This is a genomic window from Streptomyces sp. NPDC050422, from assembly GCF_044458665.1.
In the GTDB taxonomy this organism is placed as follows: Bacteria; Actinomycetota; Actinomycetes; order Streptomycetales; family Streptomycetaceae; genus Streptomyces.
Genome location: NZ_JBITIE010000030.1, coordinates 1 through 56,182, shown reverse-complemented (window position 1 = coordinate 56,182; position 56,182 = coordinate 1). Strand labels below are relative to the sequence as shown.

General features: G+C 70.2%; 49 protein-coding genes and 3 pseudogenes (1 of these 52 cut by a window edge). 27 read left to right on the top strand and 25 right to left on the bottom strand.

The window, feature by feature from the left end; all coding sequences use genetic code 11:
• Positions 1 to 564, top strand: partial view of a LysR family transcriptional regulator gene (locus ACIBJG_RS34900; protein ID WP_399313813.1) — the 3' portion only. 342 nt of this gene lie to the left of the window's left edge; the window shows 564 of its 906 coding nt (coding positions 343–906); its start codon lies beyond the left edge, outside the window; its stop codon occupies positions 562 to 564.
• Between the two features lie 12 nt (positions 565 to 576).
• On the opposite strand, the gene ACIBJG_RS34895 is transcribed toward ACIBJG_RS34900, so the two are convergent.
• Positions 577 to 1,092 carry a DUF4291 domain-containing protein gene (locus ACIBJG_RS34895; protein WP_399313851.1) on the bottom strand — a complete coding sequence of 172 codons (516 nt, stop codon included), beginning with the start codon at positions 1,090 to 1,092 and terminating at the stop codon, positions 577 to 579.
• 70 nt (positions 1,093 to 1,162) lie between these two features.
• On the opposite strand from ACIBJG_RS34895, the gene ACIBJG_RS34890 reads away from it, so the two are divergent.
• The gene (locus ACIBJG_RS34890; protein WP_399313812.1) at positions 1,163 to 1,762 is read left to right on the top strand and encodes a hypothetical protein; all 600 of its coding nucleotides are present in this window, start codon (positions 1,163 to 1,165) and stop codon (positions 1,760 to 1,762) included.
• A gap of 389 nt (positions 1,763 to 2,151) precedes the next feature.
• On the opposite strand, the gene ACIBJG_RS34885 is transcribed toward ACIBJG_RS34890, so the two are convergent.
• A complete protein-coding gene (locus tag ACIBJG_RS34885) occupies positions 2,152 to 2,358 on the bottom strand; it encodes a DUF397 domain-containing protein (protein ID WP_399313811.1) in 207 nt (68 codons plus the stop codon).
• Between the two features lie 29 nt (positions 2,359 to 2,387).
• Positions 2,388 to 2,684, bottom strand: coding sequence for a Scr1 family TA system antitoxin-like transcriptional regulator (locus ACIBJG_RS34880; RefSeq protein ID WP_399313809.1), 297 nt, complete (start codon positions 2,682 to 2,684; stop codon positions 2,388 to 2,390).
• On the opposite strand from ACIBJG_RS34880, the gene ACIBJG_RS34875 reads away from it, so the two are divergent.
• The gene (locus ACIBJG_RS34875) at positions 2,664 to 3,935 is read left to right on the top strand and encodes a hypothetical protein (protein WP_399313808.1); all 1,272 of its coding nucleotides are present in this window, start codon (positions 2,664 to 2,666) and stop codon (positions 3,933 to 3,935) included. The genes ACIBJG_RS34880 and ACIBJG_RS34875 overlap by 21 nt on opposite strands.
• Positions 3,936 to 4,098: 163 nt before the next feature.
• Here the strand turns inward: ACIBJG_RS34875 and ACIBJG_RS34870 are convergent, their stop codons facing one another.
• Together ACIBJG_RS34870 and ACIBJG_RS34865 are read right to left on the bottom strand one after the other, a co-directional pair.
• Positions 4,099 to 5,607, bottom strand: coding sequence for a recombinase family protein (locus tag ACIBJG_RS34870; protein WP_399313806.1), 1,509 nt, complete (start codon positions 5,605 to 5,607; stop codon positions 4,099 to 4,101).
• Between the two features lie 18 nt (positions 5,608 to 5,625).
• Positions 5,626 to 5,784 (bottom strand): annotated as a pseudogene (locus tag ACIBJG_RS34865) (DUF4291 family protein); the annotation flags it as partial.
• Between the two features lie 244 nt (positions 5,785 to 6,028).
• On the opposite strand from ACIBJG_RS34865, the gene ACIBJG_RS34860 reads away from it, so the two are divergent.
• Positions 6,029 to 6,739: a VC0807 family protein gene (locus ACIBJG_RS34860; protein WP_399313804.1), complete on the top strand. Its 711-nt coding sequence runs from the start codon at positions 6,029 to 6,031 to the stop codon at positions 6,737 to 6,739.
• A 65-nt stretch (positions 6,740 to 6,804) separates the two neighbouring features.
• Here ACIBJG_RS34860 and ACIBJG_RS34855 read toward each other — a convergent pair whose 3' ends face one another.
• Both ACIBJG_RS34855 and ACIBJG_RS34850 read right to left on the bottom strand, forming a co-directional pair.
• On the bottom strand, positions 6,805 to 8,304 hold the full coding sequence (locus ACIBJG_RS34855) for a CoA-acylating methylmalonate-semialdehyde dehydrogenase (RefSeq protein ID WP_399313802.1): 1,500 nt from the start codon (positions 8,302 to 8,304) through the stop codon (positions 6,805 to 6,807).
• A gap of 213 nt (positions 8,305 to 8,517) precedes the next feature.
• Positions 8,518 to 8,930: pseudogene (locus ACIBJG_RS34850) on the bottom strand (5-deoxy-glucuronate isomerase); the annotation flags it as partial.
• Between the two features lie 268 nt (positions 8,931 to 9,198).
• Between ACIBJG_RS34850 and ACIBJG_RS34845 the strand changes: the two are divergent.
• From ACIBJG_RS34845 to ACIBJG_RS34835, 3 genes are all read left to right on the top strand, one after another.
• Positions 9,199 to 9,396, top strand: a complete 198-nt coding sequence (locus ACIBJG_RS34845; RefSeq protein ID WP_399313801.1) for a helix-turn-helix transcriptional regulator — start codon at positions 9,199 to 9,201, stop codon at positions 9,394 to 9,396.
• A gap of 280 nt (positions 9,397 to 9,676) precedes the next feature.
• Positions 9,677 to 9,859 carry a heavy-metal-associated domain-containing protein gene (locus tag ACIBJG_RS34840; protein ID WP_399313849.1) on the top strand — a complete coding sequence of 61 codons (183 nt, stop codon included), beginning with the start codon at positions 9,677 to 9,679 and terminating at the stop codon, positions 9,857 to 9,859.
• 105 nt (positions 9,860 to 9,964) lie between these two features.
• Positions 9,965 to 12,286: a heavy metal translocating P-type ATPase gene (locus ACIBJG_RS34835; RefSeq protein ID WP_399313800.1), complete on the top strand. Its 2,322-nt coding sequence runs from the start codon at positions 9,965 to 9,967 to the stop codon at positions 12,284 to 12,286.
• 546 nt (positions 12,287 to 12,832) lie between these two features.
• Here the strand turns inward: ACIBJG_RS34835 and ACIBJG_RS34830 are convergent.
• Both ACIBJG_RS34830 and ACIBJG_RS34825 read right to left on the bottom strand, forming a co-directional pair.
• On the bottom strand, positions 12,833 to 14,131 hold the full coding sequence (locus ACIBJG_RS34830) for a citrate synthase (RefSeq protein WP_399313798.1): 1,299 nt from the start codon (positions 14,129 to 14,131) through the stop codon (positions 12,833 to 12,835).
• Positions 14,132 to 14,328: 197 nt separating this feature from the next.
• Positions 14,329 to 16,605 carry an ATP-dependent RecD-like DNA helicase gene (locus ACIBJG_RS34825; protein WP_399313847.1) on the bottom strand — a complete coding sequence of 759 codons (2,277 nt, stop codon included), beginning with the start codon at positions 16,603 to 16,605 and terminating at the stop codon, positions 14,329 to 14,331.
• Positions 16,606 to 16,974: 369 nt separating this feature from the next.
• On the opposite strand from ACIBJG_RS34825, the gene ACIBJG_RS34820 reads away from it, so the two are divergent.
• Positions 16,975 to 17,499, top strand: a complete 525-nt coding sequence (locus tag ACIBJG_RS34820; protein WP_399313796.1) for a hypothetical protein — start codon at positions 16,975 to 16,977, stop codon at positions 17,497 to 17,499.
• 42 nt (positions 17,500 to 17,541) lie between these two features.
• Here ACIBJG_RS34820 and ACIBJG_RS34815 read toward each other — a convergent pair whose 3' ends face one another.
• Positions 17,542 to 18,240 carry an NAD(P)-dependent oxidoreductase gene (locus tag ACIBJG_RS34815; RefSeq protein ID WP_399313794.1) on the bottom strand — a complete coding sequence of 233 codons (699 nt, stop codon included), beginning with the start codon at positions 18,238 to 18,240 and terminating at the stop codon, positions 17,542 to 17,544.
• A gap of 101 nt (positions 18,241 to 18,341) precedes the next feature.
• Here ACIBJG_RS34815 and ACIBJG_RS34810 point away from each other — a divergent pair, with 101 nt between their 5' ends.
• Entirely contained in the window at positions 18,342 to 18,797 is a 456-nt protein-coding gene (locus tag ACIBJG_RS34810; protein ID WP_399313793.1) for a winged helix-turn-helix transcriptional regulator, read from the top strand.
• Between the two features lie 19 nt (positions 18,798 to 18,816).
• On the opposite strand, the gene ACIBJG_RS34805 is transcribed toward ACIBJG_RS34810, so the two are convergent.
• The 4 genes from ACIBJG_RS34805 to ACIBJG_RS34790 form a co-directional block, all read right to left on the bottom strand.
• The gene (locus ACIBJG_RS34805) at positions 18,817 to 19,182 is read right to left on the bottom strand and encodes a hypothetical protein (RefSeq protein WP_399313792.1); all 366 of its coding nucleotides are present in this window, start codon (positions 19,180 to 19,182) and stop codon (positions 18,817 to 18,819) included.
• A 268-nt stretch (positions 19,183 to 19,450) separates the two neighbouring features.
• Entirely contained in the window at positions 19,451 to 19,849 is a 399-nt protein-coding gene (locus tag ACIBJG_RS34800) for a VOC family protein (RefSeq protein WP_399313791.1), read from the bottom strand.
• A 161-nt stretch (positions 19,850 to 20,010) separates the two neighbouring features.
• The gene (locus tag ACIBJG_RS34795) at positions 20,011 to 20,313 is read right to left on the bottom strand and encodes a hypothetical protein (protein WP_399313789.1); all 303 of its coding nucleotides are present in this window, start codon (positions 20,311 to 20,313) and stop codon (positions 20,011 to 20,013) included.
• A 32-nt stretch (positions 20,314 to 20,345) separates the two neighbouring features.
• Positions 20,346 to 20,696 (bottom strand): hypothetical protein, encoded by a 351-nt coding sequence (locus ACIBJG_RS34790; RefSeq protein WP_399313788.1) that lies wholly within the window; start codon positions 20,694 to 20,696, stop codon positions 20,346 to 20,348.
• A 181-nt stretch (positions 20,697 to 20,877) separates the two neighbouring features.
• Here ACIBJG_RS34790 and ACIBJG_RS34785 point away from each other — a divergent pair, with 181 nt between their 5' ends.
• The 4 genes from ACIBJG_RS34785 to ACIBJG_RS34770 all read left to right on the top strand — a co-directional run bounded on the left by ACIBJG_RS34785 (position 20,878) and on the right by ACIBJG_RS34770 (position 23,934).
• Complete coding sequence (locus ACIBJG_RS34785) at positions 20,878 to 21,702, top strand: helix-turn-helix domain-containing protein (RefSeq protein ID WP_399313786.1); 825 nt, start codon at positions 20,878 to 20,880, stop codon at positions 21,700 to 21,702.
• Positions 21,689 to 21,913, top strand: a complete 225-nt coding sequence (locus tag ACIBJG_RS34780) for a DUF397 domain-containing protein (RefSeq protein ID WP_399313785.1) — start codon at positions 21,689 to 21,691, stop codon at positions 21,911 to 21,913. Before ACIBJG_RS34785 ends, ACIBJG_RS34780 begins: the two co-directional genes overlap by 14 nt.
• Before the next feature lie 123 nt (positions 21,914 to 22,036).
• Positions 22,037 to 22,924 carry a class A beta-lactamase gene (bla, locus tag ACIBJG_RS34775; RefSeq protein WP_399313845.1) on the top strand — a complete coding sequence of 296 codons (888 nt, stop codon included), beginning with the start codon at positions 22,037 to 22,039 and terminating at the stop codon, positions 22,922 to 22,924.
• 56 nt (positions 22,925 to 22,980) lie between these two features.
• Positions 22,981 to 23,934 carry an SUKH-3 domain-containing protein gene (locus ACIBJG_RS34770; RefSeq protein WP_399313784.1) on the top strand — a complete coding sequence of 318 codons (954 nt, stop codon included), beginning with the start codon at positions 22,981 to 22,983 and terminating at the stop codon, positions 23,932 to 23,934.
• Here ACIBJG_RS34770 and ACIBJG_RS34765 read toward each other — a convergent pair.
• The 4 genes from ACIBJG_RS34765 to ACIBJG_RS34750 all read right to left on the bottom strand — a co-directional run bounded on the left by ACIBJG_RS34765 (position 23,931) and on the right by ACIBJG_RS34750 (position 28,043).
• Entirely contained in the window at positions 23,931 to 24,566 is a 636-nt protein-coding gene (locus ACIBJG_RS34765; RefSeq protein WP_399313782.1) for a hypothetical protein, read from the bottom strand. The two genes, ACIBJG_RS34770 and ACIBJG_RS34765, sit on opposite strands and share 4 nt — an antisense overlap.
• 277 nt (positions 24,567 to 24,843) lie before the next feature.
• Positions 24,844 to 25,671, bottom strand: coding sequence for a sugar phosphate isomerase/epimerase family protein (locus tag ACIBJG_RS34760; RefSeq protein ID WP_399313780.1), 828 nt, complete (start codon positions 25,669 to 25,671; stop codon positions 24,844 to 24,846).
• Positions 25,668 to 26,813, bottom strand: coding sequence for a dihydrodipicolinate synthase family protein (locus ACIBJG_RS34755; protein ID WP_399313778.1), 1,146 nt, complete (start codon positions 26,811 to 26,813; stop codon positions 25,668 to 25,670). Before ACIBJG_RS34755 ends, ACIBJG_RS34760 begins: the two co-directional genes overlap by 4 nt.
• 78 nt (positions 26,814 to 26,891) lie before the next feature.
• Entirely contained in the window at positions 26,892 to 28,043 is a 1,152-nt protein-coding gene (locus ACIBJG_RS34750) for a Gfo/Idh/MocA family protein (RefSeq protein WP_399313777.1), read from the bottom strand.
• Positions 28,044 to 28,211: 168 nt separating this feature from the next.
• Between ACIBJG_RS34750 and ACIBJG_RS34745 the strand changes: the two genes are divergently transcribed.
• Positions 28,212 to 29,312, top strand: a complete 1,101-nt coding sequence (locus ACIBJG_RS34745) for a LacI family DNA-binding transcriptional regulator (RefSeq protein ID WP_399313775.1) — start codon at positions 28,212 to 28,214, stop codon at positions 29,310 to 29,312.
• An 86-nt stretch (positions 29,313 to 29,398) separates the two neighbouring features.
• Entirely contained in the window at positions 29,399 to 30,187 is a 789-nt protein-coding gene (locus tag ACIBJG_RS34740; RefSeq protein WP_399313774.1) for a sugar phosphate isomerase/epimerase family protein, read from the top strand.
• Here ACIBJG_RS34740 and ACIBJG_RS34735 read toward each other — a convergent pair.
• Positions 30,184 to 31,083: an EamA family transporter gene (locus ACIBJG_RS34735; protein ID WP_399313772.1), complete on the bottom strand. Its 900-nt coding sequence runs from the start codon at positions 31,081 to 31,083 to the stop codon at positions 30,184 to 30,186. The two genes, ACIBJG_RS34740 and ACIBJG_RS34735, sit on opposite strands and share 4 nt — an antisense overlap.
• Positions 31,084 to 31,194: 111 nt before the next feature.
• On the opposite strand from ACIBJG_RS34735, the gene ACIBJG_RS34730 reads away from it, so the two are divergent.
• Both ACIBJG_RS34730 and ACIBJG_RS34725 read left to right on the top strand, forming a co-directional pair.
• Complete coding sequence (locus ACIBJG_RS34730) at positions 31,195 to 32,103, top strand: LysR family transcriptional regulator (RefSeq protein WP_399313771.1); 909 nt, start codon at positions 31,195 to 31,197, stop codon at positions 32,101 to 32,103.
• Positions 32,104 to 32,257: 154 nt separating this feature from the next.
• Positions 32,258 to 34,108, top strand: coding sequence for a glycoside hydrolase family 3 protein (locus ACIBJG_RS34725; RefSeq protein ID WP_399313769.1), 1,851 nt, complete (start codon positions 32,258 to 32,260; stop codon positions 34,106 to 34,108).
• Between the two features lie 58 nt (positions 34,109 to 34,166).
• On the opposite strand, the gene ACIBJG_RS34720 is transcribed toward ACIBJG_RS34725, so the two are convergent.
• Together ACIBJG_RS34720 and ACIBJG_RS34715 are read right to left on the bottom strand one after the other, a co-directional pair.
• A complete protein-coding gene (locus tag ACIBJG_RS34720) occupies positions 34,167 to 35,642 on the bottom strand; it encodes a S28 family serine protease (protein ID WP_399313768.1) in 1,476 nt (491 codons plus the stop codon).
• 100 nt (positions 35,643 to 35,742) lie between these two features.
• Entirely contained in the window at positions 35,743 to 36,159 is a 417-nt protein-coding gene (locus tag ACIBJG_RS34715; RefSeq protein WP_399313767.1) for a hypothetical protein, read from the bottom strand.
• Between the two features lie 185 nt (positions 36,160 to 36,344).
• Here ACIBJG_RS34715 and ACIBJG_RS34710 point away from each other — a divergent pair, with 185 nt between their 5' ends.
• Positions 36,345 to 36,842, top strand: a complete 498-nt coding sequence (locus ACIBJG_RS34710; protein ID WP_399313766.1) for a hypothetical protein — start codon at positions 36,345 to 36,347, stop codon at positions 36,840 to 36,842.
• Positions 36,843 to 36,862: 20 nt separating this feature from the next.
• On the opposite strand, the gene ACIBJG_RS34705 is transcribed toward ACIBJG_RS34710, so the two are convergent.
• The 4 genes and pseudogenes from ACIBJG_RS34705 to speB form a co-directional block, all read right to left on the bottom strand.
• Positions 36,863 to 40,603, bottom strand: coding sequence for an ABC transporter ATP-binding protein (locus ACIBJG_RS34705; RefSeq protein ID WP_399313764.1), 3,741 nt, complete (start codon positions 40,601 to 40,603; stop codon positions 36,863 to 36,865).
• A gap of 112 nt (positions 40,604 to 40,715) precedes the next feature.
• Positions 40,716 to 41,717 carry a serine hydrolase gene (locus tag ACIBJG_RS34700; protein ID WP_399313761.1) on the bottom strand — a complete coding sequence of 334 codons (1,002 nt, stop codon included), beginning with the start codon at positions 41,715 to 41,717 and terminating at the stop codon, positions 40,716 to 40,718.
• A 163-nt stretch (positions 41,718 to 41,880) separates the two neighbouring features.
• Complete coding sequence (locus ACIBJG_RS34695; RefSeq protein WP_399313759.1) at positions 41,881 to 43,566, bottom strand: thiamine pyrophosphate-binding protein; 1,686 nt, start codon at positions 43,564 to 43,566, stop codon at positions 41,881 to 41,883.
• Between the two features lie 125 nt (positions 43,567 to 43,691).
• Positions 43,692 to 44,657 (bottom strand): annotated as a pseudogene (gene speB / locus ACIBJG_RS34690) (agmatinase); the annotation flags it as partial.
• A 203-nt stretch (positions 44,658 to 44,860) separates the two neighbouring features.
• Here speB and ACIBJG_RS34685 point away from each other — a divergent pair.
• From ACIBJG_RS34685 to ACIBJG_RS34645, 9 genes are all read left to right on the top strand, one after another.
• Positions 44,861 to 46,336: a PucR family transcriptional regulator gene (locus ACIBJG_RS34685; protein ID WP_399313758.1), complete on the top strand. Its 1,476-nt coding sequence runs from the start codon at positions 44,861 to 44,863 to the stop codon at positions 46,334 to 46,336.
• Between the two features lie 99 nt (positions 46,337 to 46,435).
• On the top strand, positions 46,436 to 46,753 hold the full coding sequence (locus tag ACIBJG_RS34680; protein WP_399313756.1) for a hypothetical protein: 318 nt from the start codon (positions 46,436 to 46,438) through the stop codon (positions 46,751 to 46,753).
• A gap of 192 nt (positions 46,754 to 46,945) precedes the next feature.
• Positions 46,946 to 48,286 (top strand): type VII secretion integral membrane protein EccD, encoded by a 1,341-nt coding sequence (gene eccD, locus ACIBJG_RS34675; RefSeq protein ID WP_399313754.1) that lies wholly within the window; start codon positions 46,946 to 46,948, stop codon positions 48,284 to 48,286.
• 62 nt (positions 48,287 to 48,348) lie between these two features.
• Positions 48,349 to 49,506, top strand: coding sequence for a MinD/ParA family protein (locus ACIBJG_RS34670; RefSeq protein WP_399313752.1), 1,158 nt, complete (start codon positions 48,349 to 48,351; stop codon positions 49,504 to 49,506).
• 127 nt (positions 49,507 to 49,633) lie between these two features.
• A complete protein-coding gene (eccCa, locus tag ACIBJG_RS34665; protein WP_399313751.1) occupies positions 49,634 to 53,641 on the top strand; it encodes a type VII secretion protein EccCa in 4,008 nt (1,335 codons plus the stop codon).
• Positions 53,642 to 53,696: 55 nt separating this feature from the next.
• Positions 53,697 to 55,118: a DUF6177 family protein gene (locus tag ACIBJG_RS34660; RefSeq protein ID WP_399313749.1), complete on the top strand. Its 1,422-nt coding sequence runs from the start codon at positions 53,697 to 53,699 to the stop codon at positions 55,116 to 55,118.
• Positions 55,119 to 55,244: 126 nt separating this feature from the next.
• Positions 55,245 to 55,577, top strand: a complete 333-nt coding sequence (locus tag ACIBJG_RS34655) for a hypothetical protein (RefSeq protein ID WP_399313748.1) — start codon at positions 55,245 to 55,247, stop codon at positions 55,575 to 55,577.
• Positions 55,578 to 55,682: 105 nt separating this feature from the next.
• Complete coding sequence (locus tag ACIBJG_RS34650; RefSeq protein WP_399313746.1) at positions 55,683 to 56,003, top strand: pore-forming ESAT-6 family protein; 321 nt, start codon at positions 55,683 to 55,685, stop codon at positions 56,001 to 56,003.
• 84 nt (positions 56,004 to 56,087) lie between these two features.
• Positions 56,088 to 56,182, top strand: a 95-nt coding sequence (locus ACIBJG_RS34645; protein ID WP_399313843.1) for a DUF6507 family protein, incomplete at its 3' end; no start/stop codon positions are given.

Sequence of the window (56,182 nt, the reverse complement as noted above, 5' to 3'; positions counted from 1 at the left end):
GCCGATACGCCGGGCTGCCGGGTCACCATCCGCGAGACCGCACTGGGCGACCTCTACGGGCCACTGCGCCGCGCCGAAGTCGACCTATCGATCCTGCCGCTGCCCGTTGCCGAACCGGATCTGACAGTCGGGCCTGTGCTGCTGTCCGAAGCCGCGCTGCTTGCCGTCCCCGCCGCCCACCATCTGGCCCGACGCGACCAAGTGACCCCCGAGGACCTGACTCAGGAGACCTTCCTGTTCACCCAGAATCTTCCCGACTACTGGATCGAGCACCACCTGCCACTCACCCGGCCGGCGCCCACGATCACCTGGCTGCCCGGTTTCCAAGAGATGCTCGCCTACGTCACCTCTGGCCACGGCGTGGCCATCGTCGGCGCCCAAACCGAACAGCTCTACCCACGCCCCGGCCTGACCTGCTTACCGATCGCAGACGGCCCCACCTTCGACTACGCCATCGTCTGGCGCACCGGCGGCCTGACCGCTCTCGCATCCGCCTTCCTCCATCACGCCGCCGACGGAAGCGGTTCCTCTAGGGATCGATGGCTCTCTTCTCCTGCTCGGTGATCGAGACATCTCTCACCGAGCAGTCGGAGCGGGAGCGCGATTCATCCCGTCCCGCGGGGTCGCAGCCGTCGCCGGATAGGGCCGTTCGTCCGGCAGCAGCCGGGCCGCCGCCTCCACCTCGCCCGCCCTCGCCAGTTCGTGGATCTCCCGGGCCAGCGGGGTGACATCGCGGATCGCCACCGTCCACTCGTTCACGTACCGCCGCGCCGCCTCCCCCGCGAGGCCCAGCTGGAGGGAGCGGTACGGGAGCCGGTTCAGGTGGAGGTCGCGTTCGGGGTCCCACTGGACGCGGGCCGGGGCCTGGCGCAGGTTGCGTTGCCAGGTGGCGAGGTCCGAGTGCACGCCCCGTTCGTAGTGCGAGAGTTCGGCGTTCGCGAGTGCCCAGTCGAAGCCCTGGCGGGTGATCTCTACGGCCAGGACCGTCTCCTGGCCCTCCTTCATGGCCCAGCCGCAGCGGTACATCATCCACAGGGAGCTCGGCTTGATCCATGTCAAGCCGTGTTCATAGCCCTCAAGCCGCCCAATCAGGGCACTTCGTGACTGCGGATGCGCTCCAGGCTATGGTGCACCGTCCAGGGGCTTTCAGGGGGAATCAAGCATGAGGGAGCTGCGAGGCAGCTACAGGGTGCATTTCGGGCTGACGTTGACGCTCTGCGGGGCCGCTCTGTTGTGTATGACCTCGACCTGGCTGCCCGGTGAGTACACCGTGCCAAAGTGGCTCGTAGTGGGCTTGTTCGTCTCATTTTTCCCGGTCTTCGCCGCTGCGTTCATCCGTGCCTTCACCAGCGGCGCCGCAACCCAACTCCTGGGCCGGGGCAATACCGACCGCTTGATCAGATATGCCCTTCTACTGCCACCAGCCCTCAAGCTCACCTACGCGCTCATCATCTGCCTGGCCGCGCTTGGCATCGCAACCGGAGCCGGAACGGCCGAGGACGCACAAGCAGACGCGTCAGGCTATTTCTACACCTACTGGGACAAAACTGCGGACCCTCAGCACAGTGCCAGGGTGGAGCTCACCAAGCCCGAGTACTACGAGGCCCTGAGGAGCCAACTCCGAATCTTCTGCGCCGTCCCGGCTCTGCTCCATGCGTTCGCCAGCTTCCTCATCCTCACCTCCGCGTCAGCGGCCGTCGCCCGGCCCCGGACGGCTCCGGAGCGTTCGCACGGCTCTCCGGAGCAGCCGCGGCGGCCCTGAATGCCGGAGAAAATCTCGCGAGTTCGGTGAATGCGCAGAATGGGGGGCGCCCCCGGCAGGGTCGCTCGGTGCCCGATTGTGAACACACAAGGCCGAGAAGCGCGAGCGGGCGATATGCATCGCGGGCGTTGAGGCTGCTGGGCCCTGTTCTTCGACACCGGAGAGATCACGGGCACCTGCCGGGGCATCGCTCCGGGGGAGGTCTGGCACCAATCGTAAGACCACCGCTACTCCGGGCCGGGAGCCCTATCCACCGAGTCCGGACGCCTGGCCTCACGAGAGGCGCCCGGCGAGTGCCCGCCTGCCTGCTTTTGGCCGGCGGGCACGCCTACACCGTCGCCGTACGACGCACCCCGCCTCACCTGCCGATATAGCCGCCGGGGCGACGGTCAGCGGGGGCCACGTGCCGCCTTCACGTCAGCGATGAATGCTGACCAGCTGTGACCGCTGAAGGAGACCACGGGTCCGGTGGCGTCCTTGCTGTCCCTCACTGGCACGATGCCGGAAACCCCGTCCGCCACCTCGACGCAGTCGCCGCCCTGGCCGCTGTAACTGCTCTTGCGCCACGTGGTGGCTTCAAGCTTGGGGGTGCTCATCCCTCACTACCTTTCCTGGTTCCATGCTGCTACAGCTCCTGTCGCACTTTGGCGATCAAATCGAGGCTGTCTCTGGGGCTCAGTGCGATGGAGCGCAACGAGTCGAAGATGAGCGTATATTCGCCCGTCTCCTCCGGCGTCTCCATGTAGAGCGTCCCGGTCCGGTGCTCGACGCAGACGACCTCGGAGAAGGACGGGTTGGGGAAGCCGAAGAGGACGAACGATCCGGCTAGTCCAGCATGGGCCCCCGCTGCGTCGGGGATGACCTGGACTTCAACGCTCGGGCGCTCCGCCATCGTCATCAGGTGTTCAAGCTGCTTCCGCATCACCTGGGCTCCGCCCACCTGAAGCCGGAGCGCAGACTCTCCCGGATCATCGGGCACCGCAACTTCAACCCGCGGATTGTGGCTCTGACCCTCACGGATTCCGCACTGCTGTCAGGCGGCGGTGACTCACTGGTCGACGACCTGATTGCCAACCTAGAAGACCCGCAACGTCTCTGGGATCACATCGTAAGGAATCAACTGGGCGAGACCGAACTGAAACTGCTGATGCTCATTCTCTCCTTCATGTCGGATATCCGTCTGGATGACTTGCAGGAACTTTGGATTGAATGTGGTGAATCCTTGCGCGACTTGCGCAGGTCCGTGAATATCCTCGATGGAACAATGCTGAAAAGCGTGGAGCATCAAGGTGCGGTTCATATCGGTTTCCACAACCCTTCCGTGCGAGATTACCTCGTAAATTATGTGCAATCAGACATGGGGGAAGTAACCTCGCTAATAAGGATGGTGAGGAGGTTTGAGCAGATAGAGGCTCTTTGGCTTGTGTTCCCGGCCCCCGGCGGGGGCCCCATGGCCGAAAAATACAGAAGCCGCCGCGATCTGCTTGAGTGCGTTGCATCCACCGCATTTCATGCTGAGCCTGTGCACTTGAGAAACTCTTCAGGCAAAGACTACGTGCGTCGCGCGTGGCTGTACTTGGAAATGGGCAAGGACCTAGGGTCGGAAATTATTCTGCGGCTAGGATTCAAGGCGGCGTCCGATGAAGACACGGTGTTGAATGCTACTGACTCGGCAATCCTTGAAGCGCTCTTGCAGACCTTGTCTCAGAGTGGTCCGCTGGGCGAGGAAGTGCTCTCTAACTGCATTGAGTGGGCTGTCGAATGGATTATGGGCGATCTCAGCGACTGGAACTTGATCGAAGAGGCGGAAGGCTTTCTGAACTCGATTCAGCACTACGACCCTGGCGCTGAAGTTTCGCAGGCCCTAGCTCTGCTGGACTCCGTGCGCGATGACTATGCAGAGACGGCATTCGAGGACTGGGCACAGACGCATCATGACCCCAACATTCCCGGATCGGAAATGAAGGGGGTCATCGAGCACTACGCTGCCAACGGGTCGACTGCACCATTCGATATGGACGAATACGACACGGTATTGCAGCGTCTGGATGACTTCGATGCGGCATATAGATCGACCCTTGCAACTCCGCGGGATGAAGGTGCCGGCCCGACCCGGAACTCAGCAAGAGAAGTTGAGAGCATGATGCAAACTCTTCGCATGCCATCTGAATGATGGGCTAGCGTTCGTCGAGGTTTCTCCAGAGAAGCCCAGTCGGCATAACAATGGCCCGTCCCCGTGGACGGCCGTTTATAGCGAGATTCTCCGAGGAGTACCCGGAAACGGCCAACCCCTCTATGGAGGGCTCACCGGCGGGAGCCCTCCAGAATTGCGGCGATCAGCGCCAAATCGGATTTTGCTCGATATCGATTCGCCCGTAATCGAAATACCGCCCCTTTTTCACCGCCTCTTTGATCGTCACGGCGGCGAACAAGAATCGCATCACAGAATTCATGCGCTGATACTCTCGCTTCTCTTCCAGTTCGTTCCAGCGCTCTCGGGCACTCGGGCCGCCGAGCCCTTCCAGGACTTCCATCGTCGGGCGAGCGATCATCTTCCGCTCAACCTCAGAAATTCGCATTTCAATTGCCTTGCGCATTTCCCGATACTCGCGCGTACTCACTTCACGGCTCTTCCACATGTCTTTCAGCTCGACGAGCTCCTCGCGGTCGGATTCAATGGATTCTCGATCCTCCTCCGAAAGAGATCCCGGAGTCGGAGCGTTAGCCAAGTCAAGCCGCTCCAACAGATTGATCGCTGCCTCAGTGACAAACTTCTCCAGGATGGGCGCCGAAACAGCCCTGTGACATCGCGGGATATCCAACCTCTGAGTGAAATTGCAGACGTACTTGACGCCGGAGCCACCCATCGTCTTACCGCATCCGGTGCACGTTACGATTCCACGCAACAGAAAGAACCTACTCGGTTCCCCCTTTGTTGCTAGTTTCGCTGCCCGATACTTTCGAATCTCCTTGGCTTCCAGCCACATACCACGGTCGATAATTGCGGGCCACTCACCATCCCCGATCTCTTCCCCTCGAAATACCCGGATTCCCGTCACATGGCGATTATCGAGGATGTCTCGAACGCGAGACGCAGTCCAATTCCCTCCCTGAGCCGCCTTCTCGCCTCGCTCATAGAGTTCCTTGGCTAGCTGGTTTGGCCCCGCTCCTTCCAGGTAGCGCGTGAAGATCTCTTTCACGATGACAGCCTCTTTGGGAATGATCTGCGTGCCGGTCTTGTCGTAGCCGTAGCGGCGCCGTCCGGTGTGCGGCTTTCCGTCCTTGGCGCGGTCAACCATGGCGTCGAGAAGGCGGCGCGAAGTGTCATCACTGGAGCGGCAGGCGTGTACCACCTCGATGCGGAGGAAGAACCGGTCATCCGGGTCCGCGAGATTTCGACGGTTCGCCTGCCCGTGCAAGGTGATGTCGTGATCGTCTGCAATCTGCAACAGCTCTTCGAGGTCGCGGGGTTGGCGCATGAGCCGGTCAGGGTGGTAGGTCAGAACGTGCCGGATCCGGCCTTCGTTCGCTTGCGCGAGCAGGGCATCCCAGCCGGGACGCTTCCTCTTGCGCTGCCACGCCGACCGGTTGTTGTCCACGAAGACCTGATCCTCGGCGACGGTGAGGCCAAGCCGTTCGGCAACATCGCGACAGATGCGCTCCTGGCGGTCCACTCCTGTTTGGTCTTCGTCGCTCGCGTGGGAGATCCGGCAGTAGATCGCTGCCGTCTGCCCCTTCCAGTCGGAACGGTGCTTCGTCGCTCGCTGGCTACCAGCTGCCGCCCTCGCGCGAATGGCTCGCTGCGAACGGGCGTTCTCCTGCTGCGCGTTGCTGTCTGCTGTCATGGAAAGAGACTATGAACACGGCTTGATCCACGTCATGCGGTCGCGCTTCCAGGCCGGCGGGAAGCGGCCGTCTCGGGCGGCGGGGAGGCCGAGGGCCGGGGAGTACGCCTGGTAGACGGTGACGGTCGTGTCGGTGTGGAGTGCGCGGATCTCGTGCTGCGGGTCGGGTGCGGCCATGGGGACATCCCAGCACCGGCGGGCCCTCGCGGGCTAACGGGTTTCCGAAGCTGCCATGCCCACAGTGATTCTGACGGCTCGCCACCTGGGTCCGGGCCGGGCCCGCGTGTCACAGGCGCACACTGACATTCGTCATACGGAGGTCAGTACACCCGGCTCTGCCGGTGACCGGGGTCCGGCGGCCAGTCTGTACGTATCGAGAGCGGGAGCCGCGAGGGCGCCGCCGATACGGGAGGAACCCGTCATGAGCAGCCCGGTCGCCACAGTCACCGCACCTGTCGCCGACGCTCCGGCCGGTGCCGTTCCGTTCTCGCCCCGCAAGGCGCTGCTGGACAGCATGATGCCGCTGCTGGTGGATGTGGCGGTGCCGCTCGCCTCGTACTACCTGCTGAAGGTGGCAGGGATGGGCACGTTCGGCGCGCTGGCCTGGAGCAGTGTGGTGCCGGCGGTGCGGACGGCGTGGGGTGTGGTGCGCGACCGGCGGCTCAACGGGCTCGCGGCGCTGATGGTGACGGTCAACATGGTGGGGCTGGCGCTGAGCCTGGTGGCTGGTGACCCGCGTCTGATGCTGCTGAAGGACAGCGGCGTCAGCAGCACCATCGGCCTGGTGTTCCTGGTGTCCGCACTGCGCGGGCGGCCGATGCTGTCGGCGGGGCTGCGGCCGTGGCTGACTCGGGGCGAGGCGGCCAAGTCCGCTGCGTACCAGCGGCTTTCGACGGGGTCGGACGCGTTCCGGCGGGCCGAGACGCGGTTCTCGGCGGTGTGGGGCGTGGCGCTGCTGGGCGAGTGCGCGGTGCGGGCCGTGGGTGCGTACACCGTGCCGGTCGAGACGATGGTGTGGGCCGGCACGGTGGTCCTGATCGCGGCGATGGTCCTGGCGTTCGTCGTCTCGGGGCGGGTGGCTGTCGTACCGATGGAGCGGATGATCGAGGAGGCGGCCGGGAGCGGTCGCTGACCTCCCACGAACCGCTGCAGGGCCGCCCCGGGGGAGTGGCCCTGCAGCTCTGTGTGCCGTCCGGGTCAGTGGTTGCTGGGGAAGCCCAGGTCGACGCCGGCGGGGGCGTCGGCCGGGTCCGGCCAGCGGGTGGTGGTGACCTTGCCGCGGGTGTAGAAGTGCACGCCGTCGTTGCCGTAGATGTGGTGGTCGCCGAAGAGCGAGTCCTTCCAGCCACCGAAGGAGTGGTAGCCCACCGGCACCGGGATCGGGACGTTGATGCCGACCATGCCGGCCTCGACCTCCAGCTGGAAGCGCCGGGCTGCGCCGCCGTCACGGGTGAAGATCGCCGTGCCGTTGCCGTACGGCGAGGCGTTCATCAGCGCCACGCCCTCCTCGTACGTCTCGACGCGCAGCACGCACAGGACCGGGCCGAAGATCTCGTCCTTGTAGGCGTCCGAGTCCGTGGAGACGTTGTCGAGGAGGGAGAGGCCGATCCAGTGGCCGTCCTCGAAGCCCTCGACCGTGTGGCCGGTGCCGTCGAGTACGACGTCGGCGCCCTGGGCGGCCGCGCCGGTGACGTACGAGGCGACCTTGTCGCGGTGGGCGGCGGTGATCAGCGGGCCCATCTCGGACGTCGGGTCGTTGCCGGGGCCGATCTTGATCTTCTCGGCGCGGTCCTTGATCCGGGCGACCAGGTCGTCGGCGACGGAGCCGACCGCGACAACGGCGGAGATCGCCATGCAGCGTTCACCGGCGGAGCCGTACGCGGCGGAGACGGCGGCGTCGGCGGCGGCGTCGAGGTCCGCGTCCGGCAGGACCAGCATGTGGTTCTTCGCACCGCCGAGCGCCTGGACGCGCTTGCCGTTGGCGGACGCGGTGGCGTGGATGTAGCGGGCGATCGGGGTCGAGCCGACGAAGGAGACGACGGCGACGTCCGGGTGGTTCAGCAGACCGTCGACGGCGACCTTGTCACCGTGCAGGACGTTCAGGACGCCGTCCGGCAGACCGGCCTCGGAGGCCAGCTCGGCAAGGAGGTTGGCGGCCGACGGGTCCTTCTCGCTGGGCTTGAGCACGAAGGTGTTGCCGCAGGCGATGGCGAGGGGGAACATCCACATCGGCACCATGGCCGGGAAGTTGAACGGCGTGATGCCGGCGACGACACCGATCGACTGGCGGATCGAGGACACGTCGACCCGGGTGGAGACCTGGGTGGACAGCTCGCCCTTGAGCTGGGTGGTGATGCCACAGGCCAGCTCGACGATCTCCAGACCGCGGGCGACCTCGCCGAGCGCGTCGGAGTGCACCTTGCCGTGTTCGGCGGTGATCAGGGCGGCGATGTCGTCGCGGTGGGCGTCCAGCAGCGCGCGGTAGCGGAAGAGGATCGCGGTGCGGGCGGACAGCGACGAGGTGCCCCACGTGGCGTACGCGTCCTTCGCGGCGGCCACCGCGGCGTCGACCTCTTCCGTGGAGGCGAGCGCGACCTGGGTGGTGACGGCTCCGGTGGCCGGGTCGGTGACCGGGCCGTAGTTGCCCGACGCGCCCTCGACGGTCTTGCCACCGATCCAGTGGTTGACGGTCTTCATACGGTGTCTCCTTCAGAGGTGGCGGCGTCGGTCGGCGAGGTGTCGCTCATGCTCTCCCGTGCTGTGCCCGCCGACGGGCGAGTGGCCTTTTCGGCTACGCCAACATCCCACCACGCCCGCGCCGGAGGGGGGCCCGACACTGTGTCTGCCGTTTCGGTACGGGTGTAGACACGCTGGAGGAGGACGGCCGGGGCGAGGCGCGCCGGCCCGGGGCGATCCGGTACGTGCGCCGCGCGGCTCGACGGGTACCTCCGGCGCGGGGCCGTAGCGAGCGGGGAGTCGTCGCTCGCACTTCGCTCCTGCCAGGGCGAAGCGGCCTCCTGCGCCGGAGGCGATCTGGGCATGGGCGTCACGCGGTACGTACGGGAAGTCGGGACCCCGCTGAACACGCCTTTCCGGCCCAGCAGTTCAAAGATCTCATCTGAGATGTGCACCGTACAGCCACCGGTCGACGGCAGTACGGCCCCCTCACCCTCCCCGGTGACAAGTGTGTGAACTCCTCCCGGTTCCAGGTCCCGGCGGCCGCCCCGGGAACGACGTGACAGCGGTACGCGGTGTTGTCCTCGACGAGAGGACGGGGCCCCGCCCCCCCCTGACGCCAGGCGCCTTCGGGCACTCGGGCGCACGCGCCGCCACACGGAGCCGTCCAGGCATTCCGGCCCGCCGGGGGCGCACCGGCGCCTCTGACCCCGTGCGTTCCTTCTGTCTCAGTGGTGACCTCCTCGTCACACATGTCTCCGTTACGCGGGTTTTCCGTCACAGGCACTCGACAGGCCCACCCCACCTCCCGCCGCCCTCGTTCACCGGTCAGAGGCTGAGTGATCGGCAGCGTCCGTGCCGCAGCTTCCCCCGACGGCCCCCAGGCCACCGCTGCGGCGCAGAGAGGTGGCACGTATGACGGACAGCAGACTCTGGTCCTACAAGGACATCGCCGCACACATCCGGGTGCAGCCGGACACCGTCCGCTCCTACCGCAAGCACGGTCTCCTTCCGGCTCCGGACCATGTGGAGAGCGGTAAGCCCTACTGGTACGCGGACACCATCCGCGCCTGGGTCGCCGCCCGTCCGGGCAACCGGGGCCGCAGGGAGTGACCCCGTCACCTCACCCGGCCGGCCCACTGCCCCGGGGGTCACTCGCATTCATACCCCCTAGGGGTATAGAGTGGTGAGTGTGGAAGCGCACCGGCCTTCCCGGAGTCCCCCTGGGCCCCTGCCGCCACATCCATTTGTGCTCGTCGAAGAGGAGAACACGATGACCGCCGAGACCCAGCTCCCCCAGGCGACCGGCTCCTGCTGCTCGCCCAGCGGTTCCTGCCACGACGGCGCGGACGCCGAGCAGGGCGGCGTGACCACCGTCTACCAGGTGACCGGCATGACCTGCGGACACTGCGAGGGCGCGGTCTCCGAGGAGATCTCCGGTATCGAGGGTGTCACCTCGGTGAAGGCGGTGGCGTCCACCGGCCAGGTGACGGTGATCTCCCGGGCGCCGCTGGACGAGGAGGCCGTGCGCGCCGCCGTCGACGAGGCGGGTTACGAGCTCGCCGGCCGCGCCTGACCGCCTGGGGATCCACCGCACTCGCGTCACCCCTTTGCCGCCGGGCCGGTCCGACCAGCAGATACTGGTGGGGCACGGCCCGGTCGGCGTTTCAGGAGTTCGGACATGCACAGCGCAACAGATGTCGAGGTCCCGGCAGCGGAGAGCTCGCAGGCCGAGCTCACGATCGGCGGGATGACGTGCGCGTCCTGCGCGGCCCGCGTCGAGAAGAAGCTGAACCGGATGGACGGGGTCACCGCCACCGTCAATTACGCGACCGAGAAGGCGCGCGTCATCTTCGGCCCCGATACGGGCCTCGCGGATCTGATCGCCACGGTCGAGAAGACCGGCTACACGGCGGAGCCGGTGCCCCGCCCGGCACCGACGCCGCCCGCCCCGCCTCCCGCCACGCCGGGTCCGGCCGCGGGCGCCACCACGGACACCGCACCGCCCCCGGAACCCGTCGAGGGCCCCGGCTCCGCCCTCGCCTCACTACGGCAACGGCTCATCGTCTCGGCCGTCCTCGCCGCCCCCGTCGTGGCGCTCGCGATGATCCCGGCCCTTCAGTTCGACAACTGGCAGTGGCTCTCCCTCACGCTCGCCGCCCCCGTCGTCGTCTGGGGCGGACTGCCCTTCCACCGCGCCACCTGGACCAACCTCCGGCACGGCGCGGCCACCATGGACACCCTGGTCTCGGTCGGGACCCTCGCCGCGTTCGGCTGGTCGCTCTGGGCACTGTTCCTCGGCGACGCCGGGATGCCCGGCATGCGGCACGGCTTCGACTTCACGGTCTCCCGGGCCGAGGGCGCCTCCACGATCTACCTGGAGGTCGCGGCCGGGGTCGTCACCTTCATCTTGCTGGGCCGCTACCTGGAGGCGAAGTCCAAGCGGAAGGCGGGTTCCGCCCTGCGGGCGCTGATGCATCTGGGCGCCAAGGACGTCGCGGTCCTTCGGGGTGATGCGGAGGTACGCGTCCCCGTGGGCCGGCTGGCCGTCGGCGACCGCTTCGTCGTCCGCCCCGGCGAGAAGATCGCCACCGACGGCACCGTCGTCGAGGGCTCCTCGGCGGTGGACGCGTCCATGCTCACCGGCGAGTCCGTCCCCGTCGACGTGCGGGCCGGGGACTCCGTCACCGGCGCCACCGTGAACGTCTCCGGCCGGCTCGTCGTCGAGGCCACCCGGGTCGGCGCCGACACCCAGCTGGCCCGGATGGCCCGGCTCGTCGAGGACGCGCAGAACGGCAAGGCCGAGGTACAGCGGCTCGCCGACCGGATCTCGGCGGTGTTCGTCCCCGTGGTCCTGGTGATCGCCCTGGTCACACTGGTCACCTGGCTCCTGGTGACGGACGACGTGACCGCCTCGTTCACGGCCGCCGTCGCCGTACTGATCATCGCCTGCCCCTGCGCCCTCGGCCTCGCCACCCCGACCGCCCTCATGGTCGGTACGGGACGTGGCGCCCAGCTCGGCATCCTCATCAAGGGCCCCGAAGTCCTGGAGACCACGCGTCGGGTGGACACGATCGTCCTCGACAAGACCGGCACCGTCACCACCGGAAAGATGACCCTCCAGACCGTCCACACCGCGGACGGTGTCAGCGAGACCGACGTCCTGCGCCTGGCCGGAGCCCTGGAGCACGCCTCCGAGCACCCCATCGCCCAGGCCGTCGCCACCGGAGCCACCGAGCGCACGGGCACCACTCTCCCCACCCCCGAGGACTTCACCAACGTCCCCGGCCTCGGCGTCCAGGGCATCGTCGAGGGCCACGCGGTCCTCGTCGGCCGCGAGGCGCTGCTGGCCGACGCCGGAGTCGACATCCCCGGCCCCCTGACAGCCGCGATGTCGGACGCGGCCGCCCAGGGCCGTACCGCGATCGCGGTCGCCTGGGACGGCGAGGCACGCGGTGCCCTCGAAGTCGCCGACGCGGTCAAGGAGACGAGCACGGCCGCCGTCGCCGATCTCCGCGCGCTCGGCCTGACGCCGATCCTGCTGACCGGCGACAACCGGGCAGTGGCGGAATCCGTCGCCCGCGCGGTCGGGATCGACGAGGTCCGCGCCGAAGTGCTGCCCGAGGAGAAGGTGCACGTCATCCAGCGGTTGCAGGCCGAGGGGCGGGCGGTCGCCATGGTCGGTGACGGGGTCAACGACGCGGCGGCACTGGCCACCGCGGACCTCGGTCTGGCGATGGGAACGGGCACGGACGCCGCGATCGAGGCGAGCGACCTGACGCTCGTTCGTGGAGATCTCAAGGTGGCAGCCGATGCCATCCGGCTCTCCCGACGCACGCTGACCACCATCAGGGGCAACCTTTTCTGGGCATTCGGCTACAACGTTGCCGCTCTACCCCTTGCGGCATTTGGCCTGCTCAACCCTATGATTGCGGGAGCGGCGATGGCCTTCTCCTCGGTCTTCGTCGTGACGAACAGCCTGCGCCTGCGGTCCTTCACGTAATTTCCACAAAGAGACTTAGATCACACCGATTCAGGGGTAACCATTCGGTGGGTTCGCGAGTCTAAGAGTGCGATGCCAAAGGATGTCTTGGGGGACGTCCGACGGAGGGTCTTGGGGGACACTCCGGGCAAGCGTGGGCCGGGGCACGTGCACCGGGGAGCTTTGAGCGGCCCTCCCGTCCGTACGTACCCCGGCAGACCGCAGGCGGCACGCGCAGGCGGTACGAGGAAAAGCGCAGGATCGGCAGGACCAGCAGGACCCAGCAGTACCGAGGAACCCAGGAGCTTCGGCTCCCACTGAACGCCCGGCCGGATCCCGTGGGGGGAATCCGCTCCGGGATATGGGAAGCGCCTCGTTGTCGGCCCGTGGGGGGATCGACGGCGGGGCGCTTCTCGCTTTCCGGCGGGAGCGCTCCCGCTTCCAGCACGGGCCCGGCCCGCTCCGGGCAAGCAAATCGCCCCGGACACCGCGCTCTGTGCGAAAGCGCGGCAGTCGGGGCGAAGCCAACCGGCCGTCAGGCCGGGGTGATGCGGGGTGATGCGTCGGTCAGCGACCCTCGACCGGGACGAAGTCGCGCAGGACCTCGCCGGTGTAGATCTGGCGCGGGCGGCCGATGCGGGAACCCGGCTCCTTGATCATCTCGTGCCACTGGGCGATCCAGCCCGGCAGCCGGCCGATGGCGAAGAGCACGGTGAACATCTCGCTCGGGAAGCCCATGGCCCGGTAGATCAGACCGGTGTAGAAGTCCACGTTGGGGTAGAGGTTGCGCGAGACGAAGTACTCGTCGGAGAGCGCGTGCTCCTCCAGCTTGAGCGCGATGTCGAGCAGCTCGTCGGACTTGCCGAGCGAGGACAGCACGTCGTGGGCCGCGGCCTTGATGATCTTGGCGCGCGGGTCGAAGGACTTGTACACCCGGTGGCCGAAGCCCATCAGGCGGACGCCGTCCTCCTTGTTCTTCACCTTCTGGATGAAGCTGTCGACGTCGCCACCGTTGGCCTGGATGCCCTCGAGCATCTCCAGCACCGACTGGTTGGCGCCACCGTGCAGCGGGCCCCACAGCGCCGAGATACCGGCGGAGATCGAGGCGAACATGTTCGCCTGCGAGGAGCCGACCAGACGCACGGTGGAGGTCGAACAGTTCTGCTCGTGGTCCGCGTGCAGGATGAGCAGCTTCTCCAGCGCCGAGACGACGACCGGGTCCGGCACGTACTCCTGGGCGGGGACCGAGAAGGTCATGCGCAGGAAGTTCTCGACGTAGCCGAGGTCGTTGCGCGGGTAGACGAACGGGTGACCGATCGACTTCTTGTACGCGTACGCCGCGATGGTCGGCAGCTTGGCCAGCAGCCGGATCGTCGAGAGGTGACGCTGCTCCTCGTCGAACGGGTTGTGGCTGTCCTGGTAGAACGTGGACAGCGCGCTGACGACCGAGGACAGCATGGCCATCGGATGGGCGTCGCGCGGGAAACCGTCGAAGAACCGCTTGACGTCCTCGTGCAGCAGCGTGTGCTGGGTGATCTCGTTCTTGAAGGCCGACAGCTCGTCGACCTTCGGAAGCTCACCGTTGATGAGCGTGTACGCGACCTCAAGGAACGTCGACTGCTCGGCGAGCTGCTCGATGGGGTAGCCGCGGTAGCGCAGGATGCCCTGCTCGCCATCGAGGTAGGTGATGGCCGATTTATAGGCAGCGGTGTTGCCGTATCCGCTGTCCAGCGTCACCAGACCGGTGTTCGCCCGGAGCTTCCCGATGTCGAAGCCCTTGTCGCCGACGGTGCTGTCGATCACCGGGTAGGTGTACTCGCCATCGCCGTACCGCAGTACTACAGCGTTGTTGGTGTGCTCGCTCACGTCATCCCTCACCGACGTAGTGCCTCTTCTTCGAGGTTCCCTGACTGTCTCCACCCTCCCCCATTTGGCTCAGGAGAGTGCACTCGGGGTCGTCCATTGGACCTACTCGCGGCACTGAGTGCCGCGAACTTATTCATCCTGCCCCCTTGACTGCGGTTGCGGAAGACCTCCGTGATGTTTCCCACCGATTTGATCGATCATTTTTTCCCGGGATCCTCCGTGGATCCTCCTTCCGCGCCTCCGCGCAGCCGGTAATCCAGCGCCGTACAACGTCTGCCTGCGGAAACCGTGCGGACCGCCTGGCCGATCGCCTGCCGGGAGCCGACCAGCACGACGAGCTTCTTGGCCCTCGTCACGGCGGTGTACAGCAGGTTCCGCTGGAGCATCATCCAGGCGCTCTTCGTCACGGGGATGACGACGGCCGGGTACTCGCTGCCCTGGGAACGATGGATCGTCATGGCGTACGCGTGGGACAGCTCGTCGAGCTCGTCGAAGTCGTAGGAGATCTCCTCGTCCTCGTCGGTGAGCACGCTCAGCTTCTGTTCGTCCAGGTCGAGGGCGGTGACGACGCCGACGGTCCCGTTGAAGACACCGTTCTCCCCCTTGTCGTAGTTGTTGCGGATCTGGGTGACCTTGTCGCCTACGCGGAACACCCGGCCGCCGAAGCGCTTCTCGGGCAGATCGGGGCGGCCGGGGGTGATGGCCTGCTGGAGCAGCCCGTTGAGATGACCGGCCCCGGCCGGGCCGCGGTGCATCGGGGCGAGCACCTGCACGTCCCGGCGCGGATTCAGCCCGAACTTGGCCGGGATACGGCGGGCCGCGACGTCCACCGCCAGCACCCCCGCGTCCTCCGTCTCGTCCTCCACGAAGAGGAAGAAGTCGTTGAGCCCCTGGGTGAGGGGCGGCAGGCCGGAGTTGATTCGGTGGGCGTTGGTCACGACACCGGACTGCTGGGCCTGCCGGAAGATGGTGGTCAGCCGGACCGCGGGGACTGGGCTGCCGTCGGCGAGCAGATCCCGCAGCACCTCCCCCGCGCCGACCGAGGGCAGCTGGTCCACATCACCGACGAGCAGGAGATGGGCGCCGGGCGCCACGGCCTTGACCAGCTTGTTGGCGAGCAGCAGGTCGAGCATGGAGGCCTCGTCGACGACGACGAGATCGGCGTCCAGCGGACGGTCCCGGTCGTACGCGGCGTCGCCGCCCGGCTTCAGTTCGAGCAGCCGGTGCACGGTGGAGGCCTCTGCGCCCGTCAGCTCGGAGAGCCGCTTCGCCGCCCGCCCGGTCGGCGCGGCCAGCACCACCTTCGCCTTCTTCGCGCGGGCCAGCTCCACGATCGACCGGACGGTGAACGACTTGCCGCAGCCCGGCCCTCCGGTCAGCACAGCCACCTTCCGGCTGAGCGCGAGCCGCACGGCGGCCTCCTGCTCGGGCGCCAGCGTCGCCCCCGTACGCCCCGCGAGCCACTTCAACGCGGCGTCCCAGTCCACGTCCCCAAAGGCCGGCATCCGCTCCTCGGGCGTCCGCAGCAACCGTCGCACCTGGGCGGCCAGGGCGATCTCGGCCCGGTGGAACGGCACCAGATAGACGGCCGTGATCGGTTCACCGCCCTCGGGCGACGGCACCTTCTCCCGTACGACCCCCTCCGGCTCCGCGGCGAGCTCGGCCAGGCACTCGATGACGAGCCCGGTGTCGACCTGAAGGAGCTTGACCGCGTCCGCGATGAGCCGCTCCTCGGGAAGGAAGCAGTGCCCCTGATCGCTGGACTGCGACAACGCGTACTGCAGCCCGGCCTTGACCCGCTCCGGGCTGTCGTGCGGAATGCCGACGGCCTGGGCGATCCGGTCCGCGGTGAGGAAGCCGATGCCCCAGACGTCGGCGGCCAGCCGGTAGGGCTGGTTCTTCACGACGGAGATCGAGGCGTCCTCGTACTTCTTGTAGATACGGACGGCGATGGAGGTCGAGACGCCGACGCTCTGGAGGAAGACCATGACCTCCTTGATCGCCTTCTGCTCCTCCCACGCGGCGGCGATCATCTTCGTCCGCTTCGGCCCGAGCCCGGGGACCTCGACCAGGCGCTTCGGCTGCTGCTCGATGATGTCCAGGGTGTCCACGCCGAAGTGTGTGGTGATCCGGTCGGCCATGACGGGACCGATGCCCTTGATCAGCCCGGAGCCGAGGTAGCGGCGGATGCCCTGGATGGTGGCGGGGAGGATCGTCGTGTAGTTCTCGACGGTGAACTGCTTGCCGTACTGCGAGTGGGAACTCCACCGCCCCTCCATCCGCAGCGACTCACCGGGCTGCGCGCCGAGCAGCGACCCGACGACGGTGAGCAGGTCGTTGCTCCCCCGCCCGGTGTCGACGCGCGCGACCGTGTACCCGTTCTCCTCGTTGGCGTACGTGATCCGCTCGAGTACGCCTTCCAGGACGGCCATGTTCGGCGTGGACGAGGTCGTGGAGGACGTCGTGGAGGACATGGTGGACATGCCTGTGACGGTACCGGGCCGGGCTGACATCGGGCGGGCCGCTCCGGAAGCTGACGTACGCTCCCGTGGCCAGGACCCGCCTCCCGGCGGACCGGCCGCCCCTCCCTCGCGGACCGAGGCCGCGTCGCCGTCATGTGCGGTGAACCGATGCCGTGGCGCTGCCACCGGCTGCCGATCGCGAACACGCTCACCGCACGCGGCTGGACGGTCCACCACATCTTGGGGAGCGGCGAACCACGGTCCCATGTGCTGGGCGCCTGGGGCGCGGTCCCCCACGCCGGTGCGCGGGGCTGACGTACTCGGCGGAGCAGGAGGGCCACTCGTGGCGGCCTTGTCAGAGGCGGTGGATAGCCTGCGGGCATGAGTAACGCGACGTGGGATGCCCTGGCAGCGACCCCCCTTCCTGAAGTGCGGCGACGCGCGGCCGTCATGGACGAACTCGCCGAGGTCAAACCGGTGACGGTGCCCGGCGCGCACCGTCTCGCCTGGAACGACCGCGGCGGCCAGTCCGCGGTCTGGTACTTCGCGGAGGACGGCCGCGTGCTGCTGCTGACGTTCGACCACGAGTCGGACCTGAATCTGTACGCCGAAGACGATTTCGACCTTCAGGAGTCCTTCTACGAGGGCGTCCCCGAATCCCTCGTCGCCCTGGTCCGCGACCGCCCCGAGAACTACGAGTCGCTGAACCTCACGGACTCCGCGACGGGCCGCTCGATCCACTACGCAGGCGGTGTCTTCTGGTACGACGGCACGCGCTGGCACGTGTCCGACGGCCTGGCGGAGTACTGCCGCAGCGAGGGTGCGGACCTCTTCGTCGATTCCGGCTTCGACTACTGCCTGCGCGGATACCGCTTCGGCCACGAGCTCACCGTGGAGACCGCTTAGCGGTCCGGGGCGACGGCGGTCGGTGGATCGTCGTCGTCGTCATCAGCTCACCGTAGGTTCTTGGTGCGGCGAGCTGCCTGGGGATGCCGGGCCCGCCACCGCCGTGAGCGAGCGATGGTGCTTCGGGGTCTCGATCTCGTCGATCAGTGCGACCGCCAAGTCCGCGTAGGAGAAGGCGGACACACCGTCGGCCGCCGGCATCACCTGATGCCCCCCGGTCCGGTACCGACCGGTCCTCGGACCCTCGTCGTCCAGGACGACGGGCGGCGGGGCGACGACCAGCCAGTCGATGTCCGTCTCGGCGGCGCGGAGCACGTCGAGCTCCGCCGAGTGCCCGAGCGAGAAGGCCCGCGCCTCCTCGGGAAAGCCCGGGGCGTCGTGGACCGCCACCCCCGGCGCGGTCTCCAGCGTGCTCCCGATCCCGATCAGGACCAGCCGCCCGACACCCGCACGCGCCAAGCCGTCCAGTAGGGCATGCGTGGCGCTTACGTAGAACTCCCGCGCCGGCACGTCCAGCCGGCCCGCGGCACTGATGGCCGCGTCATGCTCCGCCGCGACCTCGGCGACACTGTCCGCCCGGGTGACGTCACCCGCGACCACCGTCACACCGGCGCCCATTTCCCCGTGCTTGTCCGGGTCCCGCACCACCGCGGTGACCTGATGCCCGCGCGCCACGGCCTCGGCAACCGCGCGCCTGCCTGCTCGTCCGCCGGCTCCAAAGACGACGATTCTGCTGCTCATGGAGTTCCCCTCACCAAGGCCCGCGGACCGCCGGCCGATAAGGCGGACGCTAGCCCCGCACCCCATGGTTTCCGCAACGATAGTTACGTACGCTCGGCAGGGTGAGCCAACCACTTGATCCCGAAATGTTCACCGGCTGCTCCCACGTCACCTCGCCGTTCCGGATCGGCGGCAAATGGACCCCGAAGATCGTCAGGTGCCTGGAGGCCGGCCCCCGCCGCTTCTCCGAACTGGAGGTCCCGCTGCGCGACATCACGCCCAAGGTGCTGACGGAGACGCTGCGGTCGATGGAACGGGACGGCCTGATCACCCGTACCGTCGGTGGCGGGGTTCCACCCCGGGTGGACTACCAACTGAGCGCGCTCGGGCGTACGTTGCTCGCACCGATGGCCGCCTGTTGCGCCTGGGCGGCGGAACATCTGCCGGAGTTGCGGAACGCGCGGGAGGCGTACGAGGGCGACCTGGCACCCTCAGTCCAGCCCGAGGGTGCCAGGTCGCGAGTCCAGCCCGAGGGTGCCAGGTCGCGAGTCCAGCCCGAGCGTGCCAGGTCGCGCTGAACGGGCATGCGGAGCCGCGTCACCCCATCTGCGACTTCACGTGGTCGAGGACCTCGTTGAACTCCCTCGTCGGCGAGAAGTCCAGGTACTCACAGTCCTCAAGCGCCTCCGGAGCATGACCAGGGGCCCAGTAGAACGCCTGCCCCGCCTCGTAGAACTCGTCACCGTGTTTCGTCTGCATCTTCAGACGGCCCTTGAACAGATATCCCCAGTGGGGGCACTGACACAGGTCTTCGGGCAGCCCCTTGAGGGCCGGCGCCAGGTTCGTTCCCTTGGGGAACGTCGCAAACGCGACGGCCATGTCTCCCCCGACGTCCTGCAAGCGCAGTTCCACACCGTCGCCTTCGATCGCGACCGGAGCGTCCTTCCGTGTCGTTGCCGCCATCACTCCTCCGTCTCCGGCCCACGCGGGACCTGAGAACTCGTTCCCTTCCAGCCTGGGCCCGATGGTTCCGCCGCGCGACGTGTGGGGCGGCAGCGGACGGAGAAGACGCCCGGGCTCCACGGGTAAGCCCGGGTCAGGGGCGGGCTGCGGCCGGGAACCCAACGGCTACCACCCGGAGGCCGCCCGCCGACACACCCGTGTGCCCGTCCGCCGGCAGCAAGGACGGCCAGGGCCGGACCCTTCGCGGCCCGAGGAGGTGCCGGGCCTGTCAGGACGTCGGCTCGGCACCGCCGCTGGGCGCATGGCTCAGGTCCACGACACAGAAGATGTTGCCGTCCGGGTCGGCGAGAACAACGAAGTCGGGGTCGGGCGGGTAGTGCTCCCAGTCGACGGTTCGCGCGCCGAGACCGACCAGCCGCCGGACCTCCGCCTGTTGTTCCTCGGCCGTGTCCGTGAAGAGGTCCAGGTGGAGACGGGGGCGCGGCTCGGCCGGGGAGGTGCTGTGCAACAGGCCAAGGGCCCGACCCGAGCCGTCGGGGTGAATGAGCGTCCGCCACGTCTCGCTCTTCCACTCCTCGGCGGCGACCAGGTTCAACGCCTCGGTCCAGAAGGCGACGGCGCGGGGAATGTCGGTGACACCGATGACGGGGATTCCTAGTCTCAGCATGGGCGCGAGCCTAAGCCTTGTCCCGTACTGATCCTTGGAGTGGCCGGCCGGCCGGGGTTCGATCCTCGGCCGCCCCACCCTGGGGGATTCCGACCTCGGTTCGCCTCCGCGACCGCACGGCACGGCAGCGGATGGCAGGGGCGACCCGATTGACCGGGCGGCTACTCACCTTCCCCTTCCTTTGGGCCGCCCGCAGAAGCCGCACCCAGCCGCGCACCCCGGCTCTCCGCGACGCGCTTGACCTCCCGCAACGACTCGGTCAACCGGCAGGCGAGGAAGTGCACTTCCGCTCCCGTGACCTTCCGGTCCGTCAGGAGGCCGGCGGCGTGGCCGAGCAGGTCTCCCGCCATGCCGAGCTGGATGCTCTCGATGTCGTCCGCCATGCGTGACACGTAGCCGTTGCCGTCCCCGAGGACGTAACACGGCTTGCCTTCCGGTCCGGTCCACGGCAACAGCCTGACCATGTCGGGTCCGCTTTCCCTTCGTTCCTCGCCGTTCACGCGGCGACCTCGACTCCGTGGATACGACGGGTCCCCGCGTCCACTCCGTGCACGGCGAGCCACAGCGTGTGGCGCCGGGCACGCCGACGCCGCTCCTCGGCGGCCACCCGGGCCGCCTCCTCCGCCAACTCCCCCTCGTGCGCGATGAGGTACGGGCGGACGAGCGGGCTGTCCTCGCCGCGCGGGGGCCGCCCGCCGGTGCGGTAGGTGGTCGGCCCGGCTACGTAGTCGCAGGAGTACGGGTACGCGCACGGAGCGGCGTCCCACTCGTGCGGATGTCGCCTCATGGAACCGGTGATCAGGAACCGCAACAGCGGCTCGAAGAGTCGGGCGACAGCGTGCTTCACGTCAGCCTGCTTTCTCAGGGTGGCCACATCCCCCGGGCCGTTCATGGCGGTCGCGGGGGTTTCCGCGCCGCACGTCCACTGCTTTCTGTAGCGAACTCATCACAGAGTGAGGTCGCGGATCGCTACGCTGCCAGGGGGGCGGGGATGACAGCGCGTCGGTCAAGACGGGGAGTTGGACCACATGGGGACGAAGCGAAGGCCGCGTACACCTCGGGAGAAGTACGGCGAGGAGCTGAAGCTGCGGCGTATCGCGGCGGGGCTGACGCAGGAGGCCCTGGGCGAGATGGTGGTCTGCTCGCCCACGCTGATCAGTCACTACGAGGCGGGGCGGCGGCTGCCCAGCCCGGAGGACGCGCAGCGGATCGACCGCGCTCTGGGCACGGACGGGTTCTTCGCCCGGTGGCTGGAGGACCTGGACTCGAAGTACGCCGACCACTTCGCGTCCGTGGCCGAGTTGGAGACGCAGGCGACGCTCATCCAGCAGTTCGCGCTCTCGCTCGTGCCGGGGCTGCTCCAGACGGACGGCTATGCGCGTGCGCTGTTCCAGGCGTACCGGCCCAACCACCGCCGGGAGGAGGTTGACAAGGACGTTGTCATTCGAACGGAGCGGGCCCGCGTCCTCGACGGGCCCCTGTGCCCCGTTCTCTGGACCATGCTGGACGAGGCAGTGCTTCGACGGCGCGTCGGTGGACCGCAGGTCATGGCGGAGCAGTTGAACAAAATCGCGGACATGGCCGAGAGCGGGCGGCTTCGTCTGCATGTGTTGCCGTTCGGAGTGGGTGCCCACTCGCTGCAAGAGAGCCTGCTGACGCTCATGAGCTTCGCTGACTCCGCGCCGGTGGCGTACGTTGAGGGCTTCCAGACAGGAAACTTGATGGATGATCCCGGCCTGGTGTCGACCAGTCGCACGGCCTACGATCTCGCCCTGAGCGACGCGTTGTCGCACCAGGAATCACTGGCCCTTGTGCGGGCGGCAGCAGAGGAACACGAACATGGTCAGCAGTAGGCGGAGTGTCGCGGACTCGACCGCTCTCACCGGGTGGTTCAAGTCCAGCTACAGCGGCGGCGGTCAGGGTGAATGCCTTGAGGTTGCCGACGGTCATGCCACCGTGCCCGTCCGCGACAGCAAGGCCCCCGTCGGCCCCGCCGTCATTTTCTCCCTCGCCGGGTGGTCGTCGTTCGTTGCCGCGGTCAAGGATGGCGGCTTCGCCGCCTGATCCCTGCCGAACGCGTCGAGGCAAATGGAACCAGATGGTCCGGATAAGCGTTCCTGCTCCTTGAGGTCTTGACTGGAGGAGACGGTTACCTTGGAGAACCTGCATAAGCCCCCGTCCCGGCGCATGGTGCTCGCTCTGGGGGCCGGTGCGGCCCTGGCGACTGCCCTGTCCGCGAGCGGGAGCGCCCACGCCTCGACGCTGCATGGCAACAGTGAGGTCGTGCACCAGTTGAAGGATCTTGAACAGCGGCATTCCGCACGGCTGGGTGTCTACGCCCGCAATGCTGCCACTGGCCGGATGGTGCAGTACCGGGGGGAAGAGCGTTTCCCTATCTGCTCGGTCTTCAAGACTCTGGCCACCGCAGCGGTACTACGTGACCTCGACCGTGATGGGGAGTTCCTGGCCAAGCGCCTCCGGTACACCGAGAAGGACGTCTCGGACTCGGGCTACGCACCGATCACCGGCAAGCCGGAGAACCTCGCCAACGGCATGACCGTTGCGGAACTCTGCGCTGCCACGATTTCCTACAGTGACAATGCTGCAGGAAATCTCCTGCTCCGGGAACTGGGAGGGCCGGCCGCGATCACACGGTTCTGCCGCTCGATCGGGGACAGGACGACCCGGCTCGACCGGTGGGAACCCGACCTGAACTCCGCCGAGCCGTGGCGCACGACAGACACCACCAGCCCGAGCGCCATCGGGCAGACCTACGCACGCGTGGTGCTCGGCAACGCACTCGCACCCGACGACCGCAAGCGGCTCACCGACTGGCTGCTGGCCAACACCACCGGCGGCGCGAAGCTACGGGCCGGCCTGCCCTCCGACTGGGCCGTCGCGGACAAGACCGGAGGTGGGAATTACGGGACGAACCACGATGTGGGCATCACCTGGCCCCCGCAGCACCCGCCTATCGTCATGGCAGTCCTCACGACGAAACACGAGCCCGATGCCGCGCCTGACAACCCTTTGATCGCTGAGACCGCCACACTGTTGGCGAGAGCGCTCGCCTGATTCATGGCACAGCGGTTTCCGCCTCGGACACGGTGCGGGGGCTGGGAAGGCAGTCCATGACGCCCCGCACCAAGATCTACCCCGCGCCCGCGAAGCCGGGTGACCCTCCGCCCGTCCCCGACCGCTTCCCCCCTGACGTCGAAGCCGCCCTCCGTACCGCCGGCTGGTTCCCCGGGCGGGATGCCGGTGCACTGCACGCCGACTGGATCCGCAGGACGCATGCGGAGATGGCGGTGAAGGGAATTCCCGGAGAGGTGTTCCCGGCCCTCGAAGCCGCGTTGGCCGAGTTCGGCGGCCTCACCGTCGAGCCGTGCCGTCCGGGAACCACCGTCGCCGCCTTCCCCTTCACCATCGGGGGTACGAGCGTGTGGCTGGACGCCGCCGACACCGAAGACCTCCGGGACTGGCTCGGTGAACTCACCCTGACCGTCGGGGTGGACGAGGACCGCAGCACGCTCCTCATGGGCGAGAGCGGGTGTGTCTACCTCTCCCATCCGGTCGGGGGCTTCTTCCGGCACGGCGCCTGCCTCGACGAGGCGTTGATCAAACTGGTCAGGGGAATCCGGAGCCCGTCACTCGAAGACGTCCCCGATACCGGTGCCGGTGCCGGCCACCCGCTGCCCACGGTCGGCACCTTGGTGTTCGCCGGCCGGTCATACTCCCGCCGGGTCATCGACCGCAGCCGCAGCCCGCACCTCCACCCGGTCCTCCAGGAGCTGTTCGACTCACTCTGGCCCGACCAGCGGGTCCCTCACGCAGGTCGCTGTGTCGAGGCCACACTCGTCTCCGACCGGATGTGGGCGATGCAGGAACACTGGGGTGACCGGAGGATGGACGACTTCTGGGTCGGGGAGTTCTTCGAGTCCGCCGCCACGACCGTCACCGTGACCCGTACGGGCCGTGCGGGCTCCCCGGCACACGGCACGTACGAACCGCCCTGTACGTCCTGCACGGTGATGCTCGACTACTTCCGGATCTGTGCCGGCCCAGAGTCGCCGCGCAGCCCTTAGGGGCGACTCCAGTCGCCCAGGACGGTCGGGTGCACCCAGTGCAACATCGCCACGGCTTGCATCAGGCGCGCATCCGACCAGCCACTCACGACCCCGTAATCGCCCTCGTCGAAGTGCATCACCTCCTGGCCGTCAAGCCGCCACCGAGTCGTCAACGGCATCCGCGGGAACTCGCCCCCGAGAGGAATCAGCACCAGCATCACCGCCCATACCGGCGAGAACAGCCACCACAGGAACCAGCCCGCCATGTGTCCCTTGCGACCACGCAGCACCGGCCCGCCGCTCGCCTCCACCCGCCACGACGTGCGGGCGAAGCGGAAGATACTCCCCCGCCGGCGCGTCACTCGCGCCAACAACTCACCCTGCGAACCGAGTACGCGATACACAGCCGTGCCGGACTCGGCCGACTCGGTGTCGATGACCATCACCCGGGCCTGACGTTGCGAGTCCCCCCACAGGGTCAGATGCCGCCAGTCCTTGTCCTGCGTCTCCTTGTCCCGCTTGACGTCGTCGACGAACAACTCGTACGGGGGCACCTGCAAAGACGCGTCCCCACTGGGCCTCGACGACAACACCGGCCCCGCCCACGTCCCGGCGGGCAGCTTCTTCAGCTCCCGCTCGGCGATCTGCATCCTGACGTGGATCCTGGTCCCCGGCGCCGCACCCGTCACGTATGTCATCCCGCCCCCGTTCGGTCGGCCGAGCTCGCTCATCTACAGCGAAACGGGGCCCGGTCTTCCGACCGGGCCCCTCTCGCTCTCCCCCTGTCAGGGCCTCCCGATCCCCCCGGACCCCTCCCCGGAAGCTCCTGACTACACATACGACATGGCTGGGCACGGAAGGGTTGCACGCCGTGGCAATCTTTTTGCCTCCGGAGTCGGAGGTGGCGGGAGTCGCCCGGTCAGGGTGTCAGCAGGCGTGATCCACGTACCGGGCCGCGACCTCCGCCAGCGCCTCCGCGCCATCGCGTGCCCACAGCGCCTCGTTGAAGATCTCCACCTCGATCGGGCCGTCGAAGCCGGTGGCCTCCACCGCCGCGCGGAAGGCGCGGAAGTCCACGCTGCCGTCACCGAGTTGGCCCCGGCCCAGCAGGACGCCCGCCGGGAGCGGGGTGATCCAGTCGGCGAGCTGGAAGGAGTGGATCCGGCCTGCCGCTCCCGCGCGGGCGATCTGGACGGGAGCCTGGTCGTCCCACCAGAGGTGGTACGTGTCGACGACCACGCCCACCTGGTCGGCCGGGAAGCGTTCCGCGATGTCCAGGGCCTGGGACAGGGTGGAGACCACGCAGCGGTCCGAGGCGAACATCGGGTGCAGCGGTTCGATGGCCAGGCGCACGCCGCGTTCGGCCGCGTAGGGGGCCAGTTCGGCCAGCGCGTCCGCGATGCGTTCGCGGGCGCCGTACAGGTCCTTGCTGCCCTCCGGGAGGCCACCCGAGACCAGGACCAGGGTGTCCGTGGACAGGCCCGCCGCCTCGTCGAGCGCCGCGCGGTTGTCGTCCAGGGCGCGGGCCCGCTCGGCCGGGTCGAGGGCGGTGAAGAAGCCACCCCGGCACAGGCTCGTGATGGACAGGCCCGCGTCGGAGAGGAGACGGGCCGTCGCCTCCACGCCGTACTCCTGCACGGGGGCCCGCCACAGGCCGACCTTGTCGATGCCCGCCTTCACGCAGCCCTCGGCGAGCTCGGGCAGCGACCACTGCTTGATGGTCTCCTGGTTGATGGAGAGACGGCCGTCGCTCATCGGGTGCCTCCGTTGACGGTGAGCAGGGCGCGCATCCGGGACTCGGCCAGTTCCGGGTCGGGGAACAGGCCGAGCCGGTCGGCGAGTTCGTACGCCTTGGACAGGTGCGGCAGGGATCGGGCCGACTGCAGGCCGCCCACCATCGTGAAGTGGTCCTGGTGGCCCGCCAGCCAGGCGAGGAAGACCACGCCCGTCTTGTAGTAGCGGGTCGGAGCCTGGAAGAGGTGGCGGGACAACTCGACGGTGGGGTCGAGGAGTTCGCGGAATCCCTTGGTGTCGCCCGTGTCCAGGACCCGTACCGCGTGCGCGGCCAGCGGGCCGAGCGGGTCGAAGATGCCGAGCAGGGCGTGGCTGAAGCCGCGGTCGTCGCCGGCGATCAGTTCGGGGTAGTTGAAGTCGTCCCCTGTGTAGCAGCGCACCCCGCTCGGGAGGCGGCGGCGGACGTCGATCTCGCGCTCCGCGTCGAGGAGGGAGATCTTGATGCCGTCGACCTTGTCGGGGTGTTCGGCGATGACCTGGAGGAAGGTGTCGGTGGCCTTGTCCAGGTCGGCGGAGCCCCAGTATCCGTCCAGTGCCGGGTCGAACATCGGCCCCAGCCAGTGCAGGACGACCGGTTCGGTGGCCTGCCGCAGGAGGTACGCGTACGTCTCCAGGTAGTCCTGCGGGCTCTTCGCCGCGGCGGCGAGTGCGCGGGACGCCATCAGGATGGCCTGGGCGCCGCTCGCCTCGACGAGGGCGAGCTGCTCCTCGTACGCGGACCGCACCTCGGCGAGCGTGGCCGGGCCGGCGGGGAGCTGGTCGGTGCCGACGCCGCAGGCGATGCGGCCGCCGACGGACTTGGCCTCGGCGGACGAGCGGCGGATCAGTTCGGCGGCTCCGGCCCAGTCCAGGCCCATGCCGCGCTGGGCGGTGTCCATCGCCTCGGCGACGCCCAGGCCGTGCGACCAGAGGTGGCGGCGGAAGGCGAGGGTGGCGTCCCAGTCGACGGCGGCCGGTGAGTCGGGGCTGATGTCGGCGTACGGGTCGGCGACGACATGGGCGGCGGAGAAGACCGTACGGGAGGCCAGGGGCGCACCGCCGGGTGCCAGGTCGAGCGGGGTGGTGCGGGGCTCGTACGGGCCCTGCGGGAGGTGGATGGTCATGCAGTCAGCTCCGGTGCGCCCTGCGGGAGGTGGATGGTCACGTGATCAACTCCGTTGTTCCCTGCGGGAGGTGGCAGGTCACAGGGTCAGCTCCGGGACGTCGAAGCGGCGGCCCTCGGCGGAGGACTTGAGGCCGAGCTCGGCGAGCTGGACGCCGCGGGCGCCGGCCATCAGGTCCCAGGCGTACGGCTCGTCGAGCACGATGTGGCGGAGGAACAGCTCCCACTGGGCCTTGAAGCCGTTGTCGAAGACCGCGTTGTCGGGGACTTCCTGCCACTGGTCGCGGAAGGACTCGGTGACGGGGAGGTCGGGGTTCCAGACCGGCTTGGGTGTGGCCGAGCGGTGCTGGACGCGGCAGTTGCGCAGGCCCGCGACGGCGGAGCCGTGGGTGCCGTCGACCTGGAACTCGACGAGTTCGTCGCGGTTGACGCGGACCGTCCAGGAGGAGTTGATCTGGGCGACGGCGCCGCCCTCCAGCTGGAAGATGCCGTACGCGGCGTCGTCCGCGGTCGCGGCGTACGGCTTGCCGTGCTCGTCCCAGCGCTCGGGGATGTGCGTCTGGACGTGCGCCTGGACGGTGGTGACGCGGCCGAACAGCTCGTGGAGCACGTACTCCCAGTGCGGGAACATGTCGACGACGATGCCGCCGCCGTCCTCGGCGCGGTAGTTCCAGGAGGGGCGCTGGGCCTCCTGCCAGTCGCCCTCGAAGACCCAGTAGCCGAACTCGCCGCGCACGGAGAGGATCTCGCCGAAGAAGCCGCCGTCGATGAGGCGCTTCAGCTTCAGCAGGCCCGGCAGGAAGATCTTGTCCTGGACGACGCCGTGCTTGATGCCGGCGTCGCGGGCGAGCCGGGCGAGGTCGAGGGCGCCCTCGACGTCGGTGGCGGTGGGCTTCTCGGTGTAGATGTGCTTGCCTGCCGCGATGGCCTTCTTGATCGCCTCGACGCGGGCCGAGGTGACCTGCGCGTCGAAGTAGATGTCGATGGTGTCGTCGGCGAGGACCGCGTCGAGGTCGGTCGACCACTCGCTCAGGCCGTGCTGCTCGGCGAGTGCCTCCAGCGCGTGGGCGCGGCGGCCGACGAGGACCGGTTCGGGCCACAGCACGTCGCCGTTGCCGAGATCGAGGCCGCCCTGCTCGCGGATCGCGAGGACCGAGCGCACCAGGTGCTGTCGGTATCCCATGCGACCCGTGACGCCGTTCATGGCGATGCGCACTGTCCTGCGTGTCACGAAAGTTCCTCCATACAGCGATAGCAAGCGCTTTCTATACGGTATGACGCTAGCCTGCCGACAGCGGCCTGGACAAGAGGGGGCGCGCTGATTGGTTTGGTCCACTCACCGGTTCACCCCCGGGCCACTCCCCGGCCCACTCCCCCTCACCACTTCTCGGAGGATGCGATGACAGTCACCCTGGCGGACGTGGCGGCTCGCGCCCGGGTGTCCCCGGCCACCGTCTCCCGCGTGCTGAACGGCAACTACCCGGTGGCGGCGTCCACCCGGGAGCGGGTCCTGCGTGCGGTGGACGACCTGGACTACGTACTCAACGGGCCCGCGAGTTCGCTCGCGGCGGCCACGTCCGACCTGATCGGGATCCTGGTCAACGACATCGCCGACCCGTTCTTCGGGATCATGGCGGGCGCGGCCCAGACGGAGATCGGCGGTCCGGGCGACGGGTCGGGGCGGGCGGGCGGCGAGAAGCTCGCGATCGTCTGCAACACCGGCGGCACCCCGGAACGCGAACTCACCTACCTCACCCTCCTCCAGCGCCAGCGCGCCGCCGCCGTCGTCCTCACCGGCGGCGCGGTCGAGGACCCGGCCCACCAGGCCGCGATGTCCGCGAAGCTGGCGAGACTCGCGGACGCGGGGACCCGGGTGGTGCTGTGCGGGCGGCCCCCGCTGCCGGACAACGCCTCCGTGGTGGCCGCACTCGCCTTCGACAACCGGGGCGGCGGCCGGCGCCTCACCGAGCATCTCCTCTCGCTGGGCCACCGCGACATCGGCTATGTCGCGGGTCCGGTCGAACGCACCACGACCCGCCACCGGCTGGAGGGCCACCGCGACGCGATGAAGGCCGCGGGGCTCGTGGGCGACGGGACCACGGAAGGACGCCTCAAGAACGCCCGCGACGAGGAGCGGCTCACCGTGCACGGCTCGTACGACCGGCGCTCCGGCTACGACGCCACGGTCGAACTCCTGCGCCGCGAACCGGAGATCACCGCCGTCGTCGCGGCCAACGACACGGTCGCCCTGGGCGCCGCCGCGGCGATCCGCGACCGCGGGCTGCGCATCCCCGAGGACATCTCGGTGGCCGGGTTCGACGACCTGCCGTTCTCGGTGGACGTGGTCCCGGCCCTGACGACCGTACGGCTCCCGCTCGTCGAGGCGGGGGCCCGGGCGGGCCGGCTGGCGACCGGCAAGGAGGCCCCGCCGCCGGGCGGCATCGCGACGATCGCCGCTGAGCTGATGGTGCGCGGGTCCACGGCCGCGCCCCGGGGGTGAGTCGCGCCGCCGGGACCGGGTACGCGCCGGAAGTGCCCCGGTCCGTACGGTGCAGGGGCACGCACCGCGACGGAAAGGACACGCACGTGAAGCTCGCTTTCTCCACCCTCGGGGTTCCGGGGCTGCCGATGGCCGAGGTCGTCCGGCTGGCCGCCGAGCACGGCTACCAGGGGGTGGAGCTGCGCGCCCACCCCGAGGAGCCGGTACACCCCGGGCTCTCGAAGGACGAACGGGCCTCTGTGGTCGATGAGTTCAAGCGCGGCGGGGTCGAGATCCTGACCGTGGCCGGTTACGTACGGGCGGCCGCCGAGGGCGACGACCAGCCGGTGCTGGACGAGCTCGCCGGGCTGATCGAGCTGGCGCACGACCTGGGCGCGCGCAACGTCCGGGTCTTCCCGGGCGGCGGCGACCAGGACCCCGCCACCGCCGACGCGATCGCTGCCCGCAGGCTGGCCGCCGCCGCTCCGTACGCCGCGGACATGGGCGTTCGCGTCCTGCTGGAGACCCACGACTCGCACCGCGCGGGGGCCGATGTGGCCCGGGTGGTCGGCACGGTGGGGCACGGGAGCATCGGCGCGCTGTGGGACGTCATGCACACCTGGCTGGCGGGTGAGGAGCCGGTGGCGAGCCATGCGGTGCTGGCCCCGCACCTGGGCTACGTACAGGTGAAGGACATCGCCTCGGCCGAGGACACCACACCGGTGGCCCTGGGTGCGGGGGTGCTGCCGCTGCGGGCGTGCCTGGACACGCTGGACGCGGACAGCTGGGTCTGCTGGGAGTACGAGAAGCGCTGGTACCCGGGGGCGGCGGAGCTGCCGGGGATGCTGAGCGCGGGACGCGAGCACCTGTTGCGGCTGGGCGCACCGAAGGATTAGACGCGCACAGGGGACGGCTCGGGGGCGGGGACGCGGGGGCGCCGCGCCCCCGCGAGCGACGTCACCGCCACCCCGCCCACCAGCAGGGCCGCCGCGCACCACCGCAGCGGGCTCACCGACTCGTCGAGCAGTAGCGCGGCCGACGACATGCCGAAGACCGGTACGAGCAGGGTGAACGGGGCCACGGATGACGCCTGGTAGCGGCTCAGCAGGAAGCCCCAGGCCCCGAAGCCGAAGATCGTGACGACCCAGGCGACGTAGACGATGATTCCGGCGCCGCTCCAGTCGAGCGCGGCGAGCGCGTCCCGGTCACGGCCCCAGCCCTCGAAGAGGAGGGAGAGCCCGAGCAGTGGGAGGACGGGCACGGTGGAGACCCACACCATGAAGTTGAGCGAGTCGGGCGGGGCGGCCCTGCGGGTCAGGACGTTCGACACGCCCCAGCAGGCCGCCGCGGCGATCACCAGGACGAAGGCGAGCACAGGCCCGCTCGCCCCCTCGTCGACGGCGGCGACGCCGATGCCGGAGAGTGCCACCGCCATCCCCAACAGCTTGACTCTTCCCGGCCGTTCGCCCAGCACGAGCGCCGCGAGGATCGCCGTGAACACCGCCTGCACCTGAAGGACCAGGGAGGAGAGTCCGGCGCCCATCCCCCGGTCCATGCCGATGAAGAGCAGGCCGAACTTGGCCACGCCCAGGGCCAGCCCCACCCCCACGATCCATTTCCAGGCGACCTTCGGCCGGCCGACGAAGAACACCGCGGGCAGCGCCGCGACCAGGAAGCGCAGGGCGGAGAAGAGCAGCGGCGGGAAGTGGTCGAGCCCGAGTTCGATGACGACGAAATTGACGCCCCAGAGGGCGGCCACCAGGACGGCCAGGGCGATGTGGAGGGGACGCATGCACCGAGGATCGCGTGCGCGGACCATGTAGCACCAGCGCGGATTTCTTCATGGTGAAATTGAGCGTTGCTAATGAATCGCTCATGAATCGACGGGACCCCGGAGGCTACGGTGCTCGATCTCGCCCGGCTGCGCGCCCTGCACGCCATCTCCGTCCACGGCTCCGTCGCGCGTGCGGCCGCCGCGCTCGGCTACACCCCGTCGGCGGTCTCGCAGCAGATCACCAAGCTGGAGCGGGAGACCCGCACGACGCTGCTGGAGCGCCGGGGCCGCGGTGTCGCGCTGACCGAGGAGGCGGTCCATCTGGCCGCCGCGGCCCAGGAGTTGCTGGCGATCGTGGAGCGCGCCGAGACCTCGCTGGAGGAGCGCCGGGGGCTGCCGACGGGGCGGCTGTCGATCGGCGCGTTCGCTTCGGCGGCGCGCGGGCTGCTGCCCGGGGTGCTGGCGGAGCTGGACCGCGAGCACCCGGCGCTGGACGTGCGGCTGACCGAGGTCGACCCGCACCTCTCGGTGGACCTGGTGGCCAAGGGAGTGATCGACCTGGCCGTCGCGCACGACTGGGACATCGCCCCGCTGCCCGCTCCGGAGGGCGTGGCACAGGCGGTGATCGGGGACGACCGGTGCGATCTGCTGGTGCCCGCGGGCCACCGGCTGGCGGGCCGGGACGGGGTGCGGCGCGAGGAGTTGGCGAAGGAGCGGTGGATCTGCCAGCCGCCGGGCACGGTCTGCCACGACTGGCTCGTACGGACGCTGCGCACGGCGGGCTACGAGCCGGACATCCGCCACCTGGCCGAGGAGAACCACACCCAACTCGCCCTGCTCGCCGCCGGTCTCGGGGTGGCGATGATCCCCCGCCTGGGCCGCGGGCCGCTGCCGGAGGGGGTGGTGGCGGTGCGGATCGATCCCGTGCCGGTGCGGCGGCTGTACGCGCTGTGGCGTACGGAGGCGGCGCGACGTCCGGCGATCACGGCGGCGGTCTCGGCGCTTCAGGCACATGGGGCGGGTGTGGGGCTGCGGTAGCCACCCAGACGCTCGGAGGTGGATCACCGCGTGCGAAGACTCGCTCAAAACGGTCCGCACCCTTGACCGGAAGTTATTTTCTGGATATCCGTGATCCTTGGCAGTTTCTTTCACCACCCCCTCGTCACCACCGAGTACGGCCGAAGGAGCTCACGTGCACGACCGCACCTCCAGACGCACCCTCCTCACCGCCACCGCGGCCACCGCTGTCGCGGCGGCTGCGGGCATGGCAGTCGCCCCCGGCGCCGTCGCCGCCCAGAAGTCCGCAAGCAGCAGCCACACCTCCGCCGCCACCACCCGTCGGCTGAAGCGGATCGTCTCCCGGATGAGCGTGGAGGAGAAGGTTGGCCAGCTCTTCGTCATGCGGGTCTACGGACACTCCGCGACCGAGCCCGACCAGGCGGACATCGACGCCAACCTCGCCGAGATCGGGGTGCGTACCGCCGCCGAGATGATCGCCAAGTACCACGTGGGCGGCATCATCTACTTCGCGTGGGCGCACAACACCCGTGACCCGCACCAGATCGCCGATCTCTCCAACGGCATCCAGCGGGCCGGGCTCGCGGGGCCCAACTCGCTGCCGCTCCTCATCTCCACCGACCAGGAGCACGGCATCGTCTGCCGGGTCGGCGAGCCCGCCACGCTGATGCCGGGTGCGATGGCACTGGGCGCGGGCGGTTCGCGGTCCGACGCACGCCGGGCCGGGCAGATCGCCGGCGCCGAGCTGGCCGCGATCGGTATCTGCCAGAACTACGCCCCGGACGCGGACGTCAACGTCAACCCGGCCAACCCGGTCATCGGCGTGCGCTCCTTCGGCTCCGACCCGCAGTCCGTGGCCGGGATGGTCGCAGCCCAGGTGAAGGGGTACCAGAGCGCCGGCATCGCCTCCACGGCCAAGCACTTCCCGGGCCACGGCGACACCAGCACCGACAGCCACACCGGTCTGCCGGTGATCACCCACACCCGCGAGCAGTGGGCCGAGCTGGACGAACCGCCGTTCCGGGCGGCGATCGCGGCAGGCATCGACTCGATCATGACGGCGCACATCGTGGTGCCCGCGCTCGACCCGTCGGAGGACCCGGCGACGCTTTCCAGGCCCATCCTCACCGGCATCCTGCGCGAGGAGCTCGGCTACGACGGCGTCGTGGTCACCGACTCGCTCGGCATGGAGGGCGTGCGGACGAAGTACGGCGACGAGCGGGTGCCGGTGCTGGCACTGCAGGCGGGCGTCGACCAACTGCTCAACCCGCCGAGCCTGGAGGTGTCCTGGAACGCCCTTCTGGCGGCCGTCAAGAGCGGTGAGGTCAGTGAGGACCGGCTCGACGAATCGATCCTGCGCATCCTGCGGCTGAAGACGAAGCTGGGGCTGTTCGACGACCCGTTCGTCAGCCACCGGGGTGTGGACCGTACCGTCGGAACCCGGTCGCACCTCGCCGCCGCCGACCGGATCGCGGAGCACACCACCACACTGCTCGACAACACCGGTGCGCTGCTGCCGCTGTCGCGCCGCTCGCACAAGAACCTGCTGGTGGTGGGGGCCGATCCGGCCTCACCCTCCGGTACGACGGGGCCGCCGACCACCACCCTGGCCCAGGCGTTCAACGAGCTGGGGTACACGGCCACGGCCCTGTCCACCGGCATCACCCCGACCAGGGCGGGCATCGACGCGGCGGTGGCGGCCGCGCAGGGCAAGGACGCGGTGGTCGTGGGGACGTACAACGTCTCGGCGAGCAGTTCCCAGCGGACCCTGGTGCGCGAGCTGGCAGCGACCGGCGTCCCGGTGATCACGCTCGCGATCCGCAACCCGTACGACATCGCCCAGCTGGCCGGGACCGGGCACGCGGCGAGCCTGGCCGCGTACTCGTGGACCGACGTCGAACTGCGGGCAGCCGCCCGGGTGATCGCCGGCCGGGCCGAGCCGGAGGGGAAGCTGCCGGTTCCGGTGCAGCGCGCGGACGATCCCTCGCAGGTGCTGTACCCGGTGGGCTACGGGCTGACGTATTAGATGGTTCCCGCCCCGGCGGCGCGGCCTCCGAAGAGGCCGGCCGCCGGGGGGGGTCCCGCTACGGGCGCCTGGTGCCGAGCCGGTGCTCGGTCGTCAGGTCCTTCTTGTCGAGCCGTGCGTCGAACTTCGCGAGCGGCTTCGCCTTCGCCGGGTCCGCCTGGACGGCGGCCGGGGCGACGCCCGCCCAGCGCAGGATGGCCGCGGTGGCCGTGGCGTTCTCGGCCGCGGCGAGCCCTGCGACGTTGGAGCCGTGGTTGCCGCCGGGCACCGTGAAGACGTAGCTGTCACGGGCGCCCGCGCCGAGGCGGAAGCGCTCCGCGCCCCACGGGTCGTTCTCCCCGTAGACGTACAGCATGTGGTTGGCGTGGTGCTTCACCCACGTGTCGACGTCGCGCATCACCGAGGGCTGGAACTTCATCGGGATGGAGCGCGGCACGAAGTTGCGCGGCGGCTGGTAGCCGTAGCGGCTGAGGCCGCCGAGCCAGGGCTGCTTGATGTCGGGCGAGCCGAGCTGGGTACCCGCCTGGTAGTAGTACGGGGTGTAGTTCGCGAGGCCCTGGTCCGCGTAGGCGGAGAAGCCGGAGATCGAGTCGATCGAGTCCCAGATCGCCTGGTCGGGGGCGTTCGCGGCGTCGGCCGGGATGGAGTCGCAGTCGGCCAGCAGGCTGTACTGCCAGTATGCCCAGACGTAGTCCATGACCACGGCCTCGTAGGCCTTGTCGAGGGTGCCGACGGTGGTGAAGGTGTAGCCCTTGTCGGCGGCGTACTGCTCGTACTTCTTCTCCAGCGGCTCCCGGCGGACCAGCGCCTCGCGCTGCACGCCCTCCAGTCGGGTACGGCACTCCTTGGTGCCGACGTTGGCGAAGAACCGGTCGTACGCCGAGTCCTCCTTGTTGACCACGTCGTTGGGCGCGACATAGGCGACGACGCCGTCCATGTCCTTCGGGTAGAAGCGCTCGAAGTACGTGGCGGTCATGCCGCCCTTGGAACCGCCGGTGGTCAGCCAGTTCTTGGAGTAGATCTTCTTCAGAGCGGTGAAGACCCGGTGCTGGTCACTGGCGGCCTGCCAGATGTCGAGCTTGGACCAGTCGGCGGGCGACGGGCGCGACGGGGTGAAGAACCGGTACTCCAGCGAGACCTGGTTGCCGTCGACGATCCGGGTCGGCTCCGAGCGGCTGGGGCTGGTGGAGACGTTGTAGCCGCCGGTGTAGAAGACCGTCGGTCGGGACGTGTCCTTGTGCAGCAGGGTGATGCGCTGCTGGAACGTTCCCTTGGAAGGGTGCCGGTGGTCGATCGGCTGGGTGTAGTTGAGGACGAAGTAGCGGTATCCCGCGTACGGCTTCTCCTCGATGAGACTCATGCCCGGGATGGCCAGGATGCGGTCCTTGATGTCCGTGCTCGTACCGCTGTCACTGACCGCGGAACGGACCGCGGCCGGTTCTGCGGCGGTGGCCGCTCCGGCCGAAGCACCCGTCGCACTCACGGTGCCGATGAGCACCGCGAGCGACAGGAACCCTCTGAGCGCCTTACGCATGTACACCCTCCCCTTGATTCACAACAGACGTCGTGAACCTAGCGGGGCAATACCTGCACCACCAGACCCTGTTGCCAGGGCATGCGCGCGCGTCACCCGGTCAGCACAGGATCCAGCTCGTGGTTCCCGTCTTTCCGGCGACCGTGCCCGAGGCCCGGACGCAGCGGTTCAGCGCGTGGACGGTCACCGGTCCGGCCCGCTGGGTGAAGGAGCCGCTGTCGACGACGGGCCGGCCGCCGCGGGGCTGGATCTGTACGGACATCCGGCGGCGCTTGCCGGACTTGGACGCGACGGCGGTGGCGCAGGCGTAGGCGCGGGTCCGGTAGACGCGCAGCTCCCCCGTCGCGAACTTGACCGTCTTCGCGGGCCGTCCGGCGCACACCGAGGCGGCGTCGGCGCTGCTCGCCTCCACGCCGCCGACGACGAGCCCGAGGGCGGTCGTCAGAGCAAGGGCGAGCAGGCGGAACGGGACCCCGTGTCCCGTGCGCCCACCGTGTCTTTCGGTCCCTCTGGTCACCAGCAGCCCCATCACCTCATCGAACGCACATGCCCCTACCCCACACCTGTACGCACACACGTGTATCTGCGTACGACGCCGGAGGCCATCCGGAGGTTGCACCCGGCGCGCTCCGCGTTCCGCGCGACCGGATCGGCACACGATGGACGCCACAGGACAGAGCCGTACGAAAGGCAGGAACCGCAATGACCCGACTCCGCACCCCCGGGGGCCCTCGTGGCCGGCGCGTCATCGGCCGCACGCTGCTCGCCGCTGCTCTCCTGACCGGCATCACCGCCGTCCCGGCCGCCGCCGTCGTGCCGCAGGCCGCACCGGCCGCGGCGACGGCCCGCAGCGGACTCGCGGCCCCGGCGTACCAGCAGATCGCCCACTTCTACGGCGCCTACATCGACGCGGTCGCCACCGAGGGCGGCGGCCACCTGGCCACCTCACTGCGGGACTTCTACCTCACACCCCGTCTGCGCGCCGAGCTGGGCGACTGGGAGGCGGCCAACCACGCCGACGGTGTGCTGCGTGCCCAGAACACCCCGGCCGGCTTCCGTGTCACCGAGGGCGACAGCGGCGCCGGCCACACCTGGTCGACGGTCCGGCTCACCTGGGGATCGGCGACCGACCCCACGTACACGTATCTGAAGGTGCGCTCCGACCTGGAGACCGGGAAGATCTCCGGCATCCGGGAGTAGCGACCGCCTGACGGTCGGTCTCAGACCCCCGCCGGCTCGTCCTCCCCTATGAAGGTGCGCCACAGCACGGCGTAGTGCCCGTCCAGGGCGAGGAGTTCGTCGTGCGTGCCGTCCTCGACGACCCGGCCGTGGTCCATCACCACGACCCGGTCGGCGCGGGCGGCGGTGGTCAGGCGGTGGGCGACGACGAGCGTGGTGCGCCGGCCCGCGAGGCGGTCGGTCGCCTGGTTGACCAGGGCCTCGCTGGCGAGGTCCAGGGACGCGGTGGCCTCGTCGAGCAACAGGATGTCGGGGTCGACGAGTTCGGCGCGGGCGAGCGCGATCAGCTGACGCTGGCCGGCCGAGAGGTTGCGGCCCCGTTCGGCGACCTCGTGGAGGTAGCCGTCCTCCAGGGTGGCAATCATGTCGTGCGCGCCGACCGCCCGGGCCGCCGCCTCCACCTCGGCGTCGGTGGCCTCCGGCCGCCCGTACGCGATGGCGTCACGCAACGTGCCCGCGAAGAGGTACGCCTCCTGCGGTACGACTCCGAGCCGGTGCCGGTACGCGGTGAGCCCGAGGTCGCGCAGGTCGGTGCCGTCCGCCGTGACCCGGCCGCCCGTGGGGTCGTAGAAGCGGGCGACGAGCTTGACCAGGGTGGACTTGCCGGCACCGGTCTCACCGACGAACGCGACCGTCTGTCCGGCCGGGATGCGCAGGTCGACACCGGTGAGCGCGGCCTCCTCGCCGCCGTACACGAAGGACACGTCCTCGAAGGCGATGTCGCCGCGCAGCGAGGTGACGTCCTGCGGTGCGTCTCGGTCGGCGGTGGACGTCGGTTCCTGGAGCAGCTCCTGGATGCGGCCGAGGGAGACGGTGGCCTGCTGGTAGCCGTCGAAGACCTGGGAGAGCTGCTGCACGGGCGCGAAGAACAGGTCGATGTAGAGCAGGTAGGCGACCAGCGCACCCGTGGTGAGCGTGCCGTTGTCGACTCGGCCCGCGCCGACGATCAGTACGGCGGCGGCGGCCACCGACGACAGCAGCTGGACGAACGGGAAGTACACCGAGATCAGCCACTGGCCGCGGACCCGGGCCTCGCGGTAGTGGTCGCTGCGGGCGGCGAACCGGTCGGCGCCGTCGCGCTCGCGGCGGAAGGCCTGCACGATCCGGAGGCCGGAGACGGACTCCTGGAGGTCGGCGTTGACGACACTGATGCGCTCACGGGCCAGCTCGTACGCCTTGACGCTCTTGCGGCGGAAGAAGAACGTGCCGATGACCAGCACCGGCAGCGTCGCGAAGACGACCAGGGCCAGCTCCACGTCGAGGACCAGGAGCGCGACCATGATGCCGAAGAACGTGACGACGGAGACGAAGGCCGTGACCAGGCCGGTCTGGAGGAACGTGGACAGGGCGTCCACGTCCGTCGTCATCCGGGTCATGATGCGGCCGGTCAGCTCGCGCTCGTAGTAGTCCAGGCCGAGGCGCTGGAGCTGCGCGAAGATCTTCAGCCGCAGCGAGTAGAGCACCCGCTCGCCGGTGCGGCCGGTCATCCGGGTCTCGCCGATCTGGGCCGCCCACTGCACGAGGACGACGACGAGGCCGAAGGCGGAGGCCGCCCAGACAGCGCCGAGCGCCAGCTTGGTGACACCGTCGTCGATGCCGTTCCTGATCAGTACGGGCAGCAGCAGGCCCGCTCCGGCGTCCACGGCCACCAGCGCCAGGCTGACCAGCAGCGGCAGCCCGAAGCCGCGCAGCAGCCGACGGAGCCCGTAGGCCTCCTCGGCGTGCACGGCGCGGGCCTCGTCGACGTCCGGGGTGTCGGTCGCCGGGGGCAGGGCGTCGACCTGGGCGAGGAGCTCGGGGGTGGCGGGTGTGCCGGCGGCGTCGGTCTCGCGCGCCCCCTCCTTGCGGACCCACAGCTCGGGGGTGATGCCGCGCTCGGCATCGAACTCGGCGTCGATCTCCTCCTGGAGCGCGCGGTCGTCGGCGGGGTCCGGGGCTGCGGCCTTGACCAGGTGGCCGGGCGAGGTGCCGCCCAGCTCGTCCGGGTCGGTGAGCAGGCGCCGGTAGAGCGCGGAGCGGCGCTCCAGCTCCTCGTGGGTGCCGATGTCGGCGAGCCGGCCGTTCTCCAGGACGGCGATCCGGTCGGCGAGGCCCAGGGTGGAGCGGCGGTGGGCGATCAGCAGGGTCGTGCGGCCGGCCATGACCTGGCGGAGCGCGTCGTGGATCTCGTGCTCGACGCGGGCGTCGACGGCGGAGGTGGCGTCGTCGAGGAGGAGGAGCCGGGGGTCGGTGAGGATGGCGCGGGCGAGTGCGACGCGCTGGCGCTGGCCGCCGGAGAGGGTGAGGCCCTGCTCGCCGACCGTGGTGTCGTAGCCGTCGGGCAGTTCGGCGATGAACCGGTCGGCCTGGGCGGAGCGGGCGGCCTGTTCGATCTGTTCGTCGGTGGCGTCCGGGAACCCGTAGGCGATGTTGGAGCGGATGGTGTCGGAGAACAGGAAGCTGTCCTCCGGTACGAGTCCGATGGCGGCCCGCAGCGAGTCGAGGGTCAGTTCGCGGACGTCGTGTCCGCCGACGAGGACGGCGCCGTGCGTCACGTCGTAGAACCGGGGCAGCAGCAGCGAGACGGTGGACTTGCCGCTGCCGGACGCGCCGACGACGGCGACGGTCTCGCCGGGTTCGATGGTGAGCGAGAAGCCGTCGAGGACGGGGCGCGACTCGTCGTAGCCGAAGCGCACGTCCTCGAACTCGACGCTGGCCGGGGCGTCGGCGGGGAGCTGCTTGGTGCCGTCCTGGAGGGACGGTTCGGTGTCGATCAGCTCCAGTACGCGCTCCACACCGGCGCGGGCCTGCTGGCCGACGGTGAGGACCATGGCGAGCATCCGGACCGGGCCGACGAGCTGGGCGAGGTAGGTGGAGAACGCGACGAAGGTGCCGAGTGTGATCTCGCCGCGGGTGGCGAGCCAGCCGCCGAGGGCCAGCATCGCGACCTGGCCGAGGGCTGGAACGGCCTGGAGTGCGGGGGTGTAGCGGGAGTTCAGCCGGATGGTGCGCAGCCGGCCGGCGAAGAGCCTGCGCCCGACCTCGCGCAGCTTGCCGGTCTCCTGGTCCTCCTGCCCGAAGCCCTTGACGACGCGGACGCCGGAGACGGCCCCGTCGACGACTCCGGCGACGGCCGCGGCCTGCGACTGGGCATACCAGGTGGCGGGGAAGAGGCGGGTGCGGGAGCGGCGGGCGATGAACCAGAGGGCGGGGGCGACGGCGACGGCGATGAGGGTCAGCAGCGGCGAGAGCCACGCCATGATCACCAGGGAGATGAGGAAGAGCAGGACGTTCCCGATGGTCATCGGGAGCATGAAGAGCAGGCTCTGGATCAGCTGGAGGTCGCTGGTGGCGCGGCCGACGACCTGTCCGGTGGAGAGCTCGTCCTGGCGTCTGCCGTCGAGGCGGGTGATCGTCCCGTAGATCTCGGTCCGCAGGTCGTGCTGGACGTCGAGGGCGAGCCGGCCGCCGTAGTAGCGGCGGATGTAGGTGGAGACGTACACGAGGGCGGCCGCGACGATCAGCAGACCCGTCCAGACGGCGAGGGACCGGGTGTGGCCGACGACCACGTCGTCGATGATCACCTTGGTGACCAACGGGACGACGGCCATGACCGCCATGCCGGCGAGCGACGAACCGAGCGCCAGCAGCACGTTGCGCCGGTAGCGCCAGGCGTAACCGCACAGCCTCCGTGCCCAGCCGCGCGGCTGCCCGCCGCTTCCTTGCTCCCCTGCGTCCGACACGTGGTGCCTCCCGATCGGCCTGCTCTACCGGAAGGCACCAACGCGCTGTGCTGCGGATTTCATCCCGCTGCAACAAATACGGGACCTTCGACGTAGGTCCCGCGGACGGTCCCTACCGGGGCGTCACGGTGAGCATCCGGCCGGCCGGAGCCTCCGGAACCGGCGGGATCGCCTCCTGGAGGGCGGGGGTCACGGTGGGGGCGTCCGCCCGGTGGATGACGCGGACGGGCAGCCCGTGCATGGTGCGCGGGGTCGCGGGGGGCAGGTTCAGGTCCTTGTGCACGGCCTTGGCGACGGCCTGGATGGTGTTGACGCCGTCCGTCATCGTCTTGTTGTCCTGGGTGAGCACCGTGAGCACGTAGTCGTGGCCCTTCCCCGTGAAGGCGCCGATGCTGTGCACCCGCCAGCCGTGGGTGGCGCGCTGCAGCCAGCCGTTCTTGACCTGGACGGTGACGCCCGCCGGAGCCCCGGCGGGCGTGCCCCAGCGCTGCGAGGAGACGACCTTGCGCATCAGGCCGAGCTCGTAGGAGCGGGCGCTGTCGGTGAGCACGGAGTTCTTCGCGGTGAGCAGCGTCAGCAGTCGCTGCTCGTCCTGGGCGGTGATCTGCGTCAGCCCCCAGTAGCCGCCGGACCCGGGCACGGTGTGCGTCATCCCGGCCGCGTTGAGGAACCCGTTGACCTTGGTGACACCGAGCTGCTTCCACAGGGCGGAGGTCGCGTTGTTGTCGGACTTGGTGATCATGGCGGTACTGAGGTCGGCCTCGCGCTGCGTGAGCTTGCGGCCCTTCTTGGCGTTGTCCCAGAGCAGCGTGGCCAGCACGGTCGCCTTGACGACGCTGGCGGAGTCGTACTTCGACGTGGCCCGGAGCGTGCACGTGGTCTTCGTGGTCCGGTCGTAGAGGGCCACCGCGGTGGTCGACTTGCGCCCCTTGAGCGCGGCGGTGATGTCCTTCGACAGCTTGGCGGCGAGTCCGGCCCTCCCGGAGGTGCAGCTCGCCGTCGGCGTGGCGGCCGCGGCGGGCGCCGCTGCGACCGCCACGGGTGCGAGCACGCCGACGGCGAGCGCGGCACCGAGTGCGCCGCGGACGCGGCGGGATATGCGGGGTGTCGTCATGTGTATGGGTTTCCGTCCCCTGAGGTTCAGTAGGCGCGCCCCCCGGCGTGCCCACTGAGTTGACTCGCGGAGGGGCGGAAAGTTGTACGGGGCAGGGGTCCTGCCCCGCCGGGACGCGCCTGTGCCCGGGGCCGCGGCGGCCCCGGGGACAGGCGTGAGGCGGTCAGAGGTGCGTCGGCTCGAACATCCGCAGCAGCGCCGGGAGTACGACGACCGAGGGGCCGGCCTGCGCGAGGGCGGCGGCCAGGTCGTCGGCGAGCGTCCCGGGGCTCGTACGGACCGCGGGGACGCCGAAGGACTCGGCGAGGGCGACGAAGTCCGGGCGGGACAGTTCCGTCGCGCTGGTCTCGCCGAAGGCGTCGTTCATGTACTCGCGCAGGATGCCGTAGCCGCCGTCGTCGACGATCAGCCAGGTGACCGGCAGGTCGTACTGGCGGGCGGTGGCGAGTTCCGCGATCGAGTACATCGCGCCGCCGTCGCCGGAGACCGCGAGGACCGGTTTCGTGCGGTCGGCGGCGGCCGCGCCGATGGCCGCCGGGAAGGCGTAGCCGAGGCCGCCGGAGCCCTGGGCGGAGTGCATGGTGTTGGGGTGGCGGGCATCGAAGGCGGCCCAGGCCCAGTAGGCGAGGATCGTCATGTCCCAGAAGTTGGGGGACGTGTCGGGCAGGGCGGTCCGGATTGCGGCGAGGAGGTGCTGTTCCAGGGTGAGTTCCTGGTCGGCGATCCGGTCCCGTACCCGTCCGAGCACCGCCGTGACGCGCTCGGCGGCTGCCGGGTCCTCGCGCGGGGTGATGGCGTCGAGGAGGTCGGACAGGGCGTCGCGGGCGTCGGCGTGGATGCCGAGGGCCGGGTGGTTGGCCTCCAGCTTCCCGGCGTCGGCCTCGATCTGCACGACGCGGCCGCGCGGGGCGAACGTGCGGTAGTTCGAGGAGAGTTCACCGAGGCCGGAGCCGACGACGAGCAGGACGTCGGCGTCCTCCAGGAAGTCCGTCGTGTGCCGGTCCTCGATCCAGGACTGGAGCGAGAGCGGGTGCTCCCACGGGAAGGCGCCCTTGCCGCCGTACGTGGTGACGACGGGGGCGCCGGTCTTCTCGGCGAGGGCGCGCAGCTTGCCGGAGGCGTCGGAGCGGACGACTCCGCCGCCCGCGATGATCGCCGGGCGCTGTGCGTTCGACAGCAGATGGGCGGCGACGGCGATGAGCTCGGGGCGGGCGTGCACCTCGCGCGGGGTGGCGTCCATGGCCGTGACGACGGGCAGTGCCGTCTCGGCGGTGAGTACGTCCTCGGGGATCTCGATCCAGACCGGGCCGTGCGGGGCCGTGAGCGCGGACTCCCAGGCGGCGGCGATCGCGGACGGGATCTGCGAGGCGGTACGGACGGTGTGCACGGACTTCACGACGTCGCGGAACGACGCCTTCTGGTCGCGCAGTTCGTGCAGGTAGCCGTGGCGTCCGCCGCCCAGGCCCGCGGTCGGGATCTGGCTGGAGATCGCCAGTACGGGTGCGGAGGCGGCCGCCGCCTCCTGGAGCGCGGCGAGCGAGGTGAGCGCGCCCGGCCCGGTGGACAGGAGCAGCGGGGCGACCTCGCCGGTGATGCGCCCGTAGGCGTCGGCGGCGAAGCCCGCGTTGTTCTCGACGCGCAGGCCGACGTAGCCGAGGGAGGAGCGGCGCAGCGCGTCGAACATGCCGAGCGCGTGCTGCCCGGGCAGGCCGAAGACGGTGGTCGCGCCGAGGCCCTGGAGGGTCTCGACGACGAGGTCGCCGCCGTTGCGTCCGGGCGGGGGGTTCAGGGCGGCGGAGATCTGGGCGGGGGTGAGCTCGGGCCGCTCGTCGTGGTGGTCGTGACTCACTTCTGCCGGGCCTCCACGATCGGGTCCTGGGCCTCCGCCATCGGGTTCCGGGCCTCCGTGGCCTGGTTCCGGGCCTCCGTGGCCTGGTTCCGGGCCTCCGTGGCCTGGTTCCGGGCCTCCGTGGCCTGGTTCCGGGCCTCCGCGATCTGGCGGGTCATGATCGTCGTCAGTTCGTACGCGGTGTGCGAGGCGGCGACGGAGGTGATCTCGGCGTGGTCGTACGCGGGGGCGACCTCGACCAGGTCGGCGGAGACCAGGTGGCAGGAGGACAGCCCGCGCACGATCTCCAGGAGCTCGCGGGAGGTGAGGCCGCCGGCCTCGGGGGTGCCGGTGCCGGGGGCGTGCGCCGGGTCCAGGACGTCGATGTCGATGGAGATGTAGAGCGGCCGGTCACCGATGCGCTGCCGGAGCTGGTCGGTGATCTCGTCGACGCCGCGCCGCATGACGTCGGCGGAGGTGACGATGCCGAAGCCCATCTTGGCGTCGTCGGTGAGGTCCTGCTTGCCGTACAGCGGGCCGCGGGTGCCGACGTGTGAGAGCGCGGACGTGTCGAGGATGCCTTCCTCGACGGCCCGGCGGAACGGGGTGCCGTGGGTGTACGCGGCGCCGAAGTAGGTGTCCCACGTGTCGAGGTGCGCGTCGAAGTGGAGCAGCGCTACGGGGCCGTGCTTCTTGGCGACGGAGCGCAGCAACGGCAGCGCGATGGTGTGGTCGCCGCCGAGCGTCATCAGGCGGGCGCCGGTGGAGAGGAGGTCGTCGGCCGCGGCCTCGATCGTCTCGACAGCCTCGTTGATGTTGAAGGGGTTGGCGGCGATGTCCCCGGCGTCGGCGACCTGCGCGAGGGCGAACGGCGAGGCGTCCTGTGCCGGGTTGTACGGGCGCAGCAGGCGCGAGGCCTCCCGGATCGCGTTGCCGCCGAAGCGGGCGCCGGGCCGGTAGGAGACACCGGAGTCGAAGGGCACACCGACGACGGCGACATCCGTCGTGCCCACCTCGTCCAGGCGGGGCAGCCGGGCGAACGTCGCGGGTCCGGCGTACCGCGGGACGCGGGACGAGTCGACGGGGCCGCGCGGCGTTTCGTTGCTGCTCATGGGGCGGATGGCCTTTCCTTCGGTTCGTTCGGTTCCTTCGTGACGCGCTGCTTCGAGTGTGCCGGATCCGCCGGAACGGGACGGAAGCGCGCCTACGGGTAACGGGTACGCGTACGGGTCCGCAGACGACGCTAGGCGGCAGGGCGGCGACTCTGAAGTGTATGTTTCCTACACTCCTGCCTCACTGAACGGATGAATCATCCATGCCCGACTCCCCCGTGGGACCGCCCACCCCGCCCGAGTCCTCCGTGGGACCGCCTACCCCGCCCGTTCCGCTGGCCGGGCTGCTGGCCCTGGACGAACTCGGGCTCCGCCTGATCGCGGGGCCGGCCGACGCCGAGCTGCTGTGGGTGCACACCTCGGAGATGGCTGACCCGTACCCGTATCTGCTCGGCGGCGAGCTGCTGCTGACCGCCGGGGTGCTGCTCACGGACCCGGACACCTATGTGGCCCGGCTGGTGGAGGCGGGGGCCGCGGCACTGGGTTTCGGGGTGCGGCCGGTGCACGAGGCGGTGCCGCCGGCCCTGGTCGCCGCCTGCGACCGGCACGGGCTGCCGCTGGTGGAGGTTGATCCGGGGACGCCGTTCACCGCGATCGCCCGGGCGGTGTGGGGGCTGATGGCCGCCGCACGCCACCGCGAGCTCCGCCGGGTGACCCGGGCCCAGCAGGCCCTGGCTTCGGCGGCGGCCCGGCCGGACCCGGTCTCCGCGGTGCTGCACCAGCTCGCGGTCCGGCTGCCGGGGCGGGCGGCCCTGCTGACGGCCGACGGCGAGGAGCTGCACACGGCGGGCCGGCCACCGGCCCCTGAGGTGCGGGCCGCCCTGACCCGGCTCGCCGGGGTCCTCGCCCCGGGCACCCACCCCTCCCCCGCCTCGGCCACCGACACGGTGGGCGAGGCCCAGCTGTCGGCGTACGCACTGGGCGGAGGGCAGGGGCTCGCCCTGACCCTGGCCACGGGCCGGCGCGAGCCGGGCGACCACACCATCGCCGGGATCGCGGTCGTCCTGCTCTCGCTGCTGGCCGCCCCGCACCAGGGATCCGGCGCGGCGAACCGCTCGGCGGCGCTGGTCCGGCTGCTGCTCGGCGCGGACCCGGCGCACGTCGCACCGCTGCTGGACGGCGACGGGCGGTGGACGGTGGTGCACGCGCGCCGCGGCGACGGCGCGGCGCCGGACCCGCTCACGGCGGCCGCACTCGGTGCGGCCCTGGGCTCGGCGCTCGTGGACGCGGGCCTGGGCGGCGAGGCGGTACGGGTCCTGGTCCCGGGCGGCGGCCGGATCATCCCGCAGCCGGGCTGGACGCTCGGCGCCTCGGCCGCAGGCCCGGCCGACGCCCTGGGCGCCGCCGACACCCGGGCCGCCCGCGCGCTCGGCCGGGCGGAGGCGACCCGCGCCCCGCTGACGGTGGACGCGCCGGTTTCCGGCCTCGCCGCCCTGCTCCCGCCCGGCCCGGCCGCCGAACATGCCCGCGCCCTGCTCGCCCCCCTGACCGAACCGCTCGCCGAGACCTTGCGGTGCTGGCTCTCCCTGCACGGCAGCTGGGACCGCACGGCGGTGGCCCTGGCCGTCCACCGCAACACGGTCCGCCAGCGCATCGCGCGGTGCGGGGTGTTGCTGGGAACGGATCTCGACGACATGGACGTGCGTACGGAGTTGTGGCTCGCCCTGCGCCAGGAGTGATCCCGGACGCACCCGGCGTGCGGAGGTCCCGTTCCGGCCACCCTGATGTGTCCCGCTCATCAGCACATGACATATGTTGCAGTGGCAAAGGGGGGCCGAATGGCACGGGATTACGACAGTCAACTGCTGGAATCGGTGGGGGTACGCCGACGCCGGATGCGGGACGCGCTCCTGTTCGGCGCCCAGCGCGCGCGGCGGACTGCGGACGAACGCCTCGGGAAGGTGTTCGCGGGGATCGCGATCACGGCGGTGCTGTGCGCGGGGTGCGTGGGGTGGTCGTTCCTCCAGCACACCCTGGACAAGCAGAAGGCCGAGCAGGAGAAACAGCAGCGGCAGGCGCAGCAGTACGGGCAGCCCTCGCCGACACCCTCGGCCCCGGCCGGTTCGGCGAAGGCGACGAAGCCGGCGCAGCCGTAGGCGGCTCCTGTGCGTGTGCCGGGATTCGCCGGCTCAGGATTTCACGGGGCCGCTTCATTCCCTTGGTTCGCTTGGTTCCGTTGGTTCGCTTGGTTCGCTTGGTTCGCTTGGTTCGCTTGGTTCGCTTTGCCCAATTGGCCCGAAATTCCAGGAAATCGCGATGATAGGTTTTCGTAAGTGGTGAGTACAGCAATGACTTCCCGGGCGGAAATGAGCCGGGTGACCCTGGTCGGTGAGCGGCGGCGGGCCGACATCGTGCTGCCCTCCGACACTCCTGTCGGGCAACTCCTTCCGGACATCCTGCAGTTGCTGGACGACCGGGCCGCGGCGCGGCCGTTGACCCGGCAGTTGCTCACCGCCGACGGCTCGGCACTGCCGCACGACAGCACCCTGGCGTCGGCCGGGATCGGTGACGGCGCCGTGCTGCGGCTCGTCCGGACCCACGCCGCGCCGCCCGCGCCGGTGGTCCACGACGTCACGGACCAGGTGGCGGACAACCTCGACATGCAGGCCTGGCGCTGGCGTCCGGCCTCGCGGCGGGCCGGTGCGGGGGCGACGACGGTGGCCTTCGCGGTGATCGCCGCGCTGCTCGCCCGCCGCGAGTTCCCGCTCACCGCGCTGGCCGGCGCGCTGGCGGCCGTCACCGTCGTCCTCCTGGTGGCCGGTGCGCTCGTCGCCCGGCTCGGGCAGGGCAACCGCGGTCTGGCGACCGCGCTGCTGCTTGCCTCCAGTGGGCTCGGGATCCTCACGGCCTGGACCGCCGCCGACGCCTACGACTGGTCCGGGGCGCTCCGGCTGGCCGCCGTGGCGGGTGCGGTCACCCTGTCGCTGGCGCTGCTCGGCTTCTTCTCACCGCTGGGCCGCGGGGGCCTCATCGGTGCCATGGCCACGGCCGCCCTGACCGTGGTCTGGGAGGGCGTCGCCGCCGTCACGTCGGACCTCGCCCGGCTCGGTGCCGTGATGGCCGTGGTCTCCGTGGTCCTGCTCGGCCTGCTGCCCCGGATCGCCCTGATGGCCTCGGGGCTCACCGCGCTCGACGACCGGCGCTCGGGCGGGGTGTCCGTCAGCCGTCACGATGTCGGCAACGCGCTGGCCGCCACGCATCGCGGGCTCGCCCTCGCGACCCTCGCCACCTCGGTGTCGGCGGCCGCCGCCGGCTGGCTCCTCACCCTGGCCGACCGGCCGACCGTGTGGACCGTGCTGCTGCCCTCGCTCGTCGCGGTGGTGCTCCTGTCCCGGGCCCGGGCGTTCCCGCTGGTGGCCGAGGTGGTGGCGCTCTTCGCGGCCGCCGCGGTCCTCGTCGTCCGTCTGGTGATGCTCTGGATGGATCACGCCGGGGGCGCCGGGCCCATCGCCGTGCTGTGCGCGGCGGCGCTGCTGCCCCTGCTCGCGCTGGCGGTGGAGCCGCCGGAGCACGTACGGGTCCGGCTGCGGCGCACCGCCGACCTCGTCGAGTCCATCGGCGTGGTGGGGCTCTTCCCGCTCACCGTCGGCGTGTTCGGCATGTACGGGCAGCTGCTCAACAAGTTCTGACGACTGACACCACATGCGCGGGCGCTCCGGGCGGGGCATCGAAGCGGAGATGAAGGACAGACATGCCGAACGCCGACAACTGGCAGAGCGATGTGCTGCGCGACCTGAGCGGCAACGCCGCCCCGCAGGGCACGACGGGCCCAACGGGTACGACGGGCAGGCCGGGCACGAGGGACACCGGCGACCGGACGGCCGCGGCGCCGGCCCAGGCCCCGGCACCCGCCCCGGCGCAGGTGCCGCGCACCCCCGCCTACACGGAGAGCACCCCCTACGCGGCGCAGGGCGCCCGGCCCCTCGGCGCACCGGACTCGCGGCCCGTGGTGGACCGGGAGCTGGCCGGGGCGGCGCGGCGGCCGCAGCGGGGTGAGTCGCTCGCCGTACGGGCCTCGCGCGCACTCCGCCGAATCGTTTCTTCCTCTGCGGCGCGCGAGGTCGCCGAGATCACCCGAACCGCCGAGGTGCTTCAGCGGCCGGTGACGACCGGACGGCAGATCGCCGTCACGTCGATCCGGGGCGGCGCGGGCAAGACGACCGTCTCCGCGCTGCTCGGCACGGCGTACGCGCACTACCGCCAGGACCCGGTCCTCCTCGTCGAGGCCGATCCGGCCCTCGGCTCGCTGCCGTTGCGGCTCGGCGCCGAGACGCTGCGGTGGACCACGGCCGATCTCGCGGACATCGTGGAGCCGCAGATGTCGCTGCTCGACGTCACCGGCTACCTCGTCCAGCTCCCCGACAACGCCTGGCTGCTGCCCGGCAGCCAGGGCCGGATCGGGGCGATGCTGGACACCGCTACGTACGAACGGGTCATGGTGGCGCTGCGCCGCTACTTCAGCGTGACCGTGGTCGACTGCGAGACGCTGCCCGCCGAGGTCGCCCGGGTCGCGCTCTCGGCCTCCCAGGCCCGTGTGCTGGCCGCCCCCGCCACGCTGGACGGCGTCACGAGCACGTACGCGGTGCTGCAGTGGCTGCAGGGGCTGCCCCGTCATGTGATCGCCGGAACCGTGGTCGTCCTGTCCAGCACGGTGGCGCGGCCCGGCATCGACGTGGCGGCGGCCGCGGAACGGCTCCGGTCCACCGGTGCGAGCGTCCACGTCCTGCCCTACGACCGGCATCTGGCGGCGGGCGGGGCCCTGCGCACCGAACTGCTCGCCCGGCCGACGCGACTGGCCGCCACCCGGCTGGCGGCCGACGTGTTCGAGCTCTCCCAGAAGCGCCGGTGACCGCGATGCATCCGGCCCCGGGCCCCAGGGCGACACCGGCACCAGCACCACAGCCGATACCGAGGCCGATGACACCCCCGAGCCCCCGCACACACCACGAACCGGCCGTGAACCCCGGACGGAGCCGATGAGTACCCGCCTGATCCACCGCCCCGCCCGGACCACCCGCCCGCCGGCCGTGACCGCGCCCCGCACCATCGAGGCGCCGCCCAACCTGCCCGAGGGCAAGGCGGGCAACATCGCGATGTCGCTGCTGCCGGTCGCCGGGGTCATGTCGTCCGTCGTGATGATGACGGTCGTCCGCAACAGCCAGTTCGCCGGACTCGGCGCGATCATCCTCGTGGTCACGGTCATCGGCTCCGCGGCCCTGCTCCTCTCGCAACGCGGCAAGGCCCAGCGCACGCGCCGTACGCAGCGCGAGGCCTACCTCGCCTATGTGGAGGACCTGCGCGAGGAGTTGTCGGCCGAGGAACGCGAACGGCGGGGGCGGGCGGACGTACTGAACCCGTCGCCGTACTCCCTGTACGACATCGTGCGCGACCCGGCCCGCCTCTGGGAGCGCCGACGGGTCGACGACGACTTCCTGCGGGTACGGGTCGGCACCGGCGAGATGCCGGTGCGGGACCTGCAGATCGCCGAGCAGGGCTCGTCCGTCCTCACCCCGCCCGACCTCTTCATGCTCAACGAGGCCTCGGCCGTGGTGACCCGGTTCCGCAACGGGACCGAACTGCCGCTGACCGTCCCCCTCGACCGCGTCGGCAACGTCAGCGTCATCGGCCCCCGCGAGGACTGCCTGCGCATCGCCCGCGCCCTGCTCGTCCAGGCATCGGCCCTGCACGCGCCCGACGACGTGGCCATCGCCCTCGCGGCGCCGGGCGACCGGATAGCGGACTGGGAGTGGGCCAAGTGGCTGCCGCACCTGCTCGACCCCGAGCAGTTCGACGGCCCGGTCGCCGCCCGCCGCATCGCCCCGTCCGCACCGCAGCTGGCCCGCCGGCTCGACGCGGAGCTGCGCCGCCGGGCCTCGTACGCCGCCGAAGTCCGCCGCGGACTGGCCGGACGGGACGCACTGTCCATGAACTCCCGGCTGCTCGTGGTCACCGACGGGCACGGCGAGGACGCCGTCGACCTGCCGCGCCCCGACGACGCGGTCGGACTGCGCGAGATGGGCGTCACCGTGGTGCACCTGCTCGAACAGCGCGTGCAGGAACCAGGGCACGTCAACGTGCGCATCACCGTCGACGGCACCGACGTGACCATCGAGGACCTGCGCGAGGCCGAGCCGGTCCAGGCCCACGGCACGGTGGACGACGTCGGTGTGCCGTTCGCCGAGGGCCTGGCCCGGATGCTCGCCCCGCTGCGGCTCTCCGCCGAGTCCCTGGTGGACGCCCCGCTGTCCGGTCCGGTCGAGTTCGCCGCGATGCTCGGCATCGACGACGTGGCCCGGCTCGACCTGGACCGGCTGTGGGCGCCGCGCGGGGAACGCGCCTTCCTCCGCGTCCCCATCGGCATCAGCGACTCCCACGAACCGGTGCTCCTGGACCTCAAGGAGTCCTCCGAGCTCGGCATGGGCCCGCACGGGCTGTGCGTGGGCGCCACCGGATCCGGGAAGTCGGAGCTGCTGCGGACCCTGGTCCTCGGCCTGGTGGCCACCCATCCGCCCGAGGACCTCGCGCTCGTCCTGGTCGACTACAAGGGCGGCGCCACCTTCGCCCCGTTCGCGGACCTGCCCCATGTCGCGGGCGTCATCACCAACCTGGAGAACCAGGCGGGCCTGGTCGAGCGGGTCCACTCCTCGCTCGCAGGTGAGGTCAAGCGCCGCCAGCAGGCCCTGAAGGACGCGGGCAACGTCGCCGACATCGGGGACTACGCGGCCCTGCGCGCCGAGAAGCGCCCGGACCTCGACCCGCTGCCGCACCTCTTCGTCGTGATCGACGAGTTCGGCGAACTGCTCACCGCCAAGCCGGACTTCATCGACCTGTTCCTCTCCATCGGCCGGATCGGGCGCTCCATCGGCGTCCATCTACTGCTCTCCAGCCAGCGCATCGAGGGAGGCAAGCTCAAGGGCCTGGAGACCTACCTCTCCTACCGCCTCGGCCTGCGGACCTTCTCCGCCGACGAGTCGCGCACGGTCCTGGACACCACGGACGCCTTCCACCTGCCGCCGCTGCCCGGCTTCGGCTACCTCAAGGTCGACACCAGCCACTACGCCCGGTTCAAGGCGGGCTACGTCTCGGGCGGATACCGCGGACCCGCCCGGCGCGCCGACGAGGAGGAGACGGGGCCGCTCGCCCTGGAGTACGAGGCGTTCAACACCCTGGCCGGACCGGACAGCACGCAGCAGGACCGGGAGCCGGCGTCCCGCCGCCGCGAGACCGGCCCGACCGAACTCGGCATCATGGTCGACCAGCTGACCGGTGCCGCTCCCGGTGTACGCAGCATCTGGCTGCCTCCGCTGCCGTCCGCGATCGCGCTGGACACGGTCGCCGGTCCGCTGGACGTCGGCCCGCGCGGCATGCGCCTGGCCGGGGCACGCACGGGCAGCGGCCGGGCCGGCACACGGCAGCAGGGGCCGCTCCGGGTGCCGCTCGGCCTGCTGGACGACCCGGCCAAGCAGTGGCAGGGGCAGTGGTTCCTGGACCTGACGGTGGCCGGCGGCCACGCGGCCGTGATCGGCGGCCCGCAGTCCGGCAAGACGACGCTCCTGCGCACGCTCGTTCTCTCCCTCGCGCTGACCCACACCCCGCAGGAGGTCGGCGTCTACGGACTCGACCTGGTGGGCGGCGGCCTCCAGGCACTGGCGGACCTGCCGCACGTGGGAGGCATCGCGGGCCGCGCCGACCGGGAGCGGGCGGCCCGCACCGTCGAGGAGGTCCGCGCCATGCTCGCCGTGCGCGAGGACCTCTTCCGCGAGCACGGCATCGACTCGGTCGAGCAGCTGCGCACGCTGCACGCGGCGGGACGGCTGCCGCAGCTGGCGTCCGCCGAGATCGTGCTCGTCATCGACGGATTCGGTGCGCTGCGCGACGACTTCGACGACCTCGACGACGCGGTCGCGGACATCCTCAAGCGCGGTGGCGGGTACGGCATCCACGTCGTCGCGGGCATGCTGCGCTGGAACGACGTACGCATCGCCATCCAGTCCAACTTCGGCACCCGCGTCGAACTGCGGCTGAACGATCCCGGCGAGTCGAGCATCGAGCGCAAGCTCGCGGCGACGCTGTCGCCCGACGAGCCCGGCCGTATCCTCACCGACGGGAAGCTCTTCGCCCAGGTCGCGCTCCCCCGCACCGACGGGGCCTCGGAAACGGCGGACCTGGGTGCGGTGCTGGAGCGCGCGGCCCGCACGGTCCGCGCCACCTGGCACGGCGACGTCGCCCAGCCGGTACGGGTGCTGCCGCACATCCTGGAGCCGAAGCTGCTGCCGGGGCCGGTCGCCGAGCCGCAGCGGGTCCCGCTCGGCCTCGACCAGTCGGCGCTGGCGCCCGCCCTGCTCGACCTGTTCGGCCACGACCAGCACCTGCTGGTGCTGGGGGACAGCGAGTGCGGCAAGACGAACCTGCTGCGGACGGTCGCGCACGGCCTCGTCGACCGTTACGGCGAGGACGATCTGGTGTTCGCGGTGATGGACCCGAGGCGCTCTCTGCGCGGGGTGGTCCCGGAGGAGTTCAACGGTGGCTACGCGTACAACTCCAAGCTGTGCGCCGGGCTTTCGGCCGGGATCGCCACCGAGCTGGAGAAGCGGCTGCCCGACGAGAACGCGCGCCTGGAGGACCTGGAGCCGGGCAGCTGGGGCAAGGGCCCGCGCATCGTGGTCCTGGTCGACGACTACGACGTGCTGACGACCGCGGGCCAGTCGCCGCTGGCCGCGTTCCTCCCGTACATCCCGTCGGCGGTCGACATCGGCCTCCACTTCGTGCTGACGCGGCGCGTGGCCGGTGCGTCGCGCGGCATGTACGAGCCGCTGGTGCAGGGCCTGCGGGAGTCGGGCGCGTCGGCACTGGTGATGTCCGGCGACCGGAACGAGGGCCAGCTGTTCCCCGGGGTGTACGCGTCGCAACAGGCCCCGGGACGCGGCACGTTCATCCAGCGGGGGCGGCCGAATCGACTGGTCCAGACGGTGTACGCACCGTGAGCGACCTGATGGACATCGACCACTGCCGCCGGACGACGAAGGACGGGACGACCCCATGACGAAGGACGTCATCGCGCTCACCGCCCGCATGCCCGACCCGTGGACCGTGCTCGCGGGCCTGCTCTCGGGCGGCCCGGACAAGCTGGTGGGCACGCGGGGAGACGGTGCCGTGGTGCAGCTCTGCGATACGCAGGGGCGCCCGCTCGTCTCGGTCGAGGCGCCGCTGCTGGTCGCCGTGGAGGGCGAGGCGGAACGGCTGCTGGGGGCGACGCCGCCGCCGGTGCCGTACTGGTGGACGGAGGCCCGCGCCACCACGGGGGTCGCGGAGGCGGAACAGCTCGCGGGCACGTTCGCGACCCGGCTCACCGCGCTGGTGGGCGGCTCGGCCTGGCCGCCGGACGCCGTCGGCTCGCTCACCGTGGTGCCGACGGACGGGGTGAGCGTCGCCCCGGCACCGGCCGCCGCGCAGCCGGCCGTCGACGTGCTCACGGACAAGGTCGCCGTCGTCATCCAGGACCGCCCGGTGGTCGCGATGACGGCCTGGCTCTCGGACGCCTTCCGGGCGGCCGCCGAGGCGGGGCTGGGCCTCCAGATCGTCAGCCCGGCGGGGACCACGCTCTCCCCCGCCGTACGCGACAGCCTAGGCGGATGGCCGTCGCGCTGGATCGTCCAGGACGAACGGGACGGGTACTACGACGGTCTGACGGGCGCCGTACTGCGGTGGCAGGACGGCGCGTTCAGCCCTCCGCTCTCACCGGACGCCTCGGAGGAGGACCCGCACACCCAGGTGGCGGCCACCTACCAGGAGGTCTCGGACACGGGCGAGCGCCAGCTCGGCCTGACCTTCCGCATGGTCCACCCGGCGGACGACCGGCTGGTGCTGGGTGGCGGGCTGGAGACGGTGTGGCGGGAGCTGACGGGGAGGCCGCCGGGCGGCTGGGGCACCTCGGAACCGGCCAACCTTCCTTGGTCCCTGCGCCAGTTGACCGACGTGGCCCATCGCAGGGCGCCGGAACCGACGTGGCTCGTCGTGGTCGGCAGCCCGGACCGGCCGGCCCTCGCCACCGTACGCATCACACGTACGGAGGCGGGCGTCGAGGAGCACGTCACGATGGCGCTCGGCTACGGAAGCGGCGAGGAGGTTCCGACGGACGCCCTGCCGGCCCTCTCGGAGGCCCTCGCCACCCGGCACCGCCTCCAGTCGATGCTCGTACAACTTCGCAAAGCACGACGCGATATGGCGGTACCCGCGCGCTTCGAGGGACCGGGCGTTCCGCTGGCCTTCGTGCTCGGCGCGGAGGAAGTGCGCACCCTGCCGGGCGACCGCGCCCGCCGCACACCCCTGCCGGAGGCACCCCTCCCGCTCGGCCCGAAAACGCGCCCTGCGCTGTACTACCCGCTGCCGGGCGACCCGTCGGACCTGTCGGGGTGGCAGGACTTCGAGCGGCTGATGAGCCATCTCAAAGGGGCGCCGTGACCGCCCCGATGTCATGGCTTGGCAACAACAGCGATATGACCGATTGCTGATTGCAGTAGTGACGCATGAGTTGATAGACATGTATTCGATCAAGTAGACGTACGTCCGAGCGGGTGGGGGAAGCTGATGAAGTTCGACATGGGGGCCTCGGTCCTTTCGACGCTGATGTCGAAGTCGCAGGGTTCCAGTACCGATCTGGGCACGCTGATCCGGCAGTTGCTCACGGCGGCGCAGCCGCTGGAGGGCAAGTTCCACGGGGCGGGCAAGGTCGCGTTCGACGACTTCAAGAACCGCAGCGACGAGATCACGGCGGCGCTGAACGCCTCGCTGTCCGGAATCCTGGGCGGCCAGTCCGGGATGGACGCGGCGTTCGGCTCGGGTGACCAGGAGCAGGGTGAGAACGCGAAGACGCAGATGGCGTCGGCCAACTTCGACGCTGCCCGGTTCTCGGGCCGCTGACACCGCCTGCCCGACCGGCGGGGGGCGTGATTTCGTTCTGCGGGTTTTCGTTCTGCGGGTTTTCGTTCTGCGGGTTTTCGCATTTCAGACGGGGAGTGATGGGTGATGGCAGGAAACGCGGGCGGCACCGACCGGCGTGCGTACGACACGGGCGCGTCCACCGAGGTGCAGGGCAACATCCAGGTGGTGATCGCCCAGCTGGAGGCGGTGATCACGGCCCGGGACACGCAGGTGAAGGCGGCGATGAGCGACTTCGCGGCCGACGGCGTGGCGGACGAGTACCACGGCAAGGAACTGCGGTGGAACACGACCTCGCAGGAGGTCAAGAACATCATCCAGCTGCTGCGTTCGACGCTGGAGAAGAACGACGGCACCGCGCAGCAGACGCTGGCGCGCGCCAAGGCCGCGGTCGACAACATCGGCTGAGCGGTGTGACTCCGCCCACCGGAAGAATCGTTCCTTCCGGTGGGCGGTGGCGGTCCGGAAATCGGTACGGGTACGGGGGCGTTGGTGACGGCGTGGGACATCAAACCGCAGGGTGTGCAGGGCGGGCTGAAGGTGGTCGGCACGCATGCCGGTGATCTGGAGAAGGCGCTGACCGCGAT

Bases quoted from the DNA above. Each gene is read 5' to 3' on its own strand.
- ACIBJG_RS34825 (WP_399313847.1), bottom strand. From the start codon at position 16,605: ATGTCCTCCACGACGTCCTCCACGACCTCGTCCACGCCGAACATGGCC.
- ACIBJG_RS34685 (WP_399313758.1), top strand. From the start codon at position 44,861: ATGCCCGACTCCCCCGTGGGACCGCCCACCCCGCCCGAGTCCTCCGTG.
- ACIBJG_RS34680 (WP_399313756.1), top strand. From the start codon at position 46,436: ATGGCACGGGATTACGACAGTCAACTGCTGGAATCGGTGGGGGTACGC.
- ACIBJG_RS34860 (WP_399313804.1), top strand. From the start codon at position 6,029: ATGAGCAGCCCGGTCGCCACAGTCACCGCACCTGTCGCCGACGCTCCG.
- ACIBJG_RS34660 (WP_399313749.1), top strand. From the start codon at position 53,697: ATGACGAAGGACGTCATCGCGCTCACCGCCCGCATGCCCGACCCGTGG.
- ACIBJG_RS34700 (WP_399313761.1), bottom strand. From the start codon at position 41,717: ATGACGACACCCCGCATATCCCGCCGCGTCCGCGGCGCACTCGGTGCC.
- ACIBJG_RS34780 (WP_399313785.1), top strand. From the start codon at position 21,689: ATGGTCAGCAGTAGGCGGAGTGTCGCGGACTCGACCGCTCTCACCGGG.
- ACIBJG_RS34820 (WP_399313796.1), top strand. From the start codon at position 16,975: ATGAGTAACGCGACGTGGGATGCCCTGGCAGCGACCCCCCTTCCTGAA.
- eccD (WP_399313754.1), top strand. From the start codon at position 46,946: ATGACTTCCCGGGCGGAAATGAGCCGGGTGACCCTGGTCGGTGAGCGG.
- ACIBJG_RS34650 (WP_399313746.1), top strand. From the start codon at position 55,683: ATGGCAGGAAACGCGGGCGGCACCGACCGGCGTGCGTACGACACGGGC.
- ACIBJG_RS34880 (WP_399313809.1), bottom strand. From the start codon at position 2,684: ATGCGGAAGCAGCTTGAACACCTGATGACGATGGCGGAGCGCCCGAGC.
- ACIBJG_RS34735 (WP_399313772.1), bottom strand. From the start codon at position 31,083: ATGCGTCCCCTCCACATCGCCCTGGCCGTCCTGGTGGCCGCCCTCTGG.
- ACIBJG_RS34760 (WP_399313780.1), bottom strand. From the start codon at position 25,671: ATGAGCGACGGCCGTCTCTCCATCAACCAGGAGACCATCAAGCAGTGG.
- ACIBJG_RS34720 (WP_399313768.1), bottom strand. From the start codon at position 35,642: ATGCGTAAGGCGCTCAGAGGGTTCCTGTCGCTCGCGGTGCTCATCGGC.
- ACIBJG_RS34805 (WP_399313792.1), bottom strand. From the start codon at position 19,182: ATGGCGGCAACGACACGGAAGGACGCTCCGGTCGCGATCGAAGGCGAC.
- ACIBJG_RS34800 (WP_399313791.1), bottom strand. From the start codon at position 19,849: ATGCTGAGACTAGGAATCCCCGTCATCGGTGTCACCGACATTCCCCGC.
- ACIBJG_RS34770 (WP_399313784.1), top strand. From the start codon at position 22,981: ATGACGCCCCGCACCAAGATCTACCCCGCGCCCGCGAAGCCGGGTGAC.
- ACIBJG_RS34785 (WP_399313786.1), top strand. From the start codon at position 20,878: ATGGGGACGAAGCGAAGGCCGCGTACACCTCGGGAGAAGTACGGCGAG.
- eccCa (WP_399313751.1), top strand. From the start codon at position 49,634: ATGAGTACCCGCCTGATCCACCGCCCCGCCCGGACCACCCGCCCGCCG.
- ACIBJG_RS34670 (WP_399313752.1), top strand. From the start codon at position 48,349: ATGCCGAACGCCGACAACTGGCAGAGCGATGTGCTGCGCGACCTGAGC.
- ACIBJG_RS34855 (WP_399313802.1), bottom strand. From the start codon at position 8,304: ATGAAGACCGTCAACCACTGGATCGGTGGCAAGACCGTCGAGGGCGCG.
- bla (WP_399313845.1), top strand. From the start codon at position 22,037: ATGGTGCTCGCTCTGGGGGCCGGTGCGGCCCTGGCGACTGCCCTGTCC.
- ACIBJG_RS34835 (WP_399313800.1), top strand. From the start codon at position 9,965: ATGCACAGCGCAACAGATGTCGAGGTCCCGGCAGCGGAGAGCTCGCAG.
- ACIBJG_RS34870 (WP_399313806.1), bottom strand. From the start codon at position 5,607: ATGACAGCAGACAGCAACGCGCAGCAGGAGAACGCCCGTTCGCAGCGA.
- ACIBJG_RS34755 (WP_399313778.1), bottom strand. From the start codon at position 26,813: ATGACCATCCACCTCCCGCAGGGCCCGTACGAGCCCCGCACCACCCCG.
- ACIBJG_RS34655 (WP_399313748.1), top strand. From the start codon at position 55,245: ATGAAGTTCGACATGGGGGCCTCGGTCCTTTCGACGCTGATGTCGAAG.
- ACIBJG_RS34815 (WP_399313794.1), bottom strand. From the start codon at position 18,240: ATGAGCAGCAGAATCGTCGTCTTTGGAGCCGGCGGACGAGCAGGCAGG.
- ACIBJG_RS34845 (WP_399313801.1), top strand. From the start codon at position 9,199: ATGACGGACAGCAGACTCTGGTCCTACAAGGACATCGCCGCACACATC.
- ACIBJG_RS34840 (WP_399313849.1), top strand. From the start codon at position 9,677: ATGACCTGCGGACACTGCGAGGGCGCGGTCTCCGAGGAGATCTCCGGT.
- ACIBJG_RS34765 (WP_399313782.1), bottom strand. From the start codon at position 24,566: ATGCAGATCGCCGAGCGGGAGCTGAAGAAGCTGCCCGCCGGGACGTGG.
- ACIBJG_RS34795 (WP_399313789.1), bottom strand. From the start codon at position 20,313: ATGGTCAGGCTGTTGCCGTGGACCGGACCGGAAGGCAAGCCGTGTTAC.
- ACIBJG_RS34710 (WP_399313766.1), top strand. From the start codon at position 36,345: ATGACCCGACTCCGCACCCCCGGGGGCCCTCGTGGCCGGCGCGTCATC.
- ACIBJG_RS34890 (WP_399313812.1), top strand. From the start codon at position 1,163: ATGAGGGAGCTGCGAGGCAGCTACAGGGTGCATTTCGGGCTGACGTTG.
- ACIBJG_RS34745 (WP_399313775.1), top strand. From the start codon at position 28,212: ATGACAGTCACCCTGGCGGACGTGGCGGCTCGCGCCCGGGTGTCCCCG.
- ACIBJG_RS34885 (WP_399313811.1), bottom strand. From the start codon at position 2,358: ATGAGCACCCCCAAGCTTGAAGCCACCACGTGGCGCAAGAGCAGTTAC.